This is a genomic window from Hypnocyclicus thermotrophus (assembly GCF_004365575.1).
In the GTDB taxonomy this organism is placed as follows: domain Bacteria; phylum Fusobacteriota; class Fusobacteriia; order Fusobacteriales; family Fusobacteriaceae; genus Hypnocyclicus; species Hypnocyclicus thermotrophus.
In genome coordinates this window covers 1-57,671 of record NZ_SOBG01000010.1, presented here as the reverse complement: position 1 = coordinate 57,671, position 57,671 = coordinate 1, and the positions used below count along the sequence as shown (strand labels likewise).

The window sequence follows — 57,671 nt, the reverse complement described above, 5'->3', positions numbered from 1 at the left end:
ATCTCGGGCACCTTTTCCAAGAACAGTAGTATCTCGTAGGACAACTTGATTATTATCCAATTTTTCTATTTCACTTCTTTTTACTAAATAGCCTGTAATTCTTACTACATCTGCATTATCTTCATAAAAAGAGATATATCTAAGTCCTTGTTTAAATCCACCTTTTATTATATCAAGTATAGATTCCAAATTATTTCTAGTAGTTTTATCAAATCTAAATACATCACCTATACCTGAAGGGAAAAATTTATGAAATGGTGCTGATTGAATAATATGCTCAAATATTTCGGGTTCTTCTCCTATAGGAATTCTACATCCAGGGGTACAATCAGTATCACTATCAATTCCTACTTGTGCGTGTAACAAATATTTATTATTACTAAAATTACAATAAATACCTTTATGTTTTTTTACTAAATTATCAATAGTTTCTATAATTTTATATCCCAATTCATTAGCAATTTTACTATGTCCAAATCTATCTTTTTTACCTTCTAATTTTAATAAATAATTAACTGCTTCAGCAAGACCGACTATTCCAAACATTGCAGTAAAATTATCTATTTTAATAAATTCTTCTTTTACTAAAAAATTTGATTCGAAAAATCCGCTTTCTTCTACAATAAATTTAATTCTTTTATCCATATAATCAGTCATGTTATTAACTAATTTAACAAGTTGATTATTTAAAAAATCATCAATATTTTTTGATTCTTTAGCCAATCTAAAAAGTCTACTTCTTACTAGAGTATGACTACCACCGCCGATCTTAAGTCCATTATAACAACTAGCTATTGCATAATCACCATTAAAATCTGCTCTAAAAATTTTATCATTTGCAAAACTTGGTTTTGCTGTAATTAAAGAAGTTTCTATTGCTAATTTTGCAAATTCTATTGGAGTTATATTTTCATCATATTTTAAAGTAATATTTGGTGTGGGATTTTGTAATTCTTTTGAAGCTTTTAAAATTAATTCACCAGCTTTTGTATATTTAGGTCCAATATTTGCATGACAAAAAGAATCAGTTATTGTTTTATCTATATGGTTTAAAAATAATTTTATTACTTCATAGTCTTCATCACCTTTTATAAAGGGTTCTAAAATATAATCAATATTTCCTATATATACTGGCATTGTAGTAATAGAAGGTATATGTTTATAAAAAATAAGTAAATTATTGACTGCTTCTAATAAAGTTTTAGGCGGAGAAAGTTCTAAAAATGTTGAACCTTTTTTCATAAATTTATTAAAATCAACTATAATATATCTTGGTCTATAAGGTGCATTCCCCTCAAATAAATCACAAATTATTCCTTTATCAATCATCTCTTTTGTTTCATTTGATAACTCGATAGGAGCTATACTATTTTCTGCATATCTTGCAAGTTCTATTACTTTTTGTTCAAATGATAAATTTTTGTTTTTTATTATTTTGATTACATCATTCATAATATCACCTCATAGTTTTTATTTATATTATAGTTCTTTTTTTTATATAAAAACATGAAAAATGTCATATTTGACTATTTAATAAAAATATTTTGCTTTTTTTAATATTATAAAATATTTTTATAAAATTTTTCATCTTTTTAAAAGGAAATTAAATGTAAAGTCAGTATACTCTTTTTAAGAGAATTAAATTTAGGAGGGATTTATATGAAAATAAGTAATAAAATTGGACTTAGTATTGTTGGAACTGTATTGGTTACAACTATTTTAATATTAGGAAATATTCTTATTTATACAAGTAAAGATATACAAAAAGATGCAGAGAATATAGTTATGGGAATATTGGCAGGCATAGCAAATGATATGAATACCCAAATTCATACTACAATGATGACAGTAGATAATGCAATAAATATACTTGAAAATACAATAGATTTAGATAAAATACAAGAAAGCCAAGAGTATACAGATAATTATGAAAATAGTATTTTAAATATGTTTTATGGAATAGGACGTTTATCAGCAGATAAAAATGTTTGGTTTCAAGGAAATACTAATGTAACTAAATCTATTATGCATATATCAGTAAGAGAAAAAGATGGAAAGATGATAAGAAATGCAAAATGGAATGTAATAGGCAGCAGTAGCGAAAAAGATGACTGGTGGGTAAAACCATTACAAAATGGAAGTAACTGGTCAAAACCATATAAATGGGATCCATGGGGAAAAGGAACAATACTTGTAAGTTATGGTAAAAAATTTGAAAAAAATGGGAAAGTAATAGGCGTAGTAGGAAGTGAGTTTTATTTAAATCATTTACAAGAAGAGTTGAAAAAGGTAAAACTTTTTAAAACAGGGTATGTAGTTTTAATGGATCAGAACTTAAATTTACTTTATCATCCAAATGAAAAATTAAAAAGTATTTATGATGCTGGTCAAGAGTTGGGAGACTTATTTAAAAAAGAGATGATAGATAGTGGTAAAACATCAGGAATATTTAGATATAAATTTCAAGGGAAAGATAAATTATTTATCTACAAAGTATTAAAAAATGGATGGATACTTGGGGGAGCACCAGAAGTTAATGAGATGTTAGAAACATTATTAAATCTTCAAAAATTATTATTAAAAGTAGTAATAGTAGTTATTGTTTTAGGATTAATTCTTTCTAAAATTATAGGAAATTCTATTTCAAAACCTATAAAAATGATGATAGCCGAATTTAAAAAATTATCTGAAGGGGATTTGAATTCTAATTTAAAAGTATCAACAAAAGATGAAATAGCAGAACTTACAAAAGATTTTAATAATTTTACAAATAAATTAAAATCAACTATTTCTCAAATAAATGATATAGCAAAAAATATTGTATCAGTAAATATAATGATTAATAAATCAATGGATAATTTAATAAATGGTGAAAATAGTCCATCATATACAGAATTAAAAAATTCTATAGATAAAGGAATAATGCAGTTGAATAATGCAATTGAAACTGTATTGGATAATGTACGAAATCAAACAGCTTCTTCAGAAGAAAGTTTAGCAGCACTTCAGGAAATAAGCGCAACAAGTGATAATGCAAACGAAAATATCAAAGTTGTAAATAATTCATTTAATAAAACTTTAGAAATAGCTAAAAATAGTGCAGTTGATATGAATAAACTTACTGAAAATATGAAAAATATAAATATTAGTACAGAACAAACAAATAAAGATATAGATAAACTAAAAGATTTATCAAATAAAATAGGGGATATAACAGTAGCAATAAATGCAATAGCAGAGCAAACTAATTTACTTGCACTAAATGCAGCAATAGAAGCAGCAAGAGCAGGAGAAGCAGGAAGAGGATTTAGTGTGGTAGCAGAAGAGATAAGAAAATTAGCAGAACAAACAAACAAAGAAACAAATGAAATAGATAATCTAATAAAAACAATTCAACTAGAAGTAGAAGATGTAAAAATTAGTGCTACAGAAGTAAAAGAAAAAGTAGAAGAAGGATTAAAAATGACAAATAGTGCAAAAGAAAATATGGATATAATAATAGAGCATAATAATCAAAATGCTATTCAAATAGAAGATGTAAGTAATTCAATAGAAGAACAAGCACATGCAGCAAAAGAAATAACAACAGCGATAAGTAATATTACTGATAGTTCAACAGAAATAGAATCATTGAGTATCGAAACTAAAGATATTTCAGAAACAGTAACAGAACATATAAAAGAAAATCAAGAATTACTTGAATCTCTAGATGAACTTTTAGAAAAATTAAAAACAGATCTAAATTTCTTTAAATATTAAATTTATTATAGAATTAAAAAAAGAAGCTAATTTTAGCTTCTTTTTTATATAAAAATTATTTTTTAAATCCAAAATCCATCATAGATCTAAGCTTTTTACCTACTACTTCTACTTGATGTTCAGCTTCACTAGCTCTTTTTGATTTAAGGAATTTTTGTCCATTATTATAATCATCCATAAAATCTTTAGTAAATTTACCAGATTGAATATCAGCAAGAACACCTTTCATAGCTTCTTTAGTTTCAGCAGTAATTATTTTAGGACCAGTTATATAATCTCCATATTCAGCAGTATTTGATATAGAATATCTCATACCTTCAAATCCTTTTTCATATATTAAATCAACTATAAGCTTCATTTCATGTACACATTCAAAATATGCATTCATTGGATCATAACCAGCTTCTACTAAAGTTTCAAATCCAACTTTCATAAGTTCTGTTACTCCACCACAAAGAACAGCTTGTTCACCAAATAAATCAGTTTCTGTTTCTTGTTTAAATGTAGTTTCTAATATTCCAGTTCTAGCACCTCCTACACCATATGCCCAAGCCATAGCTATATCTTTTGTATCGCCAGCAACGTCTTGGTATACAGCTACCAAACATGGTACTCCACTTCCTTCAGTAAATGTTCTTCTTACCATATGTCCAGGGCCTTTTGGTGCTGTCATAAATACATTTGCATCTGTAGGTGGTACAATTAATCCATAATGAATGTTTAAGCCATGTCCAAATCCTAAATAAACTCCTTTTTTAAGATTAGGAGCTATCGATTTTTCATAAGTATCTTTTTGTACTTCATCAGGAATTAGTATCATTACTACATCAGCATTTTTTACAGCATTTTCTATAGTATCAACTTTTAATCCATCTTTTTCTACTTGTGCCCAAGAAGAGCTTCCTTTTCTAAGTCCTACTGTTACATTTGCTCCACTATCATGTAGGTTTTGTGCATGAGCATGACCTTGACTTCCATATCCTACTACTGCTATTTTTTTGTCTTTTAATAAATCAAAATTACAATCTTTTTCATAATAAATATTTGCCATATTGATTTCCTCCTATTTTATTTTTAATATATATAAATTTTAATTATAAATTTATTTTTGTTACATTTTACATTACAGTTTTTTCTCCCCTATGAAGAGCTATTTTACCTGTTCTAACTAATTCTTTTATTCCAAATTTACTCATCATAGATATAAATGCTTCTAATTTTCCATCATCACCAGTAATTTCTATAGTTAGAGTATTTTCTCCAACATCAACTATTTTACCTCTATAAATATCAGTAAATTGAATAATTTCTGAACGATTTTTTTTGTCAGCTATTACTTTTATAAGTACAAGTTCTCTATTAACAGAAGTATCTTTTGGTAAATCTATTACTTTTAATGTATCTATAAGTTTATATAACTGTTTTTCAATTTGTTCTAATATATCAGTATCACCTTCAACAACTATAGTCATTCTTGATAATTTTGGATTTTCAGTATGTCCAACAGTTAAACTCTCTATATTAAATCCTCGTCTACTAAATAATGCAGATATTCTAGTAAGAACACCGGGTTTGTTTTCTACAATAACTGAAATTACATGTCTCATTATAATTCCCCCTTTATTCCAAGCATTTTATGAGAATCGCCACCTGCTGGAACCATAGGCAATACATTTTCTTCTTTTGAAACTTTTACATCAATAACAACAGGTTCATTAGATGTAAGTAAATCATTTAATTTTTCATCTAATTCAGAAGGGGTTTCAATTCTTACTCCTTTTAAACTATATGCTTCAGCTAATTTTACAAAATCAGGACTTATTTCTAAATCTACTTGAGAGTATCTATTAGAATAAAAAATTTCTTGCCATTGTCTTACCATTCCTAAATAAGAGTTGTTAACAATAACTACTTTAACAGGAATATTAAAATGAGCTAAAGTCATTAATTCTTGCGAAGTCATTTGAATTCCACCATCACCGACAATTGCTATCACTGGTTTATTTGGAAGTCCAACTTTTGCTCCAAGAGCTGCAGGAAGTGCATATCCCATTGTTCCAGCTCCCCCAGATGTACAATGTGAATCAGGATTTTTAAATTTGTAATATTGAGCAGTCCACATTTGGTGCTGACCAACATCAGTTACAATTATTGCTTCACCATTTGTTAATTCACTTATTTTTTCTATTAGATATTGAGGTTTGATTTCTTCATTAGAATTTTTATAAACTAAAGGATTTTCATTTTTCCATTTAGTTACAGTTTCATTCCATTCTGTTTTTTCTCTTTGAGGCATTTTTTCTAAAAATTTAACAAGAACTCTTTTTACATCACCGACAATAGGAATATCTGCTTTTTTATTTTTACCTATTTCAGCAGGGTCAATATCTATATGTATTACTTTAGCATTTTTTGCAAAAGTTTCTAAATTACCCGTAACTCTATCATCAAATCTCATACCAATAGCAATAACTAAATCAGATTCAAATACTGAATAATTAGCTGCATAAGTTCCATGCATTCCAAGCATACCTAAACATAAATCATGTGCTGTGGGAATAGAACCTAGTCCAAGAAGAGTAACTCCTACAGGAATATTAGTTCTTTCGACAAATTTAATAAATTCTTTTGAAGCTTTTGATTTTATTATTCCAGCTCCAGCTAAAATAACTGGTCTTTTTGATTGATTAATCATTCTAATTGCACTTTTAATTTGTTTTGGATGACCTTCATAATTAGGATTATAGCTATCCAACCTAATAGGTTCATTATGTAATATTTCAAATTCTTCAAAATTTATTTCAGCTTGTTGAATATTTGAAGGTATATCGATAAGCACAGGCCCTGGTCTTCCAGTGCTAGCTATATAAAATGCTTCTTTTATAATTCTAGGTAAATCTTTTACATCTTTAACTAAATAATTGTGTTTTGTAACAGGCATTGTAATCCCAGTAATATCTGATTCTTGAAATGCATCTTTTCCTATTTCATAAGTTGCTACTTGTCCAGTAATTGCAACCATAGGAATAGAATCCATATATGCGGTCATTATACCTGTCACTAGATTTGTTGCTCCTGGTCCAGATGTTGATACACATACTCCAACTTTTCCTGTAACTCTGGCATATCCATCAGCAGCATGTGCAGCTCCTTGTTCGTGTCTTGTTAATATATGATTGATCCCAGAGAAATCATAAAGCTCATTATATAAAGGAATAACTTTACCTCCTGGATATCCAAATATTGTATCTACACCTTGCCTTTTTAATCCTTCTAATATGATTCTGGCTCCATTTATTTTCTTCATAATATACCTCCTTACTCTACTTTGTTTATACTATATCCTTTCTTTGCAAAAGCTTTAATTATCTCTTGTATATGTCTTTCACCATTAGTTTCAACTGTTACTTCCAATTCTACATGAGTAAATCTATCTAAATTTTTAAATTGATTATGGTCTAATTTTATAACATTAGCATTTTGTTTAGCAAGAATATCTGAAACTAATAAAAGCTCTCCAGGTCTATCATTTAATGTTATAGAAAATCTAAAAATTCTTCCTCTAGATACTAAACCTTTTGTTATAAGAGATGATATAGTAAGAACATCAATGTTTCCCCCACTTACTACACAAACAATCTTTTTATTTTTTACATTTAATCTTTTTATTCCAGCTAATGATAATAAACCAGAATTTTCTGCTATTATTTTATGTTTTTCTACAAGAATTAAAAAAGCTTCCATTAATTCATAATCTGATACTGTAATTATTTCATCAACATATTTTTTACAAAGATTAAATGTTAACTCTCCTACTTCTTTTACAGCAGTTCCATCTGCTATTGTGTGAGTATTTTCTAGTTTAGTTATTTTATCATTTTTAAATGATTCTAACATACTAGCGGCACCTTCTGGTTCTACTCCAACAATTTTTATATGTGGATTTACAAGTTTTATAGCGGCAGCAACTCCTGCAATAAGACCACCGCCACCAACAGGAACTAAAACTACATCTGTATCTGGAAGTTCTTTAAATATCTCTAATCCTATTGTACCTTGACCTATTATTATATCTTTATCATTAAATGGATGAATAAAAGTATAATTATTTTCTTTTTGTAATCTCATTGCTTCTTCATAAGCTTCATCATAGACATCACCTGCAAGCACAACTTTTGCACCATACTTTTTTGTAGCTTCTATTTTTATAAGAGGAGTTGTTTTTGGCATTACTATAGTAGCAGGGACTCCAAGTTGCTGTGCAGCAAAAGCAACTCCTTGAGCATGATTTCCTGCAGATGAAGCTATAAGACCTCTTTTTTTCTCTTCATCTGATAATAATGCAATTTTATTATAGGCTCCTCTTATTTTAAAAGCACCTGTTTTTTGAAGATTTTCAGGTTTTATAAATATTTCATTTTGACTCTCTTCACTAAAAGCAGGACTATAAATTAGTCTAGTTTCTTTTATTATATTTTTTAGTCTATTTTCAGCTAAAGTAAAATCCTTTAAAGTAAACATTTTACCAGACCTTTCTTCTTAAATTTCTATTTTATTTAAATTATAATTCCTCAATAGCTCCTTTATGTGCCGAACTTACATTTTGAGCAAATTTTTTTAGACATAATCCCTTTACATTTTTTGTTACTTTTTTTAAATTTTTCATTCTATTTTCTATTTCTTCATCACTAAGTTTTACATTAAGAGTTCGATTAGGTATATCTATAGTGATTATATCTCCTTCTTGAATTATTGCAATCTCTCCTCCTTCTGCGGCTTCCGGTGAAATATGTCCTATAGAAGCTCCTCTAGTGGCACCGCTAAATCTACCATCAGTAATTAAAGCGACACTTCCATCTAGTCCCATTCCTGCAATAGCAGCTGTAGGAGCAAGCATTTCTCTCATACCAGGACCACCTTTAGGTCCTTCATATTTTATAACTACAACATCGCCGGCTTTAATTTTTCCACTATAAATAGCATCTACTGTTTCTTCTTCTGAGTTAAAAACTCTAGCAGGCCCTTCATGCACCATCATTTCTGGTTTTACTCCGGCAGCTTTTACAATAGAACCATTTTTAGCTATATTACCTTTTAATACAGCTAACCCACCACGTTTATTATAGGCATTATCAAAACTTCTTATTACATCATTATCTTTTATAACAGCTTTTTCAGCTATTTCTTTTTGTGATTTTAATGCAACACTCTTAGCTTCTTCTAATAAATTATTTTCATGTAATACTTTCATTACTGCAGGAATTCCTCCAGCTTCATTTAAATCTTCTATAAAATAATTTCCAGAAGGAGAAAGCTTACATATTTGAGCTATTTTTTCTGCAATTTTGTTAAAATCATCTAAAGTTAAATCAACACCTGCATCATGAGCAACAGCTGGTATATGAAGAGCAGTATTACTAGAACCTCCTAATGCCATATCAACAGCAACAGCATTTAAAAATGCTTCTTTAGTTAAAATATCTCTAGCTTTTATATCTTCATTATATAATTTTACTATTTGCATTCCTGCTAATTTAGCAAGTCTAATTCTTTCAGAGTATACAGCAGGAATTGTTCCATTTCCAGGAAGTCCTATTCCTAATGCTTCTGTCATACAATTCATTGTATTTGCAGTATACATTCCAGAACAAGAACCACAAGTAGGACAAGCTGTATTTTCTACCTCTTTAAGTTCACATTCTGATATAGTCCCTTTTTCATACTCACCTACATACTCAAATACATTACTAAGACCTATTTTTTTATTTCTAAATTTTCCAGCAAGCATAGGTCCACCACTTAAGAATATAGAAGGTAAATTAAGTCTTCCTGCAGCCATAAGCATTCCGGGTACACTTTTATCACAACTTGGTATAAAGACCATTGCATCAAATGGAGTAGCCATAGTAGTAGCCTCTATTGAATCAGCTATAAGACTTCTAGTTATTAAAGAATATTTCATTCCTTCGTGATTCATAGCTAAACCATCGCATATTGCAATAGTATTAAATTCTAAAGGTATTCCACCAGCCATTCTTACTCCAGCTTTTACAGCATCAATAAGAGTTCTTAAATGCATATGCCCAGGAACTATTTCATTAAAAGAACCAGCTATTCCTATAATTGGTTTTCCTATTTCTTCGTCAGTCAAACCAAGTGCTTTTAATAATGATAAATGTGGTGTTCTTTTCAAACCTTTTGTCATATTATCGCTTCTCATAAAAATTCCCCCTTGTAAAAAAAACAGCTGATAAATGTCAGCTGTTTTTATATATTAAAATATAAAATATTCTGTATTAAAATACGTAAACGTATTATAAAAACAACGACAATTTATTAATATTATTATTAGCTTCTTTATTTAGTAATAAGACTATGACAAATGATAAAAGAATAGGTAAGCTAATAATTAATATCATAAATATGTCCTCCTTTAAATTCTTAAAATAGTATTATCTCATTAGGATAATTTTGTTAAATTAAGGATATCAAATTTCTTTGGATTTGTCAAGAAATATTCATTCTAAAATAAGAATAACACAAAAAAAATCAAAAATCAAAAAAATAAGTTTAAATTTTAAAACAAATACAAAAAAATATAAAAATGTCAAAAAAATATTATTTACTATTTTACTATTGAATTTATATGTAAAATATAGTAAAATAAGATGTTATTTTTATAGTGAGTAAAATTTTTTATAATTAAAAATATAAAAACTGATAAAATTAGGAGGCAAAATGCAACATAGATTTTCCAGAACGGAATTAATTATTGGAAGTAAAAATTTAGAAATTTTAAATAATAAACATATAGCAATATTTGGTATAGGTGGAGTAGGATCATTTGTTGTTGAAGCATTAGCCAGAGCAGGAATTGAAAATTTCACTTTAATTGACTATGATGATATATGTATAACTAATATTAATAGACAAATTCATGCGACTACTAAAACAATTGGCAAATTAAAAGTAAATATAATGAAAGAAAGAATATTGGACATAAATCCAAAAGCTAATGTAAAGGCATTAAAAATTTTATATAATAAAGAAACAGAGGATGAAATTTTTAAAGAAAAATTCGATTATGTTGTAGATGCAATAGATATGGTAACTTCAAAACTATTATTAGTAGAAAAATGTAAAAAAGAAAATATACCTATTATTAGCTCAATGGGAACAGGGAATAAAATAAATCCAACTATGTTTGAAGTAACAGATATTTATAAAACATCTGTTTGTCCATTAGCTAAAGTAATGAGAAGAGAGCTAAAAAAACGAGGAATAAAAAAATTAAAAGTTATTTATTCTAAAGAAATACCAATAAAACCTCAAATATCAGTAACATCGTGTAAGGAAAATTGTGTATGTCTCACTAATACAGAAATAAATTGTAAAAATAAAAGACAAATACCAGGAAGTATCTCATTTAGTCCGTCAGTGGCCGGACTTATTATAGCTTCGGAAGTAGTAAAAGATATATTAAATTTAAAAAATTAAAGATTTATAGAAGATAAAACCTAATTTCTAAAATATTTAAATTATTTAGAAATTGGGTTTTGTTAATTTAAGTATAAAAAAATAATTTAAATTATATAAATTATGTTATTTTTTTGATATAATATCTATAAATAAAAGTAGTGAGGGGAAATATGGATAAAAAAAATCAACTTTCAACAAGTATTCCAAATTATGCAATATTTATAGTAATTATATCGATTGTTATATTACTTTCTATATTTAGTGTAATAAATATTGCTAGCTCAAATTTAAATAATGTATTAAATGAAAAAAGCTTAATAGGGTTTAAATTAGCTTTTAAACAACTAATATTTTTAATATTAAGTTTAGGAATTGTTTTTTTAATAGTTTTTATTGCCCCATATAAAAAGTTAGAAAATTCTTATATTGTTTTTACTATTTATTTATTTACAAATATTTTATTAATATGGGTATTGTTTGGTAGAGAAGTAAATGGAGCAAAACGTTGGTTAGACATACCGTTAGGATTTAAGATTCAACCTTCTGAGTTTGCAAAAATAACTTTTATTATCTTATTAGCAAAAATATTTTCAAAAATTGAAAAATATAATAAACAAATTAGTTTTATAGATTTAATAGAAAAAAAAATTATTAATAATTTTATAATAATTTTTATTATTCCAGCTTTAGTATTACTTGAAAAAGATTTAGGAACGGTTATTCATTATAGCTTAATTTTTCTTTCTATGTTTTTAATATCAAAGATAAAAAAAGGATTTAAAACATTTATTTTAATATTTTATATAGGAGCAATATTATTAGGAGGGGTATATATTTATAAAACCTCAAATCATAATGATTATAAATTTCGTAGAATAAATTCATATGTAGAAAGACTTTTTCATAATAAATATGATAAGGATGATCAAGTAACTCAATCTATATACGGCATAGCTAGCGGAGGTTTTTTAGGTAGAGGTTATGGAAATGGGATACAAAAATATAATTATGTACCTGAAATCCATACAGATTTTATTTTTGCTACTATTAGTGAAGAGATGGGATTTTTAATTTCTACAATAATAATAATAAGTTATATAGTACTCTATTATTTTTTACTACTTATATCATTTAGGAGTAAAAATATGTTTGGGAAATATTTGGTTTTTGGAATAGCAAATATGATAATATCACAAGTTATTTTAAATTTATACGTAGTAACAGGACTTTTTCCTACAACAGGAATTCCTTTACCATTTTTAAGTTATGGAGGAAGTTCGACTTTAACAATGTATATGATAATTGCATTAGCTTTAAACGTACTAAGAACTGGAAATATAAAAAGAGAGGGAAAAAATGAGTTTAAAAGAGAAAATAATTGAAAAAAATAATATAAAATTTAAAGAACCTAATATGTATAATGTAATATTTTTTAATGATGATTATACTACGATGGAATTTGTAGTGGAGATACTTATGAGAGTCTTTCATAAAAGTTTAGATGAAGCCAATAACTTAATGCTTTTAGTTCATAACCAAGGAAAAGCTATTATAGGGAAATATACCTATGATATAGCAATAACAAAAGTAAGTGTTACTAAAAAACTAGCAAAACAAAATGGATTTCCTCTAAGGGTAGATATAGAAAAGGAGGATAAATAATGAGATTAGATAAATATGCAAATGAAATATTAAGTAAGTCATATTTAATGGCAGAAGAAGAAAAATATGAATATTTAACACCAGAATATGTAATGTATACAGCATTAAACTATAAAAATATGAGAAAATTATTAATGGATTTAGGAGTAAATATCCAAGAATTAAAATTAGATTTAGAAAAATACCTAAATGAAAATACCTATAAATCAGAAAATGGACCTATAAATTCTATTTTATTAGATAATATTATAAGTAAAGCTACACTTCAAAAAGCTAGCGCTGGGAAAGACATAGTTACATATTATGATATATTTTTATCTATGTATGATGAAGAAGAATCACATATAAGTTATTTTTTAAAAAAACAAGGGCTAAAAAGAATAGATATTTTAAATTATATTACCTCAATAGATAATGAAAAGTCAATAGATTATGATGAAGATGAATTTGGCGAAGATGAATTTGATGAAGATATAAATTATTTAGAAACTTACGCAACAAATCTTACAGAATTAGCAAAAGAAAAAAAATTAGATCCTTTAATTGGGCGTGAAGAAATATTAGAAAGAACAATGCAAGTATTATTAAGAAGAACTAAAAATAATCCACTTCATATAGGAGAAAGTGGAGTAGGGAAAACAGCGATAACAGAAGGTTTAGCTCAGCTTATAGCTAAAAATAAAGTTCCCAAAAATTTAAAAGATACAAATATATATTCTATTGATATAGCTACAATTTTAGCAGGTACAAAATATAGAGGTGATTTTGAAGAAAGATTAAAGAATATTTTACTTGAATTATCAACAGAAGAAAAACCAATTGTATATATAGATGAAATACATACTTTAATGGGGGCGGGGGCAGGAACGAATACAGCTCTTGATGCTTCAAACATATTAAAACCATATCTTACTTCTAGTAATATTAGATTTATTGGTTCAACTACTTTTGATGAATATAAAAAATTTATTGAAAAAAATAAAGCTTTTGCTAGAAGATTTCAAACTATTGTAGTAGAAGAACCAAGCGTAGAAGATAGTATAAAAATACTTATGGGAATAAAATCAAAATATGAAAAATATCATAATGTGAAATATACTGATAAAGCTATAGAAGCAGCATGTACTTTGTCAAATAAATATATCCAAGATAGACATTTGCCAGATAAAGCAATAGATATAATTGATGAAACAGCTGCATTTTATAGAATAAAAAATAACAGAAAGATAACTATAACAGAAGAACATATAGAAAAAATAATATCAAAACTTGCTAGAGTACCTAAAGAAAAAATAGAAGAAAATGAAGTAGATAGATTAAGAACACTTGACAAAGAACTTGAAAAATCAATATTTGGACAAGAGCAAGCTATAACAGAAATAGTAAAAGCTATAAGAAGATCAAGAGTAGGATTTAATGATGAAAATAAACCAATAGCATCATTTTTATTTGTGGGAAATACAGGAGTAGGTAAAACAGAATTGGCTAAACAACTAGCAAATACAATGCAAATACCACTTGTTCGGTTTGATATGAGTGAATATCAAGAAAAACATAGTGTAGCAAAGCTTATAGGGACACCACCTGGATATGTAGGATATGAAGAAGGAGGACAATTAATAGATGCAATTAAGAAAAATCCACATTGTGTTCTTTTATTAGATGAAATAGAAAAAGCGCATTTTGATATATATAATGTATTACTTCAAATAATGGATTATGCGACATTAACTGAAAATAATGGAAGAAAAGCTGATTTTAAAAATGTAATATTAATAATGACATCAAATGCAGGCGCTAGTGATATGAGCAAAAATTTAGTAGGATTTGGCCAAAAAACTATGGGTGAAACATCTGTTTCAAAAGCAATAAATAAAGTTTTTTCACCTGAATTTAGAAATAGACTGTCAAGTATAGTTTTATTTAATGATTTAAATAAAGATATGGCGATACTTGTAACTAAAAAAGAGATAGATAAATTAAATAAAAAATTAGCGGATAAAAAAATAAAAATAGAGTTATCAGAAGAAACCTTTGAGCATATATCTAATAAAGCTTTAAATACAAAATATGGTGCTAGAGAAATTATTAGATATATAGATAAAGATATAAAAGATTGGTTAGTAGAGAAGATTTTATTTAATGAAATAAGGGAAAATCAAAATATTTATATAAATATTGAAAATGATAAACTTAATTTTAAAATAAAAAAATAGAGAGGATATAAATGGCTATTTATACATTAAGTAAGGATATAAAATATTTTCCAAATCCAAATCTAGCAGATGAAACAGGAATAATAGCAATAGGAGGAGATTTATCTGTAGAAAGACTTATTAATGCTTATACTACAGGTATTTTTCCTTGGTATAATGAAAATGAACCTATATTATGGTGGTCACCAGCTAAAAGAGCTATTTTATACCCTAAAGACATACATATATCTAAGTCTATGAAAAAATTTTTAAAAAAAGAAATATATAGAATAACTTATGATACCTGTTTTGAAAAAGTTATTTCATTATGTGGTGCTACTAGAAAAGAAACCTGGATTACAAAAGAGATAAAAGAAGCTTATATAAAATTATTTAATTTAGGAATAGCTCATTCTGTTGAAGTATGGGATGAAGAAAATAATCTAATAGGTGGACTCTACGGAGAATCATTAGGAAAAATATTTTTTGGTGAATCAATGTTTTCTATTAAGAAAAATGCGTCAAAAGTAGCTTTTATTAATTTAGCTAAAAATCTTGAAGAATTAAATTTTGATATAATTGATTGCCAAGTACAAAATGATTATTTAGAAAGTATGGGGGTTATAGAAATAAATAGATTAGAATACTTAAATATTTTAGAAAATTCTTTACAAAAGCCCTCGTTAATAGGGAAATGGAATTTTAAGTAACAAAAAGATCCTAGACAAGTACTAAATATAGTATTTGCCTAGGATTTTATAATATTTTTATTTTATAAAATAACTTCGTTTGTAAGAGATAAATCATTTTCAAATTCAAAGAAATTTTTTAATGTTGTTTCAGCTATATTAGATAAAGCTTCTTCTGTAAGAAAAGCTTGATGTGAGGTAACTAATACATTGTTGAATGAAAGAAGTCTAGCTAAAATATCATCAGATATAATAGTATCAGAATAATCTTCAAAAAAATAATCTCCTTCTTCTTCGTATACATCAAGAGCAGCATATCCTATTTTTTGACTTTTTAAGCCATTGATTAAATCTTGAGTATTAATTAAAGCACCTCTACCAGTATTTACTATCATTACTCCGTCTTTCATTTTATCGATACTATTTTTATTTATAATATATTTTGTATCTTTCGTAAGTGGACAATGTAGAGAAATAATATTTGAGTTTTTATATAAGTTATTTAGTGTTGTATATTCAAAATCTAACTCTTTAGATTTTTCTTGATTTGGATATGGATCGTATGCGAGAACTTTCATTCCAAAACCTTTTAAGATTTTAATTACAATTAATGCAATTTTTCCTGTTCCTATTATTCCAGCAGTTTTACCATTTAAATCAAAACCAGTAAGACCAGAAAGAGTAAAATTAGCCTCTCTTGTACGCAGATAAGATTTATGTATTTTTCTATTTAGAGTAAGTATAAGAGCAATAGTATGTTCAGCTACTGCATAGGGCGAATAAGCAGGAACTCTAACAATTTTTATATCTAAAGCTTTAGCTATTTTTAAATTAACATTATTAAAACCAGCACATCTAAGAGCTACAATATTTATATTAAACTCTTTTAATTTTTCTAAAACTTCTTTAGTTATTTCATCGTTTACAAATACACAAACAGCATCATATCCTTTTGCAAGAGTAACAGAATCAATATTTAATTTCATTTCAAAATATTTTATTATATGTGTTGAATTGTATTTATCAAAATATTTTTTATCATATTTTTTTGTATCAAAAAACGCTATTTTCATTTTGATCACCACTTTTAACAGGATAAATTATTTACTTTTTTAGTAAAGAATATATGTATAATTATACCATATTTTATGGTATAATTAAAGAGTTTTTATTATTATTTCGTTAATATTTTTTCGTTTTGGCATAATCCTAGTTTTTTTAATAGGTTTACCTACACTAATAAAAGCACACAATTCTATGTTTTCAGGAATGTTTAGTATTTCTCTAGCTTTATTATAATCATAAGCTCCTATAATTACACTTCCAAGTCCCATATCATGTATTTTTAAAGAGATATTTTCACAAGATAATCCTAAATCAAACATAGCCCATTCACTTTGAATATTATAATTTATTTCATTTCTTCTAGATATACCTGCTATATTTTTTTCAAAACATGCTACTAAAACTAAGTTTGAATCTTTTGTGCATTTTATCGCTGGATTATTTGGAGAAAATGTGTCAGCTATTTGGCTTATAATATTTTTATCTCTTAAAATAATAAATCTCCAAGTTTGAGAATTTGCCCAAGAGGGAGCTAATGTTGCTGCTTCTAAAATTTCTTTTAATTCTTCATCTTTTATATAATATTCTTTATCAAACTCTCTTATTGTACGTCTTTCTTTTAATAATTGATTAAAGTTCATATATTTTCCTCCTAATAGTTATGTAATTTTCATCTTATATTTTTTATAATTTTATTGTAAAATATAATCAACATCTTTTCTTTCACCAGTTATTTTAATAAGTAACTTATCGGGAATACCAATTAATGTTTCTCCAGCTTTACTTATAAATCCTTGTTTTACAACGAGCTTTTTAGGTGAATTTGAAGTTAAAACTCGTACTTTATTATCAACTATTTCTACTTTAACACCACCAATATCAGTAGGGATTTTAAATATTTTTTGTTCTTTTGTTAGTTTATAAGTATATTTTAATTGATTATTTACATATATTTCTATTTTTTCAGCTTTATAATTTGGTATTTTTAAAGTTGTAGTTATTAAAAAAGAAAAAAATAAAATTATAAAAGAGTATATAAAAATATCACCTTTTTTAAACATTGTTTACCTCAAATCTAAATATTAAAAATTTTATTTAATAATTTTTTTGCAATTTCTTCTTTATTTGCTTCATCAAACTCAATATTGTTTTTATTTTTATCAATTAGTACGACTTTATTTTTATTACTAGAAAAATAAGTTGTATGATTAGCTATAATGTAATCAAGGTTTTTCTTTTCTAATTTTTTATAAGCATTTTCAATTAAATTTTCGCTTTCAGCACAAAATCCTATTAATAATTGATTTTCTTTTTGTTTACCCATTTCAAATAAAATATCTGGATTTCTAACTAATTCAATTACAAGATTTTCATCATTTTTTTTTATTTTATTTTTAGAAATATCTTTTGCTCTATAATCTGCAACAGCTGCAACAGCAAATACAGTATCGACATTGCTATAATATTCGAATACTTTTTCATACATTTGAAGAGCAGTATTTACTTTTATTGTAGTAATTCCTTTTATATCTTCTTGAGAATTTGGTCCAGCAATAAGAATTACTTCAGCGCCAAGTTCCTTTGCATATTTTGCAATAGAATATCCCATTTTACCACTTGATTTATTTGATAAATATCTAATAGGATCAATTTTTTCTTCTGTTCTACCAGCGGTAATAAGTATCTTTTTTCCAGAAAGTATTTTATAATTAAAATGAGTTTCAACTATTTTAATTATTTCATCTTCATTTCTTAATCTACCTTTTCCAGTAGTATTGCAAGCTAAAAAACCTTCATCAGAATCAATAAAGTTATAACCATAGTTTTTTAATTTGCTTATATTTTCATGTAAAATTGGATTTTCATACATATTTACATTCATTGCAATAGCAAAATATATAGGTGCTTTTGCAGCTGAAATTACAGTCGAAAGCATATCATCAGCTATTCCATTTGCTATTTTTCCTATTATATTATATGTAGCAGGAGCAACAAGTATAAGATCAGCCCATTCGGCAAGAGAAATGTGTTCTACATCATAATTAGATTTTTTTTCCCACATATCGATAACAACTCTATCTCTTGCTAATGTTTCAAGAGTTAAAGGAGTTATTATTTCAGTAGCATTTTTTGTCATTATAACTTTTATATTATATCCTTTTTTCTTTAATTTAGAAATAATATTAGCAGATTTATAAGCGGATATACCTCCAGTTACCCCTATTAAGATATTTTTCATATTATCACCTTGTATAACGAAAACAGATAAAGTCTCATTATACATTATCCTTTCTATAGATTTAATATATAAGTTAATTAAAATATTGTAGATTATATAGCTAGATTATTTTAATTATATTTTATCATATAATATAAAAAAATAAAACTGTAGTTTTAGGGATAAAAATAAATATTAAAAGGCGTGTTATAATATAACACGCCTTTTAATATTTATTTCAATTTTTCTTTCTTGCAAAATATTTTGTATGTAAAAGTTCGTGAGCTTTATGACTCATAGGTTCTCCTAAATGTTTTTCATATAACTGTTTAATATATGGATTTTCATGAGATTTTCTTAATTCTTTTCCATTATCAATAGCTTGAATACCTTCAAAACGTTTTTTTATAATTTCAAAGTTTCCATGGTGATAAGGTTGACCTCCACCACCGATACAACCACCTTTACAAGCCATTATTTCTATAGCATGGACAACTTCTTCGCCGCTTTTTATTTTATCTAATAACTCTCTAGCAGCTCCAAGTCCATGAGCTATACCTATTCTAAATGCTGAACCTTCAATTTGAAGTTCTGGAACTTCTGCAATTCTTATTCCTTCAAGTCCTCTTAGCTGTTCAAAATCTACTTTTTCAAGTTCATTACCTGTAATCCATTCATAAGCAGTTCTAGTAGCAGCTTCAATTACTCCTCCAGTTCTTCCAAATATATCAGCAGCACCACTTGAAGTACCATAAGGAGCATCAAATTCACTATCTGGAAGATTTGTAAAGTTAAATCCTTTTTGTTTTATTAATTCGGCTAATTCTCTTGTAGAAATTGAGATATCCGTATCAGGATTTCCATTTTTTGAAAACTCTTCTCTACTTGCTTCATATTTTTTAGCAAGACAAGGCATAACAGATACAACAACCAAATCATTTCTGTCTACCCCCATATCTTTTGCCCATATTTCTTTAGCTACCACACTAAACATTTGTTGAGGTGATTTTGCTGAAGAAGGTATGTCAAGCATATCGGGATAATTATGCTCAATAAATTTAACCCAAGCAGGACAACATGAAGTAAGTATAGGAAGTTTTACATCAGGGTCTTTTGCTAAATATCCTTCTACTCTCTTTTTAAGTTCTGTAGCTTCCTCCATTATTGTAAGATCTGCAGCAAAATTTGTATCAAATACATAATCAAATCCCATCATACGAAGAGCAGAAACTATTTTACCAGTTACATCAGTACCTGGTTCTAATCCAAATTCTTCTCCAAGAGCTACTCTTACAGCAGGAGCTACTTGAACGATAACTTTTTTCTTTTTATTAGCTAAAGCTTCTACAACATCCCAAGTGTAATCTCTTTCATGTAATGCACCAACGGGACATACAGCGACACATTGTCCGCAGAAGGTACATCCTGTATCTTCAAGATCTTTTTCATGTGTAGGCGCAACAACGGATTCAAAACCTCTATTTACAGCATGAAGTATATTACATGTTTGAATAGAATTACACATAGTTTCACATCTTCTACACATTATACATTTATCTATATCTCTTATAATAGCAGGAGAATTATCAATTCTATATGTCGATTGTTCCCCTTCAAATCTAATATCTTTTATTTTAAATTCTTGAGCTAAAGTTTGAAGTTCGCATTCTCCAGATTTAGAACAAGTTAAACATTCTTTAGGATGATTTGATAATAATAATTCTAAAACTGTTTTTCTTACATGCATAAGTTCTGTTGAATTTGTAATTATTTCCATTCCTTCTTGAACTTTTGTTTCACATGAAGGATATAAATTTTCATTCCCATTTACTTCTACAACACACATTCTACAAGAAGCATGATTATTTATAAATCCGATACTTCCTATGTTTAAATGACATAATGTAGGAATATTTATTCCAATACTTTTAGCTGCTGTCAAGATAGTTGAATTTTTAGGCGCCTCTACTTCTATACCATTAATTTTAATTTTTACAGTTTCCATTACTTACCTCCCGTTTCCTATGCTTTCTTAATTGCGTTAAATCTACAAGCGTTATAACAAGAACCACATTTGATACATCTTTCTTGATAGATATAATGTTTTTCTTTTACTCTACCAAGTATTGCATCTGTTGGACACACTTTAGCACACATTGTACAACCAATACATTTGTCTGTAATTGTAAATTTAATTAAATTAGTACAAACAGTTGCAGGACATTTTTTATCTTTTACATGTGCTTCATATTCATCATAAAATTTATCTAAAGTTGAAAGCACTGGATTTGGGGCTGTTTTCCCAAGCCCACAAAGTGATGCTCTTTTAATTGTATTCGATAAGTCTTTTAATAAATCTAAATCATTGAGAGTGCCTTTTCCATCTGTTATTTTTTCAAGAATTTCATAAAGTCTTTTATTTCCTATTCTACAAGGAGTACATTTTCCACATGATTCATCTACAGTAAAGCCTAAATAAAACTTAGCAACGGCGACCATACAATCGTTTTCATCCATTACTATCATTCCACCAGATCCCATCATAGATCCTTGTTCCTTTAATGTATCAAAATCAATAGGAGTATCAAGCTCATTTTTTGTAAGACATCCACCAGAAGGGCCACCAGTTTGTACAGCTTTAAAAGCTTTATTTCCTACTATTCCACCACCTATATCAAATATGACGTCTCTTAAAGTTGTTCCCATTGGTACTTCTATAAGTCCAACATTTTTTACTTTACCAGCTAATGCAAATACTTTTGTTCCAGGTGATTTTTCTGTTCCAATGCTTCTAAACCAGTCAGAACCTTTATTTATAATTGCAGTAATATTAGCATAAGTTTCAACATTATTCACATTTGTAGGTTTTTCCCAATATCCAGCTTCAGCAGGGAATGGTGGTTTTAAAGTTGGTTCTCCTCTTTTCCCTTCCATAGAATGAATAAGAGCAGTTTCTTCACCACATACAAAAGCACCAGCTCCATATTTTAAAGTGATTTTAAACTTGAAATTGGTACCGAATATATTTTCTCCTAAAAGTCCATAATCTTCAGCTTGTTTTATAGCTATTTTCAATCTTTCAATAGCTAAAGGATATTCAGCTCTAATATAGATAATACCTTCATCAGAACCAATAGCATACCCACATATTGCCATTGCTTCAAGAACTGAATGAGGGTCACCTTCAAGCACAGATCTATCCATAAAAGCACCAGGGTCACCTTCGTCAGCATTACAGACAACATATTTTTTATTAGCTTTATTTTTATAAGCGAACTCCCATTTTAATCCAGTAGGGAATCCACCTCCACCTCTACCTCTAAGTCCTGATTTTTTGATTTCATTTATTACCTCTTCTTGAGACATATTAGTAAGGACTTTATTTAATGCAAAATACGCATCTTTTGATATTGCATCATCAATATTCTCTGGATCCATAAATCCACAATTTCGAAGTACTATTTTTTTTTGCTTAGAACTTATAATAATATCACTTTCTTTAACTTTTTTATATAAAATATCTTTAAATATATTTTCAGCTTTTTTAACATCTACATTTCCATAAATTTCAGGTTTTTGACCAGGGAGAGTAACTTCTATAGTAGGTTCAGAATGGCAAAGCCCCATACAACCAGTAGATATAAGTACTATTTTATTATTATTAATTCTATCAATTTCATCTTTAAAGTATTCATAAATACTATCAGCGCCCGCTGTAATACCACATGTAGCCATAGATACTTTTATTTGGATTTTTTCATTATTTTTTTCTAAAAATTTATTTTTAATTTGTTTTAAATCTTCTATTGTTTTTAGCATTTTAACCTCCTGATACGATTATTTATATTCTTTTAATATATTTTTTACCTCGTCAGCTGTCACACGTCCATAGGTTTTTTTACCAATTAACATAACAGGAGCCATTCCACAAGCACCTACACATCTTAATACATCAAGAGAAAACTTACCATCTTGAGTGGTTTCTCCTACTTTTATCCCAAGTTCTCTTTTTAATTCATCTAAAATTTTTTCAGATCCATTAACATAACAAGCTGTTCCCATACATACTGATATAGGATGTTCGCCTTTTGGAGTAGTTGTAAAAAATGAATAAAAACTAATAACGCCATATACTTCAGATAAAGGAATATTCAATTCCTCACTAACGAATTCTTGAACTTCTACAGGTAAATAACCAAAAATCTCTTGTGCTTTATGAAGTACGGTAATTAATTCACCTTTCTTAGTTTCTAGAGAATCAATAAAGTCTTTTAACTCTCTAAAACAACTATCTTTTACTTGATTAGTACATTTCAATTGGAATCCCTCCTTGATAATTCAATGTTTTTTTGTGAAAAAAAGTACTTTAAAACAATAAAATAATTACATTAAAACTATACCTCATAAAATTATAGAAAATCAAATTTTTTTTACAAAAATGTTAAAAAAAACTTTAAACAATTAAATATTTTTTTAAGCTAATATACCAAATAATTTTTATAAAATATTTTTAAAAACCAAATATTTTTTATGTGGATTATTTTTGAAATAAGTTTTTATAAAGAAATATTTTATTTTAAAATGTAATTGGAGAATTGTAAAACTAAAAATGAGAATAATTTATTTAAATATAAAAATGGATTAATTAATGTAAATAAGAAGAATAGAGAATACTATATTTATTTTTAGATTTTTAAAATTTAATGAAAACAGTTATAATATTTAAGATATGATAAGTTAATTATTTTATACAAACAAATTTTTATTTTTTCTTTTTTTCCTTTTAATAAAATTTTATTATTATGATAAATAAATAATTTTTTATATTTAAAAGGAAGTAAGTCAAAAATAATTTTACTAATAATTATATTGCTTTGAAATTTTTTACATAAACTTTCTAATCTAGATGCAATATTAACAGTATCACCTATATAAGTATAATTTAATCTATTATTTCCGCCAATATCACCTGCAATAACTTCACCTTTATGTATTCCAATACCTATATTTTCAAGTTTTGGTAATTTTTCTTTTTTTAAAATATTTTGAATGTTTTCTAAAGAATCAAGCATTTCAAAAGCTGATTTTACAGCATCTATTTCTGAAGTTTTGCTTTTAAAAACAATCATTACAGCATCGCCAATATATTTATCAATAATTCCATTATTTTTTTTAGCTATATTTGACCAATATGAAAAATATAAATTAAGCATTTTGGTTATACTTTCAGGAGAAGCACTTTCACTAGTTTTAGTGAAATTTCGAATATCAGAAAATAAAATTGTTGCTTCTAATTTTTCAGAAATGCCTTTACCATCTTCTAAAATTTTATCTCTAATATTAGAATCTACATAAATTCCAAATAAGTATTTAATTTTTTCATTTAATTTAAGAATTTTTATTCTTCCAAAAGCGATAGAAATCGCAAGTAAAATACCACCAATTATAATATAAATATGAGCAGGATCAGTCAAAAATATTTTCAAATTTTCATTAAAATAATTTATTTGTAGTTTTAAGCTAAATGTTTTTTCATCAATAACACCATTATTTAATTCTTTTAATAATTCGAGCTTTAGATCAAAGTAAAAATATATAAATAGAAAAATAGTAATATTAATAAAGGTTATAAAAAATTCATTTAATTTTTTATGTTTAATATTTTTTAAATTTAATTGTATTGCTTGTAAACTACCGATAATTATAGAAAATATCCAAAAAAATAGATGTGCTAAATTAAAAACAAAAGAATAATCTATTTTAAATTCAACTAAAGTGTAAAAAAAGGGTGCAATTAAACTACCTAGAAAACGAGGAATAGGCTTTTTACCAAAATATACTAGAAAAAATGTTTGAATAATTAATATTAAAAGCAAAATAGTGTGTCCTGTATCATTAAAATATTTAAAACCATCTTTACTAAAATTCATAATAATATAAAATAAAGCATATTGTCCAGAGTAAAGTAATATTTCATTAAAAAAATTTTGAGTTTTTTTAGTCATGATTAAGAGCCCCTTTCTAATATAAAAAATAAAAATTTCCCCTTATATATTATATATTAAAAAATCATTATTGTAAAAATACAATAATGATTTTTTAATTTTTGAAAATAGCCAATTTAAATGTTCTATTTTTTTATTTTTATTTTATTTTTTTAGATTTTGTTATTATTAAAATAGTAGCAAAAATAATTAATATAAAACTAATGACATGTGGAGCTCTAAAGTCAAAAAACATAAGATCTTCTGCTCTAAAGAAACTTACAAAAATTCTGATTAATGAATATTCTATGATGTAAATTCCTGTTAACACTCCAGGCTTATAATTTTTCTTTTTAAAGAAAAACCAAAGAGATAAAAATGCTAAAAAATTTAAAACAAGTTCGTAAAGCATAGCTGGATGCACTGCTGTATTTGGGAATTCCATTCCAGCAGGTGAATTATTTGGAAAGACTATTCCCCACGGAACAATTTCTTTATAATTCATTTGTTCACTTAAAGATAATGAATTGTAGTAATTATACCATTCATAAAATTTAGGTTTTATAGAAAATATTATTCTTAATGGTGTAAAAGTAGGAACGCCATGTATTTCCCCATTCATAAAATTACCAAATCTACCAATAGCTTGACCTAAAATAAGTAAAGGAGAAGCGATGTCAGTAAAAATCCAAAAATTAACTTTATGAAGTTTAGCAAAAACAATAGACCATAAAAAACCAAAAATAATAGCGCCATGTATAGCCATTCCACCATGCCAAACAGCTGGAATTTCTAATGGATATTTAAAATAATATTTATAGTTGAAAATAACATAGTAAAGTCTACCACCAATAAGGCCAGCAATTATTGCATTCATTACATATTTTTCAATAAATTCTTCACTTATATTTTTTTCTTTAGCACTAATCTTAGCCAATTTTAATCCAATAATAAATGATAATGCGTACATAAGACCGTAGTATCGTATTTCTAAAGGACCTAATCTTAAAAAAACAGGATTCATTTTATCACTCCTTGTATAATATGTGTATTTAATGTTTTAATTATTTTTTTCTTTAATTAAAATGAGTTTTTTGATATAATTATTAAATAGACATTAATTTGTTAAAATAATAATTAATTATTGAAATATATTATTTTTATAGGTATAATTATATCATAAAATAATAAAAATAATAAATTAAAATTTTATTAAAAATAAGGGAAGTTAATTTTAATAAAACAGTTGTAAAATTATATCAAAAATGATATTATTACAAATAAAAAATAATTTGAATTTATCTTTTAAGGAGGAATAATTAAATGCATAATATTGTGAAAATAAGTGACACAGTATATTGGATAGGGACAAATGATAGAAGAAGTGACAGATTTGAAAATATGTGGCCTTTAGATAAAGGTGTTTCATATAATTCTTATTGTATTAAAGATGAAAAAGTAGCTATAATAGATACTGTAGAATTTAGTACACATGGAGCATATTTGCAAAAAATAGAAGAAATATTAGATGGTAAAAATATTGATTATTTAATAGTTAATCATATGGAACCCGATCATTCTGGAGCTATAGAACAATTAATTTTTAGATATCCAAATATAAAAATAGTTGGAAATAAAAAAACAATAGGATTATTAAAAGGTTTTTATAATATTGAAAATAATCTTTTAGAAATAAAAGAGGGAGAAGAATTAAGTTTAGGTAAACATAAACTTACTTTTGCTATGATTCCAATGGTTCATTGGCCAGAATCAATGATTACTTATGATAAAACTGATAAAATACTTTTTTCAAATGATGCTTTCGGAAGTTTTGGAGCACTTGATGGAGGAGTATTTGATTATGAATTAAATATAGATTTTTATGAAGATGAAATGAGAAGATATTATTCAAATATAGTAGGGAAGTATGGTATGCAAGTACAAATGGCATTAAAAAAGCTTGCTAATTTAGAATTTGAATATATTTGTCCTTCACATGGACCAATCTGGCGTGATGAAATAAAAAATATAATAAGTAAATATGATAAATGGAGTAGATTGGAGCCAGAAGATAAAGGAGTAGTTGTTGTATATGGAACTATGTATGGAAATACTGCAAAATCTGCAAATATAATAGCTAGAAAACTTGCAGAAGAAGGAATAAGAAATATAAAAGTATTTGATGCATCTAAGACTCATCAATCATATATTTTAAGTGAAATATGGAGATATAAAGGCTTAATAATAGGATCATGTGCGTACAATACATCTACTTATCCAGCAATAGAAGCTTTATTGTCAAAATTAAAATTATATGGATTAAAAAATAGATATGTATCTGCTTTTGGTACTTATGCTTGGAGTGGTGGCGGAATGAAAGGAATAAAAGAATTTGCAGAAAATTCTAAAGGGATAGAATTAGTAGGAGAACCTCATGATGTATTCTGTTCACCAAAAATAGAAGATTTTGAAAAATTAGAACAAATAGCTATAGAAATGGCAAATAAAATAAAAGAAGAAAATTAGAAAAATACAAAAAGTCAAAAAAATAAAAAGCTGTCGATTAATTTCGACAGCTTTTTATTTAAATTAATGATTTATATAAATCTTCATATTCTTTTGCAGAAGCATTCCATGAATAATCTCCAGATAATGCTCTTTCTACAAGAGTATTCCATACTTTTTTATCGTTATAAAATTTTATTGCTCTTCTAATAGTATACATCATATCATGTGCATTATAATGAGTAAATGAAAAACCATTTCCTTCTCCCGTAAATTCATTATATGCTTTAACTGTATCATTAAGACCACCAGTTTCTCTAACAATTGGTATAGTTCCATATCTTAGAGCTATTAGTTGTCCAAGGCCACATGGTTCAAATAGCGAAGGCATCAAAAACATATCGCTACCAGCATAAATTTTATTAGCCAATTCAGCATTATAACCAATAACTGTAGCTATTTTTTCGGGGTATTTATGGCGAAGTTCTAAGAACAATTCTTCATATCGGCTTTCTCCAGTACCTAATACAACCATTTGAAAATTTTCAGTTTGGATAAGTTCTTCAATTATACATTCAATTAAATCTAAGCCTTTTTGAGAAGTAAGTCTAGAAACTATTCCAATTAAAGGTATATCTTTATTTTGAGGTAATTTTAATTCTTTTTGAAGTTTTTCTTTATTCTTATATTTTTTATTAAAACTTTTTTTATTATAATTAAAATAAATATGTTTATCTGTTTCAGGATTAAATACATCTGTATCAATACCATTTACTATACCATATAAATCTTTTTCTCTAGCGAGTAATTCATAATTTAATCCTTCACCAAAGAAATCAGTTTTTATTTCTTCAGCATATGTTTTGCTAACAGTATTTATTTTATCAGCATATTTAATTCCCATTTTCATAAAGTTAATTTCATGATTAGGAGTAGGATAATCTAAATAATTAAATATACTAGAACTAAATACTCCTTGGAATCTTAAATTATGTATTGAATAAACAGTTTTTATATTTTGATAAAATTTATCATTTTTAAATTTAGTATTTAAAAAATATGGTAATACACCAGTATGCCAATCATTACAGTGAATAATATTAACTTTAAAATTTATTTCTTTTATAAACCTTAATGCAATTTCATTATATATTGCAAATTGGAAATCTCTATCTTCATTTTCATAAAGTGTATCTCTTTCAAAAAAAGCTCTATTTTCAATAAGATAAATTGGTAATCCTTCTAGTTCTATTTTTAATATATTAAATATTTCATCTTTAAATTCTATTTTAGTTATAAATTTTGCTTTTGAGATGTATTTACTGTTTAATAATTTATATTTTGGTAAAATTACACGTATATCATGACCTCTTTTTTTTAATGCTTTAGGAAGTGCAAAAGCTACATCTGCAAGGCCACCAGTTTTTATTAATGGATAAAGTTCAGAAGATAAAAATAATATTTTTAAATGTTTCATAACTATTCCTCCACTTTTAGAGTACTACCAGTTTTTATATATTTATTATTTGCTTCAAACACATTACTTTTAACTCTTCCAAATATTCTACAATTTCTTTCTATTACAGTTCCATCAGGTACTTCAACACCTTTACCAAGAACGTTTAAACCACTACTTAATAAATGTGGTTTTTCTTTATTTGCTGAATAATCCTCTCCAAACCCTATTTTACAATTTTTACCAATTTTTACTTCTTTATCAATTATAGCCCCATCAATAATAGTTCCTTCTTCTATAACAGTATCATTAAAAATAATAGCATTTTTGACAACTGCTCCAGGATTGACAATAACTCCAGGACCAAATACACATCTATCCACTTCTCCAGCTATGATACATCCATTAGATATAAGTGATTGTGTTACTTTTGCTTTGGTTCCAAATTTTACAGCCGGTCTTTCCTCACTTCTTGTATGAATTACCCAATTTTTGTCATACATATCAAGCTCTATTTTATCAACAGTATTTGTTAAATCAAGGTTAGCTTCTAAATAAGAATCATAAGTACCAACATCTTTCCAATAGTCTTTAAACTCATAAGCAAAAACATTTGATTTTTCAATAAGTTTAGGAATAATATGTTTTCCAAAATCAAGATCTTCAGCTTCTGTTGTTTCAAGAGCTTTAATTAATACATCTGTATTAAATACATAAATACCCATAGATGCTAAATTTGATTTTGGTTCAGCAGGTTTTTCAACAAATTTATGAATTTTTTTGTTTTCATCTGCTTCTAGTATTCCAAATCTACTAGCTTCTTCGATAGGTACTGGTTGTACACTTATTGTTAGATCTGCTCCTTTTTCTTTATGAAAATTAATAAGTTTTCTATAATCCATTTTATAAATATGATCACCTGATAAAATTAATACATATTTTGAATTTTGTCTTTTTATATATTCAATATTTAATTTTACAGCATCAGCAGTTCCTTTATACCATTTAGAATGTGGTTGAAGTAGAGTAACTCCTCCATCTCTTCTATCAAAATCCCAAGGTTTACCTACTCTAATATGTTCATTAAGAGATAATGGTAAATATTGAGTAAGAATACCAATATCAAAAATTCCAGAATTTGAACAGTTACTTAGAGTGAAATCAATTATTCTAAATTTACCTGCAAAAGGCACACTTGGTTTAACTCTTTTTTCAGATAATATATCTAGTCTTGAACCTCTTCCACCTGCGAGTATTAATGCTAAAGTTTCCATAATAAAACCCCCTTCAATAATTTATGCACTAATATAGTTTTACCTTTTTTTTTAGAAAAAATCAAGTAAAAAAATATAAACTTTCATTTTTTTGAAGTTTTTTTTCTTTCTTGATTAATAAAATAAGTAGTGATATAATTTAATTACTATAATAACACAAAAAAGAATGGAGAATACAATGGAAAAAGAAATAATATTAACTGATTTTGCAAAAGTGATTAATTCAGATAGATATCAATATACAGAAAGTGATATATATCTTGAAGAAGGATTAAATGAAAAAATAGCTACATTTGACGTTTTTTTTAGAAAAACTGAAGATGGAGGATTTGCAGTTGTAGCTGGAGTAAATGATGTTATTGAATTAGTTAGAATTTTAAATAATACAAGTTATAAAGAGAAGAAAATGTATTTTTCAAAAATATTAGAAGAGGAAAAATTAATAGAATTTTTATCAAATTTAAAATTTACAGGTAGTATATATGCTATGAGAGATGGCGAGATAGCTTATCCAAATGAACCAATAATTACAATAAAAGCACCATTAATTGAAGCAAAAATATTAGAAACACCAATACTAAATATTATTAATCATCAAATGGCAGTAGCAACTAAAGCATCTAGAGTAACAAGGGCTGCAGGAAATGTTCCGGTATCTTCATTTGGAAGTAGAAGAGCTCATGGATTTGATAGTAGTATAAATGGAAATAAAGCAGCTTTTATAGGAGGATGTGCTAATCATTCTAATTTAGTTACAGAATATAAATATAATATTCCAAGTATAGGGACAATGTCGCATTCATATATTCAAACTTTTGGAGTAGGAAAAGAAGCAGAAAAAAAAGCATTTGATACATTTATAAAAATAAGAAAAAATAGAAAGAAAAATACTCTTATATTATTAGTAGACACTTATAATACACTAGAAATAGGGATAAAAAATGCAATAGAATCATTTAAAGAAAATGGAATAGATGATAGTTATAATGGAATATATGGAATAAGAATTGATTCAGGTGATTTAGCTTATTTATCTAAAAAATGTAGAAAAATCTTAGATGAAGCAGGATTAAAAAAAGCAACAATAACTCTTACAAATGGATTAGATGAAGATTTAATATCAACTTTATTAAAGCAAGAAGCTGCCGTAGATTACTTTGGAGTTGGAGATGCAATTGCTGTAAGCAAATCAAATCCTTGTTTTGGAGGAGTTTATAAAATTGTTGAGATAGATAATCAACCAGTTATAAAACTTTCAGAAGATTCTATTAAAATTTCAAATCCTGGATTTAAAACTGTATATAGAATTTATCAAAATAATGAAGCAAAGGCAGATTTAATATGTCTAAAAAATAATGATAATGACGTAAAGAAAATAGAGAATAACGACGAAATATTAATAAGAGATGAAAGAGATAGGTTTAAGAAAACAAAATTCAAGGAAAATACTTATACAGTAAAAGAGTTAAATATTCCATTTATTGAAAATGGCATATTTTTACAAAAAAATATAGACTTAATAAATAATGCAATAAACTGTAGAAATTATTACTTGCAAAATTTATTAACTTTTTCTGAAGAAAGAAAAAGATTAATAAAACCTCATAAATATAAAATAGATTTATCTCAAGATTTATATAATTTAAAATATAATCTTATAGATATAATCTCAAATCAAATAGAAAAATAGGAGTTCTATTATGAATAAAAAACTAATTTTTATAATTTTAATTTCATTACTATTAATAAGTTGTACTAATGTAAGAAAAGCAACTGAAAAACTTACACTAACAAATATACAAAATGAAACAGAAGTAAATCCACAACCAATACCAAAATTTGAAAATATCACAGAATATATTAAACCCTCATATAGAAAGGTTAGTTGGGATGAAGTCAGAAGAAAAGAGTATTTAAGAGAATCAACACATCTTGATCCTAAAATGAGAGATATTATTTTACATGGTGATGTAAGAGTAGGAATGTATAAAGAAGATGTACTTGCAAGTATAGGAGGAACAGATAATAAAATTAAGAAAATAACAGATTTTGGTATAAAAGAAGAATGGATTTATGATGATAAAATTTTGTACTTTGAAAATGGAATTTTAAAAGATATAAAAAATATTCAAAAAAATAATTGACAATTGATGATTAATATAGTATAATCATTCTTGCCTTGAGAAATAAAGGTAAGTTCGGAATATAGCGCAGTCCGGTAGCGCACCTGCCTTGGGAGCAGGGGGCCGCAGGTTCGAATCCTGCTATTCCGACCATTTTTAATGGGGCTATAGCTCAGTTTGGGAGAGCACCACACTTGCACTGTGGGGGTCAGCGGTTCGATCCCGCTTAGCTCCACCATAAAAAAATATATTAATGGGCTGTCGCCAAGCGGTAAGGCATCAGACTTTGACTCTGACATGCGTTGGTTCGAATCCAGCCAGCCCAGCCATATATAATAATAAATATTTCTATAAAGCACTGTATAGTGCTTTTTTTATTTGAAAACTAATAATAAAAAAATGATATTATTTTAATATCATTTTTTTAATAATTCATAGTCTAAAGCTAGATCTTCTAATCGTTTTTCAAAATATATTTTAGCGTCATCAAGACCTTTATTATATATAATTTTTCCAATGGATTCTAAGAAAAAATCTAAAACTTCTTCAGCAGCAATAATTCCTATGCTTTCTTCTCGTTCATTTTCAAAAAAATATTGTATTTCATAAATCATTTTATTTTTTTCATCTTTTGTTAATTTCATTTTAATTTAACTATTCCTTTCTATATTTTTTTCTACAAAATCAAATAAAATAGGTTGAATATCTGGATAGGTAAGATTTTTAGGTAAGGAATCAAATAAATTTATTTTTTCAATTTCAAAATTAGGAAGATTATCAAATTCAAATATTTCAACAAAAAAAAGTTGTCCGTAATCAATAATATTCTTAATTGTTACAGAATATGTGGCGATAGGTGTTATATTATATTTGATTGCTCCTGTTTCTTCGTAAATTTCTCTTTTAGCTGCTTCAAGAGGAGTTTCGTTTTTTTCAATATGTCCTCCGGGAATTTCCCATGATTCTCTATTTTTATGTTTTACAAGAACTAATTTTTTATTATATTTTGCGACTAAAACGACATATTTATATTTGCAAATAATATCTAAATCATAAAAATCTATTTTTACCATAATATCACACTCCCTTTTTTATAATAACAGTTTTATTTTTGTATTTCAATAATTAATTATATAATTTATGAATAGAAGAAGAGAATTAATTATAAATTAGTATTGATAAATAAAAATTAGTTGTTTTTTTTAGATTTTATATGGTATTATTATTTAGGTATAATTGAGTTAAGGAGAAGAATTATGAATAATTATAAAATGATGATAACATACGATGGAACAAAGTATTTAGGTTGGCAAAGATTACAAAAAAATAAAGAAAAAACTATTCAAGGGAAAATAGAATTAACAATTTCAAAATTATTAAAAGAAAATATAGAAATAATAGGAAGTGGTAGAACTGATAGAGGAGTACATGCTTTAAATCAAGTAGCAAATTTTAAAACGAATAAAGAATTAGATTCTAATTTTTTAAGTCAGTTAAATCAATATTTACCAGAAGATATAAGAGTTTTATCTTTTATTAAAGTGAATGATAAATTTCATTCAAGATATAATGCTAAAAGAAAGACATATATGTATAGAATTGATAATTCACCAGTAAGAGATCCATTTATGAGAAAGTATGCTTATTATATTGATGAAAGAATAGATATAATAAAAATGAAAGAAGCAAGTAAAATATTTATTGGGGAACATGATTTTATAACTTTTTCAAAAAAAAGTACTAAAAAAAGTACTGTAAGAAATATAGAATTTATAAATATTGTAAAAAGAGGAGATTTTATAGAAATATATATAACTGCTAATGGATTTTTATATAATATGGCAAGAATGATAGCGGGAGCTCTTATTCAAATAGCTACTAATAAAAAAAATATAAAAGAAATAAAAGATTTATTGGAATCAAAATCAAGAGGAGAACATAGATTTGTAGTTCCACCACATGGATTATTTTTATTGAATGTAGAGTATTAATAATATAGTAATATTATTGTGATTAATAGAAATTATATTTGGTTTAGATTAAAAATTATAGAGGTAAATTATGAAGGTAATAGATTTACATGGATTAACAGTAGTTCAGGCAGAAGAAATTTTTATTAGAGAATATAATAATAATTTAAATAAAACAATAAAAATAATACATGGCTATGGATCTTCTGGAAGTGGTGGTAAAATACGAAAAAACATACGAAAATTATTAGAAAAGAATAAAGAGTATTTTAACTATAAAAAAGGTGAAATTATAGATGGAAATAGAGGTTATACTATAGTTTATCCTAAAAAACGTATTCCAGAAAAAATTGATTCATTAAAAATAGAAATATTAAAATATTGTATGGTTCCTAAAACAAAAGATAAAATTGCAGGACATTTTAGAAAATATAAACCAGAAAAAATATTAAAAGCAATAAAATATCTAGAAAGTAATGATTTATTAGAAATAATTCAAAAAGGGAAATATAAATGTTATGTAAAAAAATAGTAAGAAAAGAGTTATTAAAATTGTCATAGAAAAAAGAAGATAAAATTAAAAAAAATGTTGACAATAAATGTAAAATTAGATATAATAAAAACATATCCCATATTGAAATTTTCTTCATAGTAACATAATCCCCCTTAGTTAAATTTTAACTAAGAAAAAGTCCTCGCTCCCCCGCGAGGGCTTTTTTAGTATTATTCAGATAAACATTTATATTATATATATTATTTATTCAAAAAATATATATAATATAATATATTGTTTGACATATATTATATTATATAGTATAATATTAGTGTATACACAGATATTCGTTAAAGGAGGGATAAAAAATGACTATTATATTAGAAATCCTTGCTTTATTTTTTGGTGTTTTTATGGCCTATAATACATATTCAAAATAACTTTTATTTAAAATAGCTGCCCTTAAATAATTTTAAGAGGGCTTTTTTTATTTTTTGTTTAAAATTAAAATATATAAAATTTTTTGTTTAAAATTAAAGGAAAATATACAAATATTTAGAATAAGTTTATAGATTGGAGAAAGGAGTAATAATTCATAATGTTAAATAATTCTAATTTATTAATATTAAAAAAAGAAGATAGAGAAATTTTAGGAAAAATTGTTAAAAATGAAAAACAAAAAAATAAATTAAAAATAGAATTTGTAGGAAAAGGAACTTTACCTTTTATCCAAGTAAAAGATGAACTAGAAGTGGGAATTCCCACAAAAGATGGAATTTATGTATTTAATAGTTCTGTAATATATTTTGATGTAATTGATAGGTATATAATAATAGAATATCCTACTGATATAGAAAAAACAAATAGAAGAAATTATGAAAGGCATAATATACATATAAATCTAGAGGTAATAATTGAAGGAGAAATATATAAAGCGATTAGTTCTGATATAGGAGGTGGAGGAGTAGGGTTTTATACAGCTCATAATATAGAAAAAGGAAAAACAGTAATAATGAATTTTCAATTAGGCAAACATAAATATGAAGGGATATTAGGGATAATAAAGTCAGAAATGGATACAGTTCATAAAAATATTAAAAGGTATGGAATAGAATATACAAATCTTGAAGATGATATAAGGGAAGATATTCTTTTAAAAATATTTGAATTAAATAATAATTAAGGGGAAAGCTATGGATAAAGAATATTTAGAGATATTAACAGTAGATGACTATGTGGAATTAAAAAAAGAATTAAACAAAAAATTTGAGGAAAATTTACATTTGCTTGATATTTCAGGTTATTTAGAAATTTTAGAAATAATGTTAAAATATAATAAGAATTTAAAGTTAAGTTTACATCACTTTAAACATTTTATTAATGAAAAATCTTCGAAAAATTTAGATGAAAATATTAAAAAAACGTTAAAAGTTAATATGAATGCATCAGTAAAAGATGATTTTAAGACTATTGAACAACATGACTTTAATGAAAAAAACGCTTTAATTTTTTATGATATAATAGAGAAAAAAATAACTATTACTAGTAATTTTTTAAAAGTTTTAGATATTCCTGAAAAAAAATATACTTTTTATTCTTTAATAAAAGAACTTTATAAAAAAATTGATGGAATAAAGCCTTTTTTTATGAAATTAAAAAATGAAATTTATAATGATACAGAGAAAATAGAAATATTTTATTTTAAAAATGGCAAAAAACTAGAAATTGTGTATAAAATTTATGAATTTAATGATTATAGAGGATTATTATTTAATATTAAAATATTAAATGATTATTATCCAATATTAAATTATGATGAATTAACAGGAGTATTAAAAAGAGATATAATTTTAAAACTAATAGAAGATTATTCAAAAGATTATAGAAATAAAAATATGGCAGTAGTTCTTATAAATTTAAATAGTTTTAGAAATGTAAATAATCTATTTGGTTTTAAAATGGGTGATTATGTATTAAAAAAAATATCAGAAAGAATAAAATTTACAATTAGAAAAGGAGATATTTTAGGAAGAATAAGTGGAGATGAATTTGTTTTATTACTTAATAATTATAATTCTATTGTAAATTTAAGAATGATAGCAGAAAGATTGTTAGAAAAAATATCGGAACCGATAATATTATTAAATAAAAGTTATAAGGTAACAGCAAGTCTTGGAATAGCAATACTCGAAGAAAATAAAAAAAATATTAATCATATAATGGAATATGCAAATTTAGCACTTGAAAAAGCAAAGATTAAACATGGGAACAGTTATCAGTTTTATGAAGATATTTATCATAAGGAAATTTTAAGAGAATTAAAAATAGATAGAGAGTTAAAAGAAGCGATAGAAGAGGATCAGTTTATAATATATTATCAACCATTATTTAATAGTCAAAGCCAAAAAATTACAGGATTTGAAGCTTTAGTTAGATGGAAACATCCTGAAAAAGGGATTGTATCACCTATGGAATTTATTCCCATTGCGGAAAAAAATGGTGATATTATACCATTAGGTAATTTAATATTAAAAAAAGCAATAAATGAAATGAAAGATATATTAGAAGCATATAATTTAAAATTAAGTATTAATTTTTCAGCAAAACAGTTTGATAGTCCAAAATTTACTCATAATATAAATGATATAATAGGTGAAACAAGAATAAAATCAAAATATATTGAACTTGAAATTACAGAAACTGCAGTAATGGAAAATTTAGATATGAATATTCAAAAAATGAAAGAGTTAAAAAATTTAGGATATTCTTTAGCAATTGATGATTTTGGTACAGGATATTCATCGCTTTCATATTTAAGAAAATTTCCTGTTAATAAATTAAAAATAGATAGAAGTTTTATTCAAAATCTTTTAAATGATGAAGAATTACAAAAAATCATCAAATATATTGTAAAAATAGCAGAAGCACTAAAATTAGAAGTAGTAATGGAAGGGATAGAAAAAGAAGAAGAAATAAATGTATTAAAAGAATTAGGATGTACGACTCTTCAAGGATATTATTTATGTAGACCTCAGCCGTTAGATATATTAAAAGAAAAAATTAAAGGTTTTTTATAAAAAGAGGCTTATGCCTCTTTTTTTAATAAATTTTAAGGTAAAATTTATTAAAATTTGTTAAAATAGTAATATAATTAAAATGGAGGTGTTTTTGTGAAAAAATTTTTATTATTTATTATAATTACTTTAAATATTTATGCACAAGAATATAGTATCAATTATTATATTCAAAAGTATTTAGAGAGTAATAAAACAATATATAATAATAATATAAAAAAAATGGAGTTAAAAGAAAAAGAATTGAAATTAAGAAAGTATAATAATTTTAATTTATCATTAAGTGATTATTTTTCAAAAGATTATACCATAAAAGGAATAAATTCTCATTATTTTGATTTAACGGCGTCTTATGGTGATTTTAGTTATTCTCTTAGTATTGATAGAGATATAGATGAAATTTCTTCAAATATTATAAGTTATGAAAAAAATATATTAGATTTTTATAATAGTGATGAAAAATATTTATATAATAATAAAAAAATAGATAATAAAATAGAAAAATTAAATTTAATAAATGAAAAATACAGTTATATAGATAATATTATTAATAAATATTATGATATAGTAAAATTAAATAAAGAAATAAAAATCAAACAAAAATATTTAAAAAATCTAAAGAAAGAAAAAGATTTACTTGAGAAAAAATTTAAATTTGGAAAAATAAAAAAATTGGAATTAGATTTATATGAATTAGAATATAAAAATAGTCAGTTGGATTATGAATTATTGAGAAAAGATATATTTATATTAAAAAATGAATTTTATAATTTAATTAGAATAGAAGAGGATGAAAATAAATTTAATGAAAATTTAGAATATAATTATACTTTAGATTTATCAGATTATAAATATACAACAAAAGAAATATTAAAATTAAATAAAGAGTTAATTTTAAAACAAAAAGAGTATTATAAAAAAGTAGAGATACCTGATTTATCTTTTTATACAAATTATGATATTAAAAATAATGGATATAAAGTAGGATTGACAGTAAGTAAAAAGTTTAATATTATTAATTATAATAAAAAAAGTAGTGAATATGATTATGAAAATATAATAATAAATAATGAAAACAATTTAAAAGATATAAATAGCGAAATAGAAAACATAAAAATTAACTATAATAAGCTTGTATTAAATATCGAAAAAACAAAAGATAAAATAGAATACAAAAAACAAGAATTAAAAATATATAATAAACTATACGAATCAGGAGAAATTAGTTTGATAGATTTTATTAAAAAAGAAGAAGAATTAAATAATTTAGATATAGAACTTAACAATTATTTGATTGAAGCTAAAAAAATAGAATTACAAGTAGAAAAATATAATAAATATAAATTTTAGAAAGGAATTATAATGAAAAAGAAGATATTTATAGGAGCTATAATAATTTTATTAGCAATAATTGTGGTAAAATTTGTAAAAAAAGATGATAAAAGAATTAAAAATAATGTGTATGTAAAAGTTGATAGTATTGTAAAAAAAGATATAGAAGAAATAGTAAAAGCTAAAGGAAAAGTAGATGCAAAAGAGGTAAAAGAACTTTATTCTTCAATAGTTCAAAAAGTAAAAGAAGTAAAATATAAAATAGGAGATAGAGTAGAGAAAAATGATACATTAATATTATTTGATAATAATGAAAAAGAAAGACTTTTAAATGAAATAAAATTATTAAATCTAGATATAGAAAATGAAAAAATAAACCTAAAATTATTAAAAAAAGATATAAATAATATAGAAATTTTACAAAAAAAATATGAAATAGAAACAAAAGAAAAAAATTTAGAAAATTTAGAAATGAACTTAGAGCTTTTAGAAAAGCAAAAAAAAGCATTTAGTATAAAATACGATACTTTTATAAAAAATTTAAAAGAAAAAGAAGAGTTATTTAAAGACGGTGGTTTATCTAAAGATGAACTAACAGAGTTGAGAAATCAAAAAATTGATTTAGAAAATGAAATGGCAGCAAAAGATTATGAAATATATAATAAAAATCAAGAAATTGAAAATAGGAAATTGGAAATAGAATTATATAAAAAAATATATGACATAATAATAAAAAATTATAATACTGATTTAGAGAAGAGAGAAAATAATATAAAAATCACTGAAAATAATTTAAAAAAATATAACATTCAATTAAAAGAAAAAGAGAAAAATTTAGAAAAAATAAAAGGTAAATTAATAAGTCCATTTGATGGAGTTATATTATCTATTCGAGCAGAAAAAAATATGCTGACAGATACAGAAAAGCCATTAATAGTATTAGCTAATACTACTAATATGATAATAAAAACAGATGTTCCCACATATGATATAGGAAAAATAAAAATAGGAGACATGGTAAGAATAAAAACAGATATATTAGAAAATGGTTATTATAATGGAAAAATAACAAAAATATCAAATATAGCCGAACAAAAACAAGAACAAGGATATATAGAAACAGTAGTTGGAATAGAGATACTTGTAATAGATAAAGATACAAAATTGAAACCTGGTTATGATGTTGATATAGAAATAATTACAAATAAAAGTAAAAATACTTTAATTGTACCAAGTATAGATATAGTTTATGATAATAATAAAAAATATATTTATATAGTAGAAAATAATAAATTAAAAAAAGTAGAAATAAAAACAGGAATAGAAAATTTAAATGAAACAGAAATAATAGAAACAAAATTAGATGAAAATACTAAAATTGTAAAAAATCCATCATTAGATTTAAAAAATAATATGAAAGTAAATGTAATAGAAAACTAGGAGGAAAACGTGAATATAAAAGAAGGGATTTTCTCAGCTTTTAATACTTTGAGAAGTAATAAAATGCGTTCCTTTTTGACTATGCTTGGAATAATAATAGGAATATCCTCTGTAATAATGATATCAACTATTGGAAAAGGATTTCAAGAAGGAATTGTAAAAAATTTAAATGAAATTAGTAAAAATAATATAGATATTAGAATAGAACCTAATCCAGATGTTCAAATAAAAAGAAAAGATATGTTTACAGAAGAGGATATAGATTATTTGAAAACTATAAATGGAGTAGATTCAATATCACTTATAAAAGATGCGTATGTTCAAATAGATTTAGGTGAGGATAAAAAGTGGATTCAGATAAGTGGTGGAAATAGTGATATATTAAGAATATCTTCTATGAAATTATTATATGGAAGAAATATATTTGAAATAGATAATAGGTTAAAAAGAAAAGTGGTAATTATTGATGATCTATTAGCTAAAAAGAAATTTGGTAAAGTAGATGTCATAGGAGAAAAAATAGATTTTATAACAGACGGAAGAAAAGAAACATATATAATTATTGGAGTAATTGAAAATATAATGAAAAAACTTTCTGAAACAATAAGAGATGATATATTTATGGCAGTAATTCCTTATAGAACATTGAAAAAATATCATAATATTAGAGAAAGTGGATATATTTCAATAAGAGTAAAAGATATTAATGAAAAAGCTAGAGTAGGAAATGAAGCACTAAAACTATTAGAGAGAGTAAAGAAAAATAAAGGGATTTATAAAATAAGTAAAGAATTAAGTCAAGCTCTTGAAAGTTTTAATAAAATACTTTCTTTAGCAGCTTTATTTATTAGTGCAGTTGCTGCAATATCTCTATTTGTAGGAGGTATAGGAGTAATGAATATTATGCTAGTAAGTGTAACAGAGAGAACAAGAGAGATAGGAATAAGAAAAGCAATTGGTGCTAAAAATAAAGATATATTATTTCAATTTTTAGTAGAAGCTCTTATTTTAACAATAGTAGGCGGGATTTTAGGTTTATTAATAGGTTATTTTGGTGCACAATTAATTGGAAAGTTTATTAAAATCGTTCCAATACTTAGCTTAAATATATTTATAATAGCGATATCAGTTTCTTCAATTATAGGGATAGTATTTGGTGTAGTACCAGCAATAAAAGCTTCAAAACTTAATCCTATCGAAGCTTTACGTCATGAATAATAAAAACCTCTCTTTAGAGAGGTTTTTATTATTCATATTTATAATTCACCATAAAATCCAAAATAGATCTCTTTTTCATTATCATTATTTTTAGCCCATCCTATTTTAGGAGCTAATAATAAAGAGTTTGCCATACCTAATTCAGAGATTAATTCAAATCCATAACTATAATAAGAGTTATTATTTAATAATAAATTGTCAAAGAAAAGGTTAGCGTAAATATCACCAATAAAAATATTTGGATTCCATAAACCATTTCTTATTTTAAATATTTTAAATACATTATCTAAGCTATTAAAATAATTATTATTTTTATTGGTTTCTATATTGATTTTGCCATATCCTCTAAAATAATTAGTAATATTATAATTGTAATAATGATTTAAATATAACTTATTTGTAAAATATTTGTTTTTTATATTTAAATTAATAGTATTTTTATTTCCATAATTAGTAATATTAAAATAATTTTTTAAAGTTAGATCGTATTTATTTTTATTTAAACTAATAGTATCACCTAAAATATTTGAACTAAAGTCTGTAATATAGACAAGAGTTATATTATTAATAAAATTATTTAAATTTTTATATAGATTGTAATTTAGTGTAAATATTAAGCTATTATCATCATCTATTATTTTGCTAAGATAAATTTTAGTAGAATTGAAATAGTTATTTTCATAAATAGCTTTTATATAATCAAAAGAGTAGTTGCTTTTAAAATAAAATTTATTTATTCCGAGAGCATCTTGAGTACCAAGTTCTAAATTACCTAATGTATTATAATATGGTTTTAATAAATATTTTTTATTTTCTATATTAATATTTTTATTTTTTTTATAAATATTTATATTGTTCAAAACAGATATTTCTTTTTTATTTTCAAAATATTTTATTGTGTTTTTAGATTTATTATTATCAGGTATAAAATTTATTTTATTAATTATTTTACCATTATTTGTAAGAGCAATATAGTACAAAAAATCATCTAAAATTATTCCTTCAGCAGAATATAAATTATTGGATAATATTTCGATACTCTTATTTTTTAAATTATATCGATAACTATTAATTTTTGAATTCTTATTTGAAGTATAATAAAGGAAATTATTAAAAATTTTTATATTTGTTTCATGCCAAGGAGAGTTTATTATATCTATTAATTTATTATTTTTTATATCTAACATTGATATATTATAGCTTCCAAACTCTTTTTTATTAACTAAATAAAATTTGTTATTATAAATTAAAATTTCATCAATAAATCTATTTGTTGAAAATATTAATTTGTTATTAATATCAATTATTTCACTTCCATAACTTCCTTTTTTTTCTTTTGATAATAAAATTTTGTTATTATAAATTGTAAAATCTCTAAAGTTACCTTTGTATAATTTTTTTAATTTATTATTATTTAAATCATAACTAAATAATTGTTTATTATAGCCAATAGAATTATTTTCAAAATTTTTATAATTTTTTGATATTTCATTAGTTGAAAAATATATTTTATTATTATATATTTCCATTTGGGTAGTCGGAGCTGAATTTAATTTGATTAAAATATTTTCTTTTTTTGTTATAGTATCATATTCTATTAAAAAATACCTATTTTGATAGTCAAAAGGCTCATTCGATATTTTTTCTCTTTTAAAATAAAATATTTTCTTTTTATACGGATTTAAAGAAAAATAATTATCACTTTCTTTTGTATTAATTAGAATATTATTTTTATTTAATTTATATTTTTGTGCATTTTTATACTCATATAATTTCCATTCATTATATAAATCTTTAAAAGGTTTACCGAAGCTTTTTTTTGCACTATTATCAATTCCAAACATTGGAAAAAATATTCCAAAAGAAGTAGCAAAATAATTTTTACCTTGTTTATCGAAAAAAGAGGTTAAAGTTTTACTATCATATTTTTTTTCTAAGAAATCTAAAAATTTAGAACCATATAAATAATATTGACCACTAGGGAAACTATCATGATAATAATTCATTTCTAATAAATTTGGAAAATCATTGTAATTGACTTTAGCATTTATAAGAGCATCAAAATATCCAGTATTTAATCTTCCATCAAATCTATCTATTTTAGATTCATTTATTACAGCAATTCCTTCTATAATCCAATTAGGAACAAACATATTTGGTTTTATATAACTATTAAATTTATTTAATATTGTATAATTATTATCCATGTTATTAATTTGAGCTATGTGAGTAAATTCATGTACAGATACTAATCTTTCCCAATCATTCATATATCCAAATTCAGTTGTAGTAGAGGGCGTATTTGCATAGATAGTAATACTATTATCTAAACTGTTTGCATATCCGTTTGAATAAGTGCCTGCATCGTTAATAATTATTTTTATTTTTTCATTATTTTCTTTTCCTACAAAATTTATTGTGTTATTTCTATATTTCTCTAAAAAATAAGCAACTTTTATAGCTTTGTATTCATAATCCTTAGGATAAAAAATTTCAAAATTATTTGTAGAAAATACTTTATAATCATCTAGTTTATTTGTAAAAGTCAAAATAGAAATTATTAAAAATAAAAATAAAATAGTTAGTTTTTTCATAATTCACCTCTTTAAATAAATATAATAAATTATAACATTATTATTTTATTTATTAAAGATAAATAATATGATAAAAATATTTTTAGGGAATGTTGTATAATTAATTGCATAAAAAACTTTACAAAAAAATATTTTTCTGCTATACTATCTACAATTTGAGTTCAAGTATGGAGGTGGTATTTATGAAAAAATTTATAAAATTTAAAAATAAAATTAATATATTACCACTGAAAATAAAAAAAAGTTTTTTTAAAAAGAAATTTATGAAATATAAAGTTTTTAAAAAATTTAATTTTTTAAAACAATATATTTTTGATATTAATATATTGTTTTTGATAAAGTTTTTGTTATTAAATAATTTAAATATAAATATAGGAGTAGTATCTACTAATTAATTTTAGTAGTTACTGCTCTTTTTTTATGTAAGGGGGAAAAAATGAAAGCAAAATTAATTCTTGAAACAGGAGAAGTATTTCAAGGGAAGGCATTTGGTTATATTTCAGAAACAGTAGGTGAATTAGTATTTAATACATCTATGACAGGATATCAAGAACTTTTAACAGATCCATCATATTATGGACAAATAGTTATTACAACTTATCCATTAATAGGTAATTATGGGATAAATCTTGAAGATATGCAATCAAAAGGAATAAAAGTAAAAGGGTTTGTTATTAAAGAAGAAGCAAAATTACCAAATAATTTTAGATGTGAATTAAGTATAGGAGCTTTTTTAAAACAAAATAAGATAATGGGAATTAAAGGACTAGATACAAGGTATCTTACAAAACTTATAAGAGATAAAGGAACTATGAAAGCAATAATTACAACAAAAGAACTTACTCAAAAAGAATTAAAAGAAAAATTTGATAATTTTACTAATGAAGAAGCTGTAAAAAATGTTACGTGTAAAGAAAAATATAGAATTTCAGGAATAGGTAAAAAAGTAGGAATATTAGATTTTGGGATAAAAGAAAATATAATAGAATCATTTAAAAAAAGAGAGTGCGATATAACGGTATTTCCTGCATATACTAAATCAGAAGAGATATTAAATAGTGATATAGAAGCTATATTTTTATCAAATGGACCAGGAGATCCAAAAGATATTCCAGAAATAATAGAAAACATAAAAAAATTAGCAGGTAAAAAACCAATTTGGGGAATATGCCTTGGACATCAATTATTATCACTTGCACTTGGAGGAAATACAGTAAAATTAAAATTTGGGCATAGAGGCGGAAATCATCCTGTAAGGGATTTGGAGAAAAATAAAATTTATATAACCTCACAAAATCATGGATATGTAGTAGATAAACTTCCCAAAGGAGCTACACTTACGCATATAAATTTAAATGATAATAGTGTAGAAGGAATGAAAATAGAGAATTTAAATATTAGAAGTGTACAATTTCACCCAGAAGCAGCACCAGGGCCTGAAGAAACAGCTTATATTTTCGATGATTTTTTAAAAATGTTAGATTAAAGAAAAATTTATTAAAAATTATTAAATCAAAAGTAATATAGAGGGGGAATAAAAATTGTTAAATAAATCTATAAAAAAAACACTTGTAATAGGTTCTGGACCAATAGTAATTGGACAAGCAGCAGAATTTGATTATTCAGGAACGCAAGCATGTAATGCTTTAAAAGAAGAAGGAATAGAAGTAATACTTGTAAATAGTAATCCAGCTACAATAATGACAGATAAAACAACAGCAGATAAAGTATATATAGAGCCAATAACAGTAGAGTTTATAGAAAAAATTATCGAGAAAGAGAGACCAGATAGTATTTTAGCTGGTATGGGCGGACAAACTGGATTAAATATAGCAGTAGAACTTTATGATAAAGGAATTTTAGATAAGTATAATGTAAAAGTAATAGGAACTTCTATCAAATCAATTAAAAGAGGAGAAGATAGAGATCTATTTAAACAAGCTATGGAAAAAATTGGAGAACCAATAATACAAAGTAAAATAGTAGAATCGCTTGAAGAAGGGGAAAAATTCGCAGCAGAGATAGGATATCCTGTAGTTGTAAGACCAGCATATACACTTGGAGGAAGTGGTGGAGGAATAGCAGATAATCCAGAAGAATTAAAAAATATTTTGTTAAAAGGATTAAAGTTAAGTAGAGTAGGTCAAGTACTTGTAGAAAAGTCAATTTTGGGATGGAAAGAGATAGAATATGAAGTGATGAGAGATGGAAATGGGAACTGTATAACAGTATGCAATATGGAAAATATTGATCCAGTTGGAATACATACAGGAGATAGTATAGTAGTAGCACCTTCTCAAACACTTAGTGATAAAGAATATCAAATGCTTAGAACTTCGGCTATAAAAATAATAAATGAAATAGGAGTAATTGGAGGGTGTAATGTTCAATTTGCATTAAATCCAGATTCATTTGAATATGCAATAATAGAGATTAATCCTAGGGTTAGTAGATCATCAGCATTAGCATCTAAGGCAACTGGATATCCTATAGCAAAAGTTGGAGCAAAATTAGCCCTCGGTTATACATTAGATGAAATAAAAAATGATGTAACAGGAAAAACATATGCGTGTTTTGAACCAGCACTTGACTATGTAGTAGTAAAAATTCCAAAATGGCCATTTGATAAATTTAAAGAAGCAAATAAAATACTTGGAACTAAAATGATGGCAACTGGAGAAATAATGGCAATTTCAAGTAATTTTGAAAGTGCATTTTTAAAAGGAATACGTTCATTGGAAATAGGACAACATAATTTAGTACATAAATTAGCATCTAAAAGAAGTATAGAAGAGTTGAAAAAAAGAATACAAAAACCGGATGATGAAAGAATATTTGACCTTGTAGAGCTTTTAAGAAGAGGATATTTTAAAAGAAATTTAGCAAAACTTACAGGAATAGATATTTTTTTTATAGAAAAATTTGAATGGATAGTAAAGCTTGAAGAGCATTTAAAAGCATTAAATTTAGAAAATCTAACTCCTGAGTTATTAAAAGATTTAAAAAGAAAAGGATTTTCTGATAAAGGTATAGCTGAATTAATGGGAATAGATGAACTTGACATATATAATAAAAGAATAGAATATAAAATAAAACCTACTTATAAAATGGTTGATACTTGTGCGGCAGAATTTGAAGCAATATCACCGTATTATTATTCTACTTATGATGAATTTGATGAAGTAGAAATCACAGATAAGAAAAGTGTGGCAGTAATAGGAAGTGGACCTATAAGAATAGGACAAGGAATAGAATTTGATTATTGTACTGTACATTCAATAAAAGCATTACAAAAATTAGGTTATGAAACAATTATAATAAATAATAATCCTGAAACTGTAAGTACAGATTTTAGTATAGCAGATAAACTTTATTTTGAACCACTTGTATCAGAGGATGTCTTAAATATAATAGAAAAAGAAAAACCTATTGGTGTAATATTACAATTTGGTGGGCAAACAGCAATAAAACTTGCTAAAATATTAGATGAAAAAGGAATTAAAATATTAGGAACCTCTTATGACAAAATAGATGAAGCAGAAGATAGAGAAAGATTTGAAGATTTGATGGAAAGGCTTAGTATAAATAGACCAAAAGGAAAAGCTATATGGTCTGTAAAAGATGGAATTAAAACAGCTAAAATATTAGAATATCCAGTACTTGTAAGACCATCATATGTACTTGGTGGACAAGGTATGGAAATATGCTATGATAAAGTAAACTTAATAAAATATTTAGAAAATTCATTTGATAGAGATCCTGAAAATCCAATATTAATAGATAAGTATTTAAATGGAATTGAGCTTGAAGTAGATGCAATATGTGATGGTGAAGAGATTCTTATTCCAGGAATAATGCAACATTTAGAAAGAGCAGGGATACATTCTGGTGATAGTATAACAATATATCCAACCCAAGATATATCAAAAGAAATAGAAGAAAAAATACTTGATTATACAAAAAAAATAGCAAAAGAGTTAAACGTAATTGGAATGATAAATATACAATTTATAGAGTTTAAAGGAGAATTATATATAATAGAAGTTAATCCTCGTTCAAGTAGAACAGTACCATATATAAGTAAAATAACAGGTGTACCAATGATAGAGATTGCGACAAATTGTATATTTGGTAAAAAATTAAAAGAGTTACCTTATGGCACTGGAATATACAAAAGAGCAGATTTAGTAGCAGTAAAAGTACCAGTATTTTCTACAGAGAAGTTATCAAATGTAGAGGTAAGTTTAGGACCTGAGATGAAATCTACAGGAGAAGTACTTGGAGTGGCAAAAACAGTAGAAGAGGCAATATATAAAGGACTTATAGCGTCTAATAAAGATTATACTAAAATTGGAAAAAATGTACTTGTAACAGTAAAAGATAGCGACAAACAAGAATTAATAGATATAGCAAAAAGACTTATAAAATTAAAATTTAATTTAATAGCAACAGAAGGAACTCACAATTTTTTAAAAGAAAATGGAATAGAAAGTGAAATAATAAATAAAATTACTGAGGGATATCCAAATATTTTAGATAAATTAAAAAATAGAGAGATAGATTTAGTAATAAATACTCCAACAAAAGCAAATAATGTACAAAGTGATGGATTTAAAATAAGAAGAACAGCAATTGAATATGGAATAGAGATAATTACATCATTGGATACATTAAATGCAGTAATAAACATATTAGAAAATAAAATACATAAAAATGTTCAAGAGGTATTTGATATAAATGAAATATAGTATTTCAAATAATTATTACTAAATAAAAATATAGAGAATATAGGGGGTAAAATGTATAAATCAAGGAAAGATATAATATCACTTAATGATTTAACAAAAGAAGAGATAGAGCATATTTTAGATACAGCAGAATATATAGAAAATAATCCAAATAATGAACTTTTAAAAGGATATATAGTATCAACTCTTTTTTTTGAACCATCAACTCGTACGAGATTATCATTTTGGTCAGCAGCTCAAAGGCTTGGAGCACAAGTATTAGGATTTGATTCACCTGCAGGAACGTCAAAATCTAAAGGCGAATCATTAGCAGATACAATAAGAATGGCTGAAGCATATTCAGATATTATAATAATTAGGCATCCAAATGATGGATCTGCAAAACTAGCAAGTGAAATTTCAAAAATACCTATAATAAATGCTGGTGATGGAGCAAATCAACACCCAACTCAAACATTACTTGATTTATACACAATAAAAAAAGAACGTGGGAATTTAGATAATATAAAAATAGCATTTGTAGGAGATTTGAAATACGGAAGAACAGTACATTCATTAGCTAGAGCTCTTTCACATTTTAATACTACATTTTATTTTGTAGCTCCTGATAATCTTCAAATGCCAAAATATATTTTAAAAGAGTTGGAAAAATTAAATATAAAATATGAATCAATGAATAACTATAATGAAATTTTATCTAAAATTGACTTTTTTTATATGACAAGAATTCAAAGAGAGAGATTTCCTGATGATGAAGAATATCAAAAAGTAAAAGGAATATATATAATAAATAAAGAAATTATAGAAAAGGCAAATAATAAAAATCTAAGAATATTACATCCTCTTCCTAGAGTAGATGAAATTGATATAGATCTTGATAATACAATTTATGCGAAATATTTTGAACAAGCAAAAAATGGAGTACCAGTAAGGCAAGCACTACTTGCATTATCATTAAATAAATTGGATAAATTGGGGGATTAAAATGGAATTACAAATAACAGCTATAGAAAATGGAACGGTAATAGATCATATTCCATCAGAAAAAACATTAAAAATAATGGAAATATTAAGTTTGTCAGAATATGACGATACTATAACATTAGCATTTAATCTACCAAGTAAATCTTTAAAAAAAAAGGGACTTATAAAAATAGCTAATAAATATTTAACTGAAAAAGAAATAGAAAAAATAACACTTATTGCACATAATATTACAGTGAATATTATAGAGAATTTTAAAGTAAAAGAAAAATTAATACCAAGTTTACCAAAAACAATAGAAGATATATTAGTGTGTACAAATCCAAAATGTATAACTAATAATGAAAATGTAAAATCAAAATTTTATATAGATGAAAAAGAGAATACAGCAAGATGTAATTACTGTGAAAGAGAAAAAGAAATAGAAAAATTATCAATAAAATAAGGGGGAATAATGGCAGCTTTTTTAGAAGATGTAAAAATAATTGAAAATATTTGTTTAGGAAGTAGATACTATTTATTAAAAGTAAAAAGTGAAAAAATAATAAAAGAGATTAAAGCTGGGCAATTTTGTATGATAAAACCTTTAGATAATGCACTTATACTTAGAAGACCTATTAGTATTCATAATATTGATAAAGAAAATGGAGTTTTAGAATTTTATTATGAAACAGTAGGGAAAGGAACTAAAGAATTGTCTACTCTTAAAGCTGGAGATATAATAAATATACAGGGACCATTGGGGGAAGGATTTTCTATAAATATAAAAGATAAAAAAATAGCTATAATAGGTGGTGGAATGGGAATAGCACCATTAAAAGAGCTAATAAAACAGGTAAATAAAGAAAATAAAGTTGTTTTTATAGCTGGCGGAAGAGATAAATATGCTTTTGAAATATTAAAAAATATTAATTTTAAAAATACAATAGTAGTAAGTGATGATGGAAGTATAGGTGAAAAGAAAAATACAGTAGAAAAATTAAAAGAGATTTTAGAAAAAGAAAATATTAATATGATATTTACTTGTGGGCCACATATAATGATGGAAAAAGTAGCGGAAGTAGCTCATAAAAATAATATTTATTGTGAAGTGTCATTAGAAGAAAGAATGGGATGTGGAACAGGAGCATGTATGGGGTGTTCTATAGAAACAACAAAAGGAATGAAAAAAGTATGTAAAGATGGGCCTGTATTTAATAGTAAAGAGGTGATAAAATAATGAATAAATTAAAGACAAATTTTTGTGGGATAGACATGAAAAATCCTATAATGACTGCTTCAGGTACATTTGGATGGGGAAAAGAATATAGTGATTATTTTGATCCAAATGTATTAGGAGCAATAGTTTTAAAAGGACTTACTTTAGAGCCTCGAAAAGGGAATCCAGGAACTAGAATAGCTGAAACCCCATCTGGTATGTTAAATTCGATTGGTCTTGAAAATCCGGGATTTGAACATTTTAAAAATATAACAATGAAAGAATTGGAAGAAGATATTTCTACTAATTTAATAGTAAATTTAAATGGGAAAACAATAGAAGAATATGTAGAACTTACTGAAAAAATAGATAAGATAGATAGGATTGCTGGTATAGAATTAAATATTTCTTGTCCAAATGTAAAAGACGGTGGAATGGCATTTGGTGCAAATCCTAAAATTGCTGCCGAAGTAACTAGAAAAGTAAGAGAGGTAACTAAAAAACCGCTAATAGTAAAATTATCTCCAAATGTAACAGATATATCTTATATTGCAAAACTTGTAGAAGATAATGGTGCTGATGCAATAGCTATAATAAATACATTACTTGGAATGGCAATAGACATAGAGAAGAAAAAACCTGTACTTGGAAATATATTTGGCGGCTTTTCAGGGCCTGCAGTAAAACCAGTAGCTCTTAGAATAGTATATCAAGTATATAAAGCTGTAAATATCCCAATATTAGGAATGGGTGGAATTAGTTCTACCAAAGATGCAATAGAATTTATGATGGCAGGAGCTTCTGCTGTATCGTTGGGAACTAGTATTTTTACAAATCCATTATTACCAGTAGAAGTTATTGAAGGGCTTAATAAATATTGTAAAGAAGAAAAACTAAAGAATATATCTGATATAGTAGGAATATTGCATAAATAGCAAAATTATAAAGAAAAATAAAATAGGGGGAAGATAGTGAATTATAAAGAAAAATTAATTGTAGCACTTGATTATGATAATTTAGAATCGGCTAAAAAAACAATAGATGAATTAAAAGATGAAGTGGAAATATTTAAAGTAGGACTTGAATTATTTTTAAATTCTTATGGAAAGGCAGTAGATTATATACATAGTTTAGAGAAAAAAGTTTTTTTAGATTTAAAATTTCATGATATTCCAAATACTACTTTTGCTGCAAGTAAATTTGCAATAGAAAAAGATGTATTTATGTTTAATATTCATGCTAGTGTTGGCAGTGAAACAATGAAAAAAGTAGCAGAACTTACAAAAAATAAAAGTCAACTAGCTATAGCTGTGACAGTACTTACAAGTCTTACAGATAGTAACCTTAATGAGATGTTTTCAACTACTAAAACTACTAAAGAAATAGTAAGTCAATTAGCAGATTTAGCCTATAAAAGTGGATTAAATGGAATAGTTTGTTCGCCGCTTGAAGCAAAATCAGTTAAAGAAAAATATGGAAAAAATTTTAAAACAATATGTCCAGGAGTAAGACCAAAGTGGGCAGCTAAAAATGATCAAAAAAGAGTAATGACACCATATGAGGCAATAAAAAATAATTGTGATTATATAGTAGTAGGTAGACCTATAACAAAATCTGACAATCCTAAAGAAGCTGCAAAGCTTGTACTTGATGAAATAAAACAAGCTATAATTTAAATAAGAATTTTTTATATGCTAAGAAGTAGAGCAATAATTAAAATACTATGAAAATGGATTTAGATAAATTAATTATAATTTCAATTAAAAATAAAAGGGGTTGAAAAATGCTTCTAATAAAAAATGCAAAATTAATAGGATATAATAATCTAATGGATATTCTTATTAATAATGAAAAAATAATTAAAATTGATGAGAATATATATGGGGAAAACACAAAAATAATAGATGCAAAAGGAAATTATACTTTACCAGGAATGATAGATGTACATACTCATATGAGAGAACCAGGATTTACGCAGAAAGAAGATTTTTTAACAGGAAGTAAAGCATGTGCAAAGGGAGGAATAACTACATTTATTGATATGCCAAATACAAATCCAGCTACAATTGATATTGAGAGCCTTTATTTAAAAAGAGAACTTGCAAAAAAATCAATAGTAAATTATGGATTTCATTTTGGTGGCAGTTATAATGATAATTCAAATGAAATAAAAAAAGCTAAAAATATATGTTCCACTAAAATATTTATGAATGTATCAACAGGAAAAATGCTTATAGAAGATGATGAAATTCTTGATAATATATTTAAAACAAGTAAAAAGATATCAGTACATGCAGAAGGTGAAATGGTGGAAAAGGCTATTAAGCTTGCAATAAAACATGATAAACCATTATATTTATGTCATATTTCTACTAAAGAAGAGCTGAAAATCATAAAAAAATATAAAAAAGAATATAAAAATATTTATTGTGAAGTAACTCCACATCACTTATTTTTAACAAAAAAGAATAAAACTTATATAAATATAATGAAACCTGAATTAAAAACAGATGAAGATGTAAAAGCATTATGGGAAGCAATAGAAGAAGGGGTAATTGATACAATAGGAACAGACCATGCACCGCATTTATTAAAAGAAAAAGAAGAAAAAATTACTTTTGGAATTCCTGGAGTAGAAACATCATTAGCTCTTTTAATTACAGCATATAAAAACAATAAAATTTCACTTGAAAAAATAATAAAAATGTATTCTGAAAACCCAGCAAAAATATTTGATATAAAATGTAGAGGGAGATTAGAAGAAGGATATTTTGCAGATATAATAATAGTAGATATAAAAAATAAATATACACTAAAGAATGAAAATATAGTATCAAAATGTGGTTATACATCATTTAATGGATGGGATGTATATGGGAAAGTAATTACTACTATAGTAAATGGAAGAAAAATCTTTGAAAATGATGAATTTTATGATAACAGAGGAAGGGAAGTAGATATTAATGAATAAAAATATAGCAAGACATTTATTAGAAAAAGAAGCGGTAAGACTTAATGTAAAAGAACCATTTATATTTGTATCAGGAATAAAAAGTCCTATATACTGTGATAATAGAAAAATGATAGCTTTTCCAAAAGAAAGAGGAGAAATAGTAAATACATTTATAGATTTATTAAAAGATAAAGAGTATGATGTGATAGCGGGGACTGCAACAGCAGGAATTCCTTGGGCCTCATTTATAGCAGATAGAATAAATAAACCTATGGCATATATCAGAAGTAAGAAAAAAGCTCATGGTGCAGGAAAACAGATAGAGGGGGCAGAAGTCAAAGGTAAAAAAGTAATAGTAATAGAAGATCTTATTTCAACAGGAGGAAGTTGTATAACAGCTGTAGAAGCCTGTAAAGGTGAAGGTGCAAGTGAAGTAGAAGTAGCAGCTATATTTTCATATGAATTTAAAAAAGCATTTGATAATTTTAAAAGAATAAATACAAATTTTGAAACAATAACTAATTTTTCAACTCTTTTAGAAGTAGCAAAAGAGGATAAATTTATAACAGAAGAAGAATTAAATATAGCAAAAACATGGAATATAGATCCAGAAAACTGGGGAAAATAACTTAAAAGCTGTCAAAGTTTGGCAGCTTTTAGAGTTTTGTTACTTTATTATATATAATATCAGGAATAAAGTTTTCTTTTAAAGAATCAATTTTTATTTGGTTTGATTTAGTTATTTTAAATTGAGCAACATTCTTTTTTAATTTATCAGAAGCGTGAAGTAATTTTTTAGAAGAATGAATATTTTTTTTGATAACTGTTTCCATAATTTTTAATTCTTCTTTAGAAATTTTTTCTATATCAATACTATTATTACTAATAGTATTGATAAGTTCAATTATTTTACTTATAGCAAGATTTTGTTCATAAGTTTTATTGTGGATTATTTGTACTGAATTATTAGTTAAATTTATTTTTTCAATAATTTCATTTAATATTTTTTCTGATTTTTTCGATGTTTTACTACTATTTTCTATTTTAATATGTCCTTCTTTTGCTATTTTGACGGTATTATCTATTTTTGATTGTATATTTTTAATTAAAAAATCAACATTGTTTGTAGATTCTTTTGAAAGAGCAGCTAATTTTTTTATTTCATTAGCAACTACTGCAAACCCTTTTCCTGCTTCTCCTGCTCTCGCTGCTTCTATTGCTGCATTTAATGCAAGTAAATTTGTTTGTTCTGATATATGTGATATTAGTACTGTTATTTTTGCTATTTCTTTAGATTCGTTGCTAAGAGAAAAAATCTCTTTTTCCATGTCATTTACAATTAATTCTATTTCTTGTATATTATTTAAACTTTCAGTTAATATTTTACTTCCTTTAGTTGCACTATTAGCAGCTTCAGAAGATATTTTTAGACTTGAATTGGATTGATTAGTTATATCTGTAATAATATTTGAAATGTTTGTAATTTCTCCATGTATATTTTTTACGGATATAGATTGATTTTCTATATTATTTATAATATTTTTCATTTTATACTTTAAACTATTACTTTTATGTTCTATATTTTCTGATAATAAAAGAAACATATCTTCTTTTAAATGTTTAGATATTTTATGAACTTTTTTACTTTCTTGTTTTGTAGAAATAACTATGTTTTCTATTTTTTCAATAAAAATATTAAAATATTTTGCTAGTTCTCCTATTTCATCTTTTGAAGTAATAATTAATCGTTTACTAAGGTCGCCATTTCCTAAAGAAATTTCTTTCATCATATTTTTTACATTTATTATATTATTAGAAACTTTATTTATTATCAAATATATTATACTGGATAAAATTAAAGATAAAAATAATGTAAATAAAATTATATTTATACGTAAATTATTTAGTTTATTATAAAAGCTACTACTTGGAATAGTAGAGATGAAATAAAAACTATAATCTGATGCTTGAATAGTATCATAATTTTCTATTTTATTTCCAAAAGCATATTTAGAAACATTATTAAATTTGTATTTTACATATTTTTTTCGATCTATTATCTTATTAATTGCATCAACAATATTTTGAGTTATATTATAATTTCTATTATTAGAAACTTTTCTTAAATTTACTCCAATCATATCATTGTTTGGGTGAATTAAAATTTTACCATATTGATCGATTATATAATTATAACCATCATTACTTAAGATAATAGAATTAACAATATTATTTAATTTTTTTATATTTAAAGCTATTCCAATAACACCTTCTAATTTATTTTGGTAAAAATAAGGTGATGTAAGAATAAGAGTTTTATTATCATCATCATTATAAGTATCATAAGAAAACATTTGCCCCTTTATTACTTCTAAAAAAAATTTTTCTTTTGAAAAATTATATTTTTTTGATTTAGTAGACAAAGCGATACCAGTTTTATCAGCAATAAAGAAATAGTCTATTTTTTTATCGTGTTTTGACAATGCATCTAATTTTAAAAGTAAATTTTTTTTATCTATATTTTGAAGAAGAATAGAAATATTTTTAATTGTATTTATTTTAGTATTTAATAATTCTCTTAAATTATTTGAACTTAGTTCTGTTTTAGTAATAGCTTTTTCGTACATACTATTTTCAACAGCATTTAAACTATAAATATTAATAATTAAAAGTATTAAAAGAATTATAGGGATGATACTAATAGTTATTTTAGTTTTAATGCTATCTTTAGAAAAATTGATATTATTTAATTTAAATTTTCTAAATAAATTATATATTTTTTTTACATATTGTATAAAAAAAAATTTTCTTTTTTTCATTTTTCACCTCGAAATAAATTTTTTATTAATAATTTTTATTGATAATAAATAATATCATAAGAACGTAAAAATTATATTTTAAAAATGTAAAATAAGAGTAAAAAAAATAATACTTGATTTTTTATAAAAATTATCTTAATATATTGATACAAAAATATTCAAAAAAATAATTTTTAAAATTTATACGAATAGAGTATAATAGTATTTGTAGTACGGTAGAATAGTAGAATTTAGGAGGAAGTTTTATGACAAAAGAAAAAATTGTAAATATTCATAAGAAAGGTAGCTGGCTTACAGTAAGAGATGATGTAAAAGTACTTGATTGTACAATAAGAGATGGGGGGTTAATAAATAACTATCATTTTAGTGATGAATTTGTAAAGAAAGTATATGAAACATGTGTAAAAGTAGGAGTAGATTATTTTGAAATAGGGAAAAT

General features: G+C 25.0%; 48 protein-coding genes and 3 tRNA genes (1 of these 51 running past the window's edge). 30 read left to right on the top strand and 21 right to left on the bottom strand.

Annotation, left to right across the window (positions count from 1 at the left end; translation table 11 throughout):
- Positions 1 to 1,452: the 5' portion of a YjjI family glycine radical enzyme gene (locus EV215_RS09900; RefSeq protein WP_134113856.1), read on the bottom strand. 36 nt of this gene lie to the left of the window's left edge; only the first 1,452 of its 1,488 coding nucleotides appear in the window; its start codon is at positions 1,450 to 1,452; the stop codon falls past the left edge of the window.
- A gap of 207 nt (positions 1,453 to 1,659) precedes the next feature.
- Here EV215_RS09900 and EV215_RS09895 point away from each other — a divergent pair, with 207 nt between their 5' ends.
- Positions 1,660 to 3,759 carry a methyl-accepting chemotaxis protein gene (locus EV215_RS09895; RefSeq protein ID WP_134113855.1) on the top strand — a complete coding sequence of 700 codons (2,100 nt, stop codon included), beginning with the start codon at positions 1,660 to 1,662 and terminating at the stop codon, positions 3,757 to 3,759.
- Between the two features lie 55 nt (positions 3,760 to 3,814).
- Here EV215_RS09895 and ilvC read toward each other — a convergent pair whose 3' ends face one another.
- The 5 genes from ilvC to ilvD all read right to left on the bottom strand — a co-directional run bounded on the left by ilvC (position 3,815) and on the right by ilvD (position 9,979).
- Positions 3,815 to 4,810: a ketol-acid reductoisomerase gene (gene ilvC, locus EV215_RS09890; protein WP_134113854.1), complete on the bottom strand. Its 996-nt coding sequence runs from the start codon at positions 4,808 to 4,810 to the stop codon at positions 3,815 to 3,817.
- A gap of 67 nt (positions 4,811 to 4,877) precedes the next feature.
- Entirely contained in the window at positions 4,878 to 5,366 is a 489-nt protein-coding gene (gene ilvN / locus EV215_RS09885) for an acetolactate synthase small subunit (protein ID WP_134113853.1), read from the bottom strand.
- A complete protein-coding gene (gene ilvB, locus EV215_RS09880) occupies positions 5,366 to 7,066 on the bottom strand; it encodes a biosynthetic-type acetolactate synthase large subunit (RefSeq protein WP_134113852.1) in 1,701 nt (566 codons plus the stop codon). The genes ilvN and ilvB overlap by 1 nt, the downstream gene beginning before the upstream one ends.
- A gap of 11 nt (positions 7,067 to 7,077) precedes the next feature.
- Positions 7,078 to 8,280 carry a threonine ammonia-lyase gene (gene ilvA / locus EV215_RS09875; protein WP_134113851.1) on the bottom strand — a complete coding sequence of 401 codons (1,203 nt, stop codon included), beginning with the start codon at positions 8,278 to 8,280 and terminating at the stop codon, positions 7,078 to 7,080.
- 40 nt (positions 8,281 to 8,320) lie between these two features.
- Positions 8,321 to 9,979: a dihydroxy-acid dehydratase gene (ilvD, locus tag EV215_RS09870; protein ID WP_134113850.1), complete on the bottom strand. Its 1,659-nt coding sequence runs from the start codon at positions 9,977 to 9,979 to the stop codon at positions 8,321 to 8,323.
- Positions 9,980 to 10,497: 518 nt separating this feature from the next.
- On the opposite strand from ilvD, the gene EV215_RS09865 reads away from it, so the two are divergent.
- The 5 genes from EV215_RS09865 to aat all read left to right on the top strand — a co-directional run bounded on the left by EV215_RS09865 (position 10,498) and on the right by aat (position 15,805).
- The gene (locus EV215_RS09865) at positions 10,498 to 11,256 is read left to right on the top strand and encodes a tRNA threonylcarbamoyladenosine dehydratase (protein ID WP_134113849.1); all 759 of its coding nucleotides are present in this window, start codon (positions 10,498 to 10,500) and stop codon (positions 11,254 to 11,256) included.
- A 152-nt stretch (positions 11,257 to 11,408) separates the two neighbouring features.
- Positions 11,409 to 12,620: an FtsW/RodA/SpoVE family cell cycle protein gene (locus tag EV215_RS09860; protein WP_134113848.1), complete on the top strand. Its 1,212-nt coding sequence runs from the start codon at positions 11,409 to 11,411 to the stop codon at positions 12,618 to 12,620.
- Positions 12,595 to 12,900 (top strand): ATP-dependent Clp protease adaptor ClpS, encoded by a 306-nt coding sequence (locus EV215_RS09855; protein WP_134113847.1) that lies wholly within the window; start codon positions 12,595 to 12,597, stop codon positions 12,898 to 12,900. The genes EV215_RS09860 and EV215_RS09855 overlap by 26 nt, the downstream gene beginning before the upstream one ends.
- Entirely contained in the window at positions 12,900 to 15,116 is a 2,217-nt protein-coding gene (locus EV215_RS09850) for an AAA family ATPase (RefSeq protein ID WP_134113846.1), read from the top strand. The genes EV215_RS09855 and EV215_RS09850 overlap by 1 nt, the downstream gene beginning before the upstream one ends.
- Before the next feature lie 11 nt (positions 15,117 to 15,127).
- On the top strand, positions 15,128 to 15,805 hold the full coding sequence (gene aat, locus EV215_RS09845; RefSeq protein WP_134113845.1) for a leucyl/phenylalanyl-tRNA--protein transferase: 678 nt from the start codon (positions 15,128 to 15,130) through the stop codon (positions 15,803 to 15,805).
- A gap of 62 nt (positions 15,806 to 15,867) precedes the next feature.
- On the opposite strand, the gene EV215_RS09840 is transcribed toward aat, so the two are convergent.
- The 9 genes from EV215_RS09840 to lgt all read right to left on the bottom strand — a co-directional run bounded on the left by EV215_RS09840 (position 15,868) and on the right by lgt (position 26,108).
- Positions 15,868 to 16,857 carry a 2-hydroxyacid dehydrogenase gene (locus EV215_RS09840; protein ID WP_166667403.1) on the bottom strand — a complete coding sequence of 330 codons (990 nt, stop codon included), beginning with the start codon at positions 16,855 to 16,857 and terminating at the stop codon, positions 15,868 to 15,870.
- 84 nt (positions 16,858 to 16,941) lie between these two features.
- On the bottom strand, positions 16,942 to 17,490 hold the full coding sequence (locus EV215_RS09835) for a nitroreductase family protein (RefSeq protein ID WP_134113844.1): 549 nt from the start codon (positions 17,488 to 17,490) through the stop codon (positions 16,942 to 16,944).
- Positions 17,491 to 17,541: 51 nt separating this feature from the next.
- Complete coding sequence (locus EV215_RS09830; RefSeq protein ID WP_134113843.1) at positions 17,542 to 17,910, bottom strand: NusG domain II-containing protein; 369 nt, start codon at positions 17,908 to 17,910, stop codon at positions 17,542 to 17,544.
- Between the two features lie 14 nt (positions 17,911 to 17,924).
- On the bottom strand, positions 17,925 to 19,088 hold the full coding sequence (coaBC, locus tag EV215_RS09825) for a bifunctional phosphopantothenoylcysteine decarboxylase/phosphopantothenate--cysteine ligase CoaBC (RefSeq protein ID WP_134113842.1): 1,164 nt from the start codon (positions 19,086 to 19,088) through the stop codon (positions 17,925 to 17,927).
- 217 nt (positions 19,089 to 19,305) lie between these two features.
- Entirely contained in the window at positions 19,306 to 21,072 is a 1,767-nt protein-coding gene (locus EV215_RS09820; protein WP_134113841.1) for an NADH-dependent [FeFe] hydrogenase, group A6, read from the bottom strand.
- A gap of 17 nt (positions 21,073 to 21,089) precedes the next feature.
- Positions 21,090 to 22,886: an NADH-quinone oxidoreductase subunit NuoF gene (gene nuoF / locus EV215_RS09815; protein ID WP_134113840.1), complete on the bottom strand. Its 1,797-nt coding sequence runs from the start codon at positions 22,884 to 22,886 to the stop codon at positions 21,090 to 21,092.
- An 18-nt stretch (positions 22,887 to 22,904) separates the two neighbouring features.
- Positions 22,905 to 23,384 (bottom strand): NADH-quinone oxidoreductase subunit NuoE family protein, encoded by a 480-nt coding sequence (locus tag EV215_RS09810; protein WP_134113839.1) that lies wholly within the window; start codon positions 23,382 to 23,384, stop codon positions 22,905 to 22,907.
- A 383-nt stretch (positions 23,385 to 23,767) separates the two neighbouring features.
- Entirely contained in the window at positions 23,768 to 25,072 is a 1,305-nt protein-coding gene (locus EV215_RS09805) for an adenylate/guanylate cyclase domain-containing protein (RefSeq protein ID WP_134113838.1), read from the bottom strand.
- A gap of 139 nt (positions 25,073 to 25,211) precedes the next feature.
- Complete coding sequence (lgt, locus tag EV215_RS09800; RefSeq protein ID WP_306767522.1) at positions 25,212 to 26,108, bottom strand: prolipoprotein diacylglyceryl transferase; 897 nt, start codon at positions 26,106 to 26,108, stop codon at positions 25,212 to 25,214.
- A 266-nt stretch (positions 26,109 to 26,374) separates the two neighbouring features.
- Between lgt and EV215_RS09795 the strand changes: the two genes are divergently transcribed.
- On the top strand, positions 26,375 to 27,577 hold the full coding sequence (locus tag EV215_RS09795; protein WP_134113836.1) for an FprA family A-type flavoprotein: 1,203 nt from the start codon (positions 26,375 to 26,377) through the stop codon (positions 27,575 to 27,577).
- A gap of 58 nt (positions 27,578 to 27,635) precedes the next feature.
- Here EV215_RS09795 and glgA read toward each other — a convergent pair whose 3' ends face one another.
- Together glgA and glgD are read right to left on the bottom strand one after the other, a co-directional pair.
- Positions 27,636 to 29,033, bottom strand: coding sequence for a glycogen synthase GlgA (gene glgA, locus EV215_RS09790; RefSeq protein WP_134113835.1), 1,398 nt, complete (start codon positions 29,031 to 29,033; stop codon positions 27,636 to 27,638).
- A gap of 2 nt (positions 29,034 to 29,035) precedes the next feature.
- On the bottom strand, positions 29,036 to 30,286 hold the full coding sequence (gene glgD, locus EV215_RS09785) for a glucose-1-phosphate adenylyltransferase subunit GlgD (RefSeq protein ID WP_134113834.1): 1,251 nt from the start codon (positions 30,284 to 30,286) through the stop codon (positions 29,036 to 29,038).
- Between the two features lie 178 nt (positions 30,287 to 30,464).
- Between glgD and EV215_RS09780 the strand changes: the two genes are divergently transcribed.
- The 5 genes from EV215_RS09780 (at position 30,465) to EV215_RS09760 (ending at position 32,738) form a co-directional block, all read left to right on the top strand.
- Positions 30,465 to 31,976 carry a nicotinate phosphoribosyltransferase gene (locus EV215_RS09780; protein ID WP_134113833.1) on the top strand — a complete coding sequence of 504 codons (1,512 nt, stop codon included), beginning with the start codon at positions 30,465 to 30,467 and terminating at the stop codon, positions 31,974 to 31,976.
- A gap of 10 nt (positions 31,977 to 31,986) precedes the next feature.
- On the top strand, positions 31,987 to 32,430 hold the full coding sequence (locus EV215_RS09775) for a hypothetical protein (RefSeq protein ID WP_134113832.1): 444 nt from the start codon (positions 31,987 to 31,989) through the stop codon (positions 32,428 to 32,430).
- A 55-nt stretch (positions 32,431 to 32,485) separates the two neighbouring features.
- Positions 32,486 to 32,562, top strand: a tRNA-Pro gene (locus tag EV215_RS09770).
- A gap of 8 nt (positions 32,563 to 32,570) precedes the next feature.
- Positions 32,571 to 32,647: transfer RNA gene (locus tag EV215_RS09765), tRNA-Ala, on the top strand.
- Between the two features lie 16 nt (positions 32,648 to 32,663).
- Positions 32,664 to 32,738: transfer RNA gene (locus EV215_RS09760), tRNA-Gln, on the top strand.
- Positions 32,739 to 32,825: 87 nt separating this feature from the next.
- On the opposite strand, the gene EV215_RS09755 is transcribed toward EV215_RS09760, so the two are convergent.
- Both EV215_RS09755 and EV215_RS09750 read right to left on the bottom strand, forming a co-directional pair.
- Complete coding sequence (locus EV215_RS09755) at positions 32,826 to 33,053, bottom strand: DUF2164 domain-containing protein (RefSeq protein ID WP_134113831.1); 228 nt, start codon at positions 33,051 to 33,053, stop codon at positions 32,826 to 32,828.
- A gap of 6 nt (positions 33,054 to 33,059) precedes the next feature.
- Positions 33,060 to 33,482, bottom strand: coding sequence for an NUDIX hydrolase (locus EV215_RS09750; RefSeq protein ID WP_134113830.1), 423 nt, complete (start codon positions 33,480 to 33,482; stop codon positions 33,060 to 33,062).
- A gap of 183 nt (positions 33,483 to 33,665) precedes the next feature.
- On the opposite strand from EV215_RS09750, the gene truA reads away from it, so the two are divergent.
- The 7 genes from truA to EV215_RS09715 all read left to right on the top strand — a co-directional run bounded on the left by truA (position 33,666) and on the right by EV215_RS09715 (position 41,936).
- Positions 33,666 to 34,400 carry a tRNA pseudouridine(38-40) synthase TruA gene (gene truA, locus EV215_RS09745; RefSeq protein ID WP_134113829.1) on the top strand — a complete coding sequence of 245 codons (735 nt, stop codon included), beginning with the start codon at positions 33,666 to 33,668 and terminating at the stop codon, positions 34,398 to 34,400.
- A 70-nt stretch (positions 34,401 to 34,470) separates the two neighbouring features.
- Positions 34,471 to 34,911, top strand: coding sequence for a Smr/MutS family protein (locus tag EV215_RS09740; protein WP_134113828.1), 441 nt, complete (start codon positions 34,471 to 34,473; stop codon positions 34,909 to 34,911).
- Positions 34,912 to 35,470: 559 nt separating this feature from the next.
- The gene (locus tag EV215_RS09735; protein ID WP_134113827.1) at positions 35,471 to 36,055 is read left to right on the top strand and encodes a PilZ domain-containing protein; all 585 of its coding nucleotides are present in this window, start codon (positions 35,471 to 35,473) and stop codon (positions 36,053 to 36,055) included.
- A gap of 10 nt (positions 36,056 to 36,065) precedes the next feature.
- Positions 36,066 to 37,949 (top strand): putative bifunctional diguanylate cyclase/phosphodiesterase, encoded by a 1,884-nt coding sequence (locus tag EV215_RS09730; protein WP_134113826.1) that lies wholly within the window; start codon positions 36,066 to 36,068, stop codon positions 37,947 to 37,949.
- Between the two features lie 93 nt (positions 37,950 to 38,042).
- Positions 38,043 to 39,296 carry a TolC family protein gene (locus EV215_RS09725; RefSeq protein ID WP_134113825.1) on the top strand — a complete coding sequence of 418 codons (1,254 nt, stop codon included), beginning with the start codon at positions 38,043 to 38,045 and terminating at the stop codon, positions 39,294 to 39,296.
- Positions 39,297 to 39,308: 12 nt separating this feature from the next.
- A complete protein-coding gene (locus EV215_RS09720; protein WP_134113824.1) occupies positions 39,309 to 40,718 on the top strand; it encodes an efflux RND transporter periplasmic adaptor subunit in 1,410 nt (469 codons plus the stop codon).
- Positions 40,719 to 40,727: 9 nt separating this feature from the next.
- Positions 40,728 to 41,936 carry an ABC transporter permease gene (locus EV215_RS09715; RefSeq protein WP_134113823.1) on the top strand — a complete coding sequence of 403 codons (1,209 nt, stop codon included), beginning with the start codon at positions 40,728 to 40,730 and terminating at the stop codon, positions 41,934 to 41,936.
- A gap of 38 nt (positions 41,937 to 41,974) precedes the next feature.
- Here EV215_RS09715 and EV215_RS09710 read toward each other — a convergent pair whose 3' ends face one another.
- Positions 41,975 to 44,530, bottom strand: a complete 2,556-nt coding sequence (locus tag EV215_RS09710) for an RNA polymerase beta'' subunit family protein (RefSeq protein ID WP_134113822.1) — start codon at positions 44,528 to 44,530, stop codon at positions 41,975 to 41,977.
- A gap of 182 nt (positions 44,531 to 44,712) precedes the next feature.
- Here EV215_RS09710 and EV215_RS09705 point away from each other — a divergent pair, with 182 nt between their 5' ends.
- From EV215_RS09705 to pyrE, 10 genes are all read left to right on the top strand, one after another.
- On the top strand, positions 44,713 to 44,925 hold the full coding sequence (locus EV215_RS09705) for a hypothetical protein (RefSeq protein ID WP_134113821.1): 213 nt from the start codon (positions 44,713 to 44,715) through the stop codon (positions 44,923 to 44,925).
- A 41-nt stretch (positions 44,926 to 44,966) separates the two neighbouring features.
- A complete protein-coding gene (locus EV215_RS09700; protein ID WP_134113820.1) occupies positions 44,967 to 46,016 on the top strand; it encodes a carbamoyl phosphate synthase small subunit in 1,050 nt (349 codons plus the stop codon).
- A 55-nt stretch (positions 46,017 to 46,071) separates the two neighbouring features.
- Entirely contained in the window at positions 46,072 to 49,278 is a 3,207-nt protein-coding gene (carB, locus tag EV215_RS09695) for a carbamoyl-phosphate synthase large subunit (protein WP_134113819.1), read from the top strand.
- Between the two features lie 51 nt (positions 49,279 to 49,329).
- Positions 49,330 to 50,262 (top strand): aspartate carbamoyltransferase, encoded by a 933-nt coding sequence (pyrB, locus tag EV215_RS09690; protein WP_134113818.1) that lies wholly within the window; start codon positions 49,330 to 49,332, stop codon positions 50,260 to 50,262.
- 1 nt (position 50,263) lies between these two features.
- On the top strand, positions 50,264 to 50,707 hold the full coding sequence (pyrI, locus tag EV215_RS09685) for an aspartate carbamoyltransferase regulatory subunit (protein WP_134113817.1): 444 nt from the start codon (positions 50,264 to 50,266) through the stop codon (positions 50,705 to 50,707).
- A gap of 9 nt (positions 50,708 to 50,716) precedes the next feature.
- Positions 50,717 to 51,481 (top strand): dihydroorotate dehydrogenase electron transfer subunit, encoded by a 765-nt coding sequence (locus tag EV215_RS09680; protein WP_134113816.1) that lies wholly within the window; start codon positions 50,717 to 50,719, stop codon positions 51,479 to 51,481.
- Positions 51,481 to 52,395 carry a dihydroorotate dehydrogenase gene (locus EV215_RS09675; RefSeq protein ID WP_134113815.1) on the top strand — a complete coding sequence of 305 codons (915 nt, stop codon included), beginning with the start codon at positions 51,481 to 51,483 and terminating at the stop codon, positions 52,393 to 52,395. The genes EV215_RS09680 and EV215_RS09675 overlap by 1 nt, the downstream gene beginning before the upstream one ends.
- Positions 52,396 to 52,431: 36 nt before the next feature.
- Positions 52,432 to 53,136, top strand: a complete 705-nt coding sequence (gene pyrF, locus EV215_RS09670; protein ID WP_134113814.1) for an orotidine-5'-phosphate decarboxylase — start codon at positions 52,432 to 52,434, stop codon at positions 53,134 to 53,136.
- 107 nt (positions 53,137 to 53,243) lie between these two features.
- Positions 53,244 to 54,431, top strand: a complete 1,188-nt coding sequence (locus EV215_RS09665) for a dihydroorotase (protein ID WP_134113813.1) — start codon at positions 53,244 to 53,246, stop codon at positions 54,429 to 54,431.
- On the top strand, positions 54,424 to 55,041 hold the full coding sequence (gene pyrE / locus EV215_RS09660; RefSeq protein ID WP_134113812.1) for an orotate phosphoribosyltransferase: 618 nt from the start codon (positions 54,424 to 54,426) through the stop codon (positions 55,039 to 55,041). Before EV215_RS09665 ends, pyrE begins: the two co-directional genes overlap by 8 nt.
- Before the next feature lie 28 nt (positions 55,042 to 55,069).
- Here pyrE and EV215_RS09655 read toward each other — a convergent pair whose 3' ends face one another.
- Entirely contained in the window at positions 55,070 to 57,232 is a 2,163-nt protein-coding gene (locus EV215_RS09655; RefSeq protein WP_134113811.1) for a methyl-accepting chemotaxis protein, read from the bottom strand.
- A gap of 245 nt (positions 57,233 to 57,477) precedes the next feature.
- Between EV215_RS09655 and EV215_RS09650 the strand changes: the two genes are divergently transcribed.
- Positions 57,478 to 57,671, top strand: a 194-nt coding sequence (locus tag EV215_RS09650) for a hypothetical protein (protein ID WP_208320369.1), incomplete at its 3' end; no start/stop codon positions are given.

Coding starts and splice junctions, on each gene's coding strand:
- EV215_RS09780 (WP_134113833.1), top strand. CDS start 30,465: ATGGAAAAAGAAATAATATTAACTGATTTTGCAAAAGTGATTAATTCA.
- EV215_RS09665 (WP_134113813.1), top strand. CDS start 53,244: ATGCTTCTAATAAAAAATGCAAAATTAATAGGATATAATAATCTAATG.
- EV215_RS09850 (WP_134113846.1), top strand. CDS start 12,900: ATGAGATTAGATAAATATGCAAATGAAATATTAAGTAAGTCATATTTA.
- EV215_RS09720 (WP_134113824.1), top strand. CDS start 39,309: ATGAAAAAGAAGATATTTATAGGAGCTATAATAATTTTATTAGCAATA.
- EV215_RS09820 (WP_134113841.1), bottom strand. CDS start 21,072: ATGGAAACTGTAAAAATTAAAATTAATGGTATAGAAGTAGAGGCGCCT.
- EV215_RS09865 (WP_134113849.1), top strand. CDS start 10,498: ATGCAACATAGATTTTCCAGAACGGAATTAATTATTGGAAGTAAAAAT.
- ilvA (WP_134113851.1), bottom strand. CDS start 8,280: ATGTTTACTTTAAAGGATTTTACTTTAGCTGAAAATAGACTAAAAAAT.
- EV215_RS09735 (WP_134113827.1), top strand. CDS start 35,471: ATGTTAAATAATTCTAATTTATTAATATTAAAAAAAGAAGATAGAGAA.
- EV215_RS09680 (WP_134113816.1), top strand. CDS start 50,717: ATGGCAGCTTTTTTAGAAGATGTAAAAATAATTGAAAATATTTGTTTA.
- EV215_RS09730 (WP_134113826.1), top strand. CDS start 36,066: ATGGATAAAGAATATTTAGAGATATTAACAGTAGATGACTATGTGGAA.
- EV215_RS09840 (WP_166667403.1), bottom strand. CDS start 16,857: ATGAAAATAGCGTTTTTTGATACAAAAAAATATGATAAAAAATATTTT.
- EV215_RS09895 (WP_134113855.1), top strand. CDS start 1,660: ATGAAAATAAGTAATAAAATTGGACTTAGTATTGTTGGAACTGTATTG.
- ilvB (WP_134113852.1), bottom strand. CDS start 7,066: ATGAAGAAAATAAATGGAGCCAGAATCATATTAGAAGGATTAAAAAGG.
- EV215_RS09740 (WP_134113828.1), top strand. CDS start 34,471: ATGAAGGTAATAGATTTACATGGATTAACAGTAGTTCAGGCAGAAGAA.
- EV215_RS09775 (WP_134113832.1), top strand. CDS start 31,987: ATGAATAAAAAACTAATTTTTATAATTTTAATTTCATTACTATTAATA.
- EV215_RS09805 (WP_134113838.1), bottom strand. CDS start 25,072: ATGACTAAAAAAACTCAAAATTTTTTTAATGAAATATTACTTTACTCT.
- EV215_RS09855 (WP_134113847.1), top strand. CDS start 12,595: ATGAGTTTAAAAGAGAAAATAATTGAAAAAAATAATATAAAATTTAAA.
- EV215_RS09655 (WP_134113811.1), bottom strand. CDS start 57,232: ATGAAAAAAAGAAAATTTTTTTTTATACAATATGTAAAAAAAATATAT.
- EV215_RS09700 (WP_134113820.1), top strand. CDS start 44,967: ATGAAAGCAAAATTAATTCTTGAAACAGGAGAAGTATTTCAAGGGAAG.
- EV215_RS09705 (WP_134113821.1), top strand. CDS start 44,713: ATGAAAAAATTTATAAAATTTAAAAATAAAATTAATATATTACCACTG.
- EV215_RS09835 (WP_134113844.1), bottom strand. CDS start 17,490: ATGAACTTTAATCAATTATTAAAAGAAAGACGTACAATAAGAGAGTTT.
- coaBC (WP_134113842.1), bottom strand. CDS start 19,088: ATGAAAAATATCTTAATAGGGGTAACTGGAGGTATATCCGCTTATAAA.
- EV215_RS09860 (WP_134113848.1), top strand. CDS start 11,409: ATGGATAAAAAAAATCAACTTTCAACAAGTATTCCAAATTATGCAATA.
- nuoF (WP_134113840.1), bottom strand. CDS start 22,886: ATGCTAAAAACAATAGAAGATTTAAAACAAATTAAAAATAAATTTTTA.
- EV215_RS09755 (WP_134113831.1), bottom strand. CDS start 33,053: ATGAAATTAACAAAAGATGAAAAAAATAAAATGATTTATGAAATACAA.
- glgD (WP_134113834.1), bottom strand. CDS start 30,286: ATGGAAACTTTAGCATTAATACTCGCAGGTGGAAGAGGTTCAAGACTA.
- truA (WP_134113829.1), top strand. CDS start 33,666: ATGAATAATTATAAAATGATGATAACATACGATGGAACAAAGTATTTA.
- EV215_RS09795 (WP_134113836.1), top strand. CDS start 26,375: ATGCATAATATTGTGAAAATAAGTGACACAGTATATTGGATAGGGACA.
- glgA (WP_134113835.1), bottom strand. CDS start 29,033: ATGAAACATTTAAAAATATTATTTTTATCTTCTGAACTTTATCCATTA.
- EV215_RS09830 (WP_134113843.1), bottom strand. CDS start 17,910: ATGTTTAAAAAAGGTGATATTTTTATATACTCTTTTATAATTTTATTT.
- pyrB (WP_134113818.1), top strand. CDS start 49,330: ATGTATAAATCAAGGAAAGATATAATATCACTTAATGATTTAACAAAA.
- pyrE (WP_134113812.1), top strand. CDS start 54,424: ATGAATAAAAATATAGCAAGACATTTATTAGAAAAAGAAGCGGTAAGA.
- aat (WP_134113845.1), top strand. CDS start 15,128: ATGGCTATTTATACATTAAGTAAGGATATAAAATATTTTCCAAATCCA.
- EV215_RS09675 (WP_134113815.1), top strand. CDS start 51,481: ATGAATAAATTAAAGACAAATTTTTGTGGGATAGACATGAAAAATCCT.
- ilvD (WP_134113850.1), bottom strand. CDS start 9,979: ATGAGAAGCGATAATATGACAAAAGGTTTGAAAAGAACACCACATTTA.
- EV215_RS09750 (WP_134113830.1), bottom strand. CDS start 33,482: ATGGTAAAAATAGATTTTTATGATTTAGATATTATTTGCAAATATAAA.
- EV215_RS09710 (WP_134113822.1), bottom strand. CDS start 44,530: ATGAAAAAACTAACTATTTTATTTTTATTTTTAATAATTTCTATTTTG.
- ilvC (WP_134113854.1), bottom strand. CDS start 4,810: ATGGCAAATATTTATTATGAAAAAGATTGTAATTTTGATTTATTAAAA.
- pyrI (WP_134113817.1), top strand. CDS start 50,264: ATGGAATTACAAATAACAGCTATAGAAAATGGAACGGTAATAGATCAT.
- ilvN (WP_134113853.1), bottom strand. CDS start 5,366: ATGAGACATGTAATTTCAGTTATTGTAGAAAACAAACCCGGTGTTCTT.